Here is a 57,671-nt window from a genome sequence, read left to right on the forward strand (position 1 = left end):
ATGGTCTGATTCGTCTTAAAAATTACTATTATGCCTTTGCTTTAACAGACTTTTTTGTTTTTTTGTCGTGTGCAGAGTTGATATTTATATTATTTTAAATAAAAATATCTGACTATATTAATCTCATTTTTAAATTTTACAAAGTCTTACAATTTACAATTAAATCCAATATAAATTTTTATTACAGAGATATTTTTTAATTAGTTTTCAAATAAAATCTAGTTTTAAAATATTGGCTTCTTGCTCTCCTAGTAATTCTAACCAAGTAATATTAAATCTCAAATGATTTTTTAATTAAAAAGTCAAATACGCGATTTTATTTCATCATCCTCAGTTTAATCATTATTCACTTGAATTAATCAAGATAATAGCTACTTCTCAATTAATTTATTACAACCTTATTTAAAAATTTTATTATTTTAATTCATCTTGCTTTCGCTTACTTAATATGAAATAAAAAAAGGCTTCTCTTTCACTATCAAAAAGCATTGCTTTGCATGAAGCAAAAGACACGCAATGTTAGGTTTTAAAAAAACCCACTCTAAAAGAGTGGGTTTTTCGCATTCAAAATCAATTGATACGAGAAATTAGTTTTTCTCTTTATCAACGATTTTGTTTGCTTGGATCCAAGGTACGAAAAAAGAGGAAAGCGCTGCTTTCCTCTTTTTAAGGCACGAAACCTTAGTTCTTTTCTTTATCTACAATCTTGTTCGCTTGGATCCAAGGCATCATCGCACGTAACTTGTTACCAGTTACTTCAATACCGTGAGCCGCGTTTTGACGACGACGAGCAGTCATAGAAGGATAGTTTAAAGCACCTTCGTTAATGAACATCTTCGCGTATTCGCCAGATTGAATACGTTTAAGCGCATTACGCATCGCTTCACGAGATTGTTCGTTGATTACTTCAGTACCCGTTACATATTCGCCATATTCAGCGTTGTTAGATACTGAGTAGTTCATGTCCGCGATACCGCCTTCGAACATTAAGTCAACGATCAATTTAAGTTCGTGTAGACATTCGAAGTATGCCATTTCAGGCGCATAACCAGCTTCAACAAGAGTTTCGAAGCCCATTTTAACCAATTCAACTGCACCACCACAAAGAACTGCTTGCTCACCGAATAGGTCAGTTTCAGTTTCTTCACGGAATGAAGTTTCGATAATACCTGTACGGCCGCCACCTACGCCTGAAGCATAAGAAAGTGCAACATTACGAGCGTTACCAGAAGCATCTTGGTGAATTGCGATAAGGTCAGGAACACCTGAACCACGTTGGTATTCAGAACGCACTGTATGACCAGGTGCTTTAGGTGCAACCATGATTACGTCTAAGTCAGCACGTGGAACAACTTGGTTGTAAAGAACAGAGAAGCCGTGAGCAAATGCTAAAGTAGCACCTTCTTTAATGTTCGGCTCAATTACATCACGATAAAGTTGAGACTGGAATTCGTCTGGAGTCAAGATCATCACTACGTCAGCTTGCGCAACAGCAGCAGGAACTTCAGCAACTTTAAGACCAGCATTTTCAGCTTTTTTCCAAGAAGTAGAACCAGCACGTAAACCAACAGTTACGTCAACACCAGAATCTTTGAGGTTAAGCGCATGCGCGTGGCCTTGTGAACCGTAACCAATAATCGCTACTTTCTTAGATTGGATAATAGATAAGTCACAGTCTTTATCGTAAAAAATTTGCATTGCTGTCTCCGCTTGAATGCTTGTTTATCTGTTAAATCAGGCAATGCCCCTTAAATTCACATTGCCTGACCCCTCTTCTTGTACAGATGAGGAAATATTTAAAAATTTAGATTGTTAGAACTTTTTCGCCACGTGCGATCCCGGATACACCAGAACGTACCACTTCTAGAATCGTGTGTTCTGCAAGTGCATCAATAAACGCATCCACTTTCTCAGTAGTCCCTGCGATTTGAACGGTATAGGTCGTTGGTGTTACATCAACGATCTGACCACGAAAAATATCCGCCGTACGTTTGATTTCGTCACGAGAAGAACCCAATGCTTTCACTTTGATCAACATCAATTCACGCTCAATGTGTGCACCTTCAGACAGGTCCACCACTTTAACCACCTCAACCAGCTTGTTAAGCTGTTTGGTGATCTGCTCAATCTTGTGATCATCGCCATAGGTGGTCAATGTCAAACGTGAAAGTGTTGGATCTTCAGTCGGGGCAACATTCAATGTTTCGATGTTATAGCCACGCTGTGAGAACAAGCCGACAAGGCGGGAAAGCGCGCCTGATTCGTTTTCTACGAGTACAGAGATAATATGTCTCATTTCGTGCGCTCCCCTTTAGCCAACCACATATCCTGCATCGATTGACCTGCAACCAGCATCGGATATACGTGTTCGGTACGGTCAACCATTACGTTAATAAATACGCATTTGTCATTGATTGCCATCGCTTCTTCGAGCTTGGATTCAAGCTCGTCTGCATGGTTAATCTGAATGCCGACATGGCCATAAGCTTCCATCAGCTTTGCAAAGTCAGGCAATGAATCTACATAAGAACTTGAATGACGTCCCTCATAGTTCATATCTTGCCACTGCTTCACCATCCCTAAAGACTGGTTATTCAGGCACAGGATTTTGACGTTCAGGCCATATTGCTTACAGGTCGAAAGTTCCTGGATACACATCTGAATCGATGCTTCACCGGTAATACACACCACCTGCTGCTCCGGGAAGGCAAGCTTCGCCGCCATCGCATATGGCAGACCGACACCCATGGTACCTAGACCACCTGAGTTGATCCATTGGCGTGGACGTTTGTACTTGTAATACATCGCACCAAACATCTGATGCTGTCCTACGTCAGAAGTGATGATCGCTTCGCCATTGGTTACCTTGTCCAATGCCTGAACCACTTGCTGTGGCTTCATTACGCCATTAGTACCCGCTTCAAAACGACCGCCATGAACCTTGCGCCATTCATTGATCTGTTTCCACCATGCCGCAATCGCTTCAGGATTTGGCTTGGATATATTCATCTGCTTCAACTGGTTCAGCATTTCATTCAATACCGGCTCTACAGCGCCCACGATTGGGATATGCGCCATAATGGTTTTTGAAATCGTTGCCGGATCAATATCAATATGAATGACTTTGGCATTCGGACAGAATTTTGCAGGGTTATTGGTTACACGGTCATCGAAACGCGCACCTACACACAGAATTACATCTGCATTGTGCATAGTCATGTTGGCTTCGTAAGTACCATGCATACCGAGCATACCGATGAACTGTTCATCATCACCCGGGAATGCGCCAAGACCCATTAAGGTATTGGTTACTGGATAGCCCAATAAATGTGCTAGCTCTGTCAATTGTTCTGAAGCATTGCCCTGAACCACACCACCGCCAGAGTAAATTACTGGGCGTTTAGCATTGATCAATTCTTCAATCGCTTTACGAATTTGGCCCGAATGACCACGGAACGGTGGTTGATACGAACGCATCTTCACTTTTTCTGGATATTCGTAAGCAAATTTTTCTGCAGGATTGGTCGCATCCTTTGGAATATCGATCACCACCGGGCCTGGACGACCTGAGGACGCGATATAAAAGGCTTTCTTGATAATCGCAGGAATTTCACTGGCATGACGCACCTGGAAGCTATGCTTCACGATCGGACGGGAAATCCCGACCATATCGGTTTCCTGGAACGCATCTTCACCAATCAGATGACTCGCAACCTGGCCAGACAAAATCACCATCGGGATTGAGTCCATATAGGCTGTTGCAATTGGGGTTACCGTATTGGTTGCGCCCGGACCTGAAGTCACCAGCACAACACCGGTTTTACCTGTCACGCGCGAGTAGGCATCTGCCATGTGGCCGGCAGCCTGTTCGTGACGTACGAGGTAATGATTGATTTTGTCTTGTTGAAATAGCGCGTCGTAAATATGTAGTACTGCGCCGCCTGGGTATCCAAAAACATGTTCAACGCCTTCATCCGCTAATGCGCGAACGAGCATTTCACCACCAGATAGAAGTTCCAACGTGATTCACCCTAATATTATTCACTGCACAAATGGGAGGCATTTGCAGTGTTTCATTTGTTAACTGTCTGCACTGTTATAGCACACAAATTTCATAGTTTTCATAGCAATAGGAAAAAAATCTGATCTCTTCGCTGTTCGAGCAATACAAGACCTAAAACATGTTGGGATAAACATATTTTGCTTAGCTTTGTTCAATTTCTCGGCTAGAGAAATCGCCCACTGCATGAAATGACTCTTAGTCGAAGGGTGATCGATCTAAGGCATATAAAACTATTGCAGCATTCTTGTGTTTTCAGGCTTTAAAGTCAAGTTTAAAAAACAGGCAATCTGTGCTTATAGCATTCAAATTTGCTGTTTTTAACAGCAATTACTGCTTGCAGCCATTCCCCCAGCTTCCTACAACCTTAATTAATTCAATATAATTCATATACTTAATAGTTTATTTTTATAAATTTTTAATATGTCTTATATAAAAAAAATGAATGAATTTTTATTAAATTAAAGCAAATGGTTTATCAATAAATTTTGTATACGAAAATTTATCTCTCGGTATTTAAATTCAAGGGGATATTTATGCCATCAATTAACAGTGATCAAACAGCTAAAAAACCATCACTTCTATTGAAAACATTATTACAATGATTGCAGCAATTTACGCCTAGAAAGACGGGGCCCAAGAACAATGAAAATATCTTTTTTAACTGCCTTCAGTCTGAGTTGTGCAGTTTCTTTGAGCGTTTGTAGCAGTAGCGCTTCCGCGATCGAGTATCATAAATGGGTCGATGCAAAAGGTGTCACGCATTATACCAAAACCCCACCACCCAAATCCGCAAGGAAAGCCACCACAGTAGACACCTATGGCTGGAAAAATTCAGCTCCAACACCGCCTAGAACTGCTGAATCTGTAGAACAAACTGAAAATATCTCTCAGGAACAGCTGCAACAATCACCTCAAGTTCCAGCGAATCAAGACCAGCAGCAACATGAAGCCAATGAAGCATTGCAACAATCTAAAAATCGTGCAGTCGCTTTATAAGGCATCCCTCTATACACCAGTCATTTTTTCTTCGGGAAATGCGGGTGCAAAATTCACTTTTAGGTGCATTTTGCGCTATGCTGTGCCTCATAATTTTTTAACCGTTCTCTTGTATTACGTATATGACTACTCACATTGACTCAGAATATCAAGCCAGTGCGATTGAGCCTCAAGTCCAGCAGGACTGGGAATCTCGCAAAGCCTTTAAAGTTGCCGACACTGTAGAAGGTCCACGTCGTTATATCCTCTCGATGTTCCCTTACCCAAGTGGCAAACTGCATATGGGTCATGTGCGTAACTATACGATTGGTGACGTGATCAGCCGTTTCCATCGTTTAAAAGGTGAAACTGTGCTTCAACCAATGGGTTGGGACGCTTTTGGTCTTCCTGCGGAAAACGCAGCAATTGCGCATCAGGTTGCTCCTGCAAAATGGACCTTTGAAAATATTGCCTACATGCGCGACCAGTTGAAAAAACTTGGTCTGGCAGTGGATTGGGATCGCGAATTCGCAACCTGTACGCCTGAATACTACCGTTGGGAACAATGGTTATTTGTTCAGCTTTATAAAAAAGGTCTGATCTACCGTAAGCTTTCAACCGTGAACTGGGATCCAGTGGATCAAACAGTTTTAGCCAATGAACAGGTTGAAAATGGTCGCGGCTGGCGTTCAGGTGCATTGGTTGAAAAACGTGATATTCCAATGTACTACTTCCGCATCACTGACTATGCGCAAGAGTTACTGGACGACCTAGACACATTGAAAGACGGTTGGCCACAACAAGTCTTGACCATGCAACGTAACTGGATTGGTCGCTCACAAGGGATGGAAATCACCTTCCCGTCAGCGAATCCAGACGTGTACGCAGATGGTTTAACTGTATTTACCACACGTGCCGATACATTGATGGGTGTGACTTATGTTGCGGTTGCAGCAGAACATCCAATGGCGCTTAAAGCAGCTGAAAACAATCCTGAATTGGCTGCATTCATTGAAGAATGCCGTATGGGTTCTGTGGCAGAAGCTGATCTTGCGACTGCCGAGAAGAAAGGCATGGCAACCGGTCTTTCTGTAAAACACCCTGTCACAGGTGAAGAAGTTCCAGTTTGGATCGCCAACTATGTATTGATGTCTTACGGTTCAGGTGCGGTGATGGCGGTTCCATCACACGATGAACGTGACTTCGAATTTGCCAACAAATATGGCTTAACCATCAAGCAAGTCATTGATGCCAAAGGTGCTGACGATGCAGACTTTGATGCAACTCAATGGCAAGAATGGTACGGTTCGAAAGAAGGCAAACTGGTCAATTCAGGCGAATTTGATGGTTTAGACTTCCAAGGTGCCTATGATGCTTTCCTTGCAAAATTAGAACCAACTAAACTTGCGAATGCTAAAGTTCAATTCCGTTTACGTGACTGGGGTGTTTCTCGTCAGCGTTATTGGGGTTGTCCAATTCCAATGATCAACTGTGACACCTGTGGCCAAGTCCCTGTTCCAGAAGATCAACTGCCTGTAGTACTTCCAACGGACGTGGTTCCAGATGGTTCAGGTAACCCACTGAACAAAATGCCTGAATTCTATGAAACTAAATGTCCATGCTGTGGTGGCGACGCACGTCGTGAAACAGATACCTTGGATACTTTCGTAGAGTCATCTTGGTATTATGCACGTTATGCATCACCTGACTTTACCGATGGCATGGTGAAACCAGAAGCGGGTCAAACCTGGTTACCTGTCAACCAGTACATCGGTGGTGTGGAACACGCGATTCTGCACTTGTTATACGCTCGTTTCTTCCACAAATTGATGCGTGATGAAGGCGTGGTACAAGGCAATGAACCGTTCACCAACTTGTTAACCCAAGGTATGGTGCTGGCTGATACGTATTACCGCGAAGCGGAATCAGGTAAGAAAACATGGTTTAACCCTGCCGATATCGAACTTGAACGTGACGAAAAAGGTCGTATCACTTCTGCGAAATACAAAGAAGATGGTCAAGACGTTGTCGTTGGCGGTCAAGAAAAAATGTCGAAGTCGAAAAACAACGGTATCGACCCACAATCGATTATTGATCAATACGGCGCAGATACTGCACGTGTGTTCATGATGTTCGCAGCTCCACCAGATCAGTCACTTGAATGGTCTGATGCAGGTGTTGAAGGTGCTAACCGCTTCTTGAAACGTGTATGGCGTTTGGCGACTGGCTTCCTTGAAAAAGGCAACAACGCATCAACTATCGACAAAGCTGCGCTTTCAACTGCTGCGCAAGACTTGCGTCGTAAAACACACGAAACTATCCAAAAAGTGGGTGATGACATCGAACGTCGTCATGCATTTAACACTGCCATTGCAGCGATGATGGAACTTCTAAACGCGAACAACAAGTTTGAAGCGAAAGATGACAATGATGTAGCGGTTGCACGTGAGTCTATTACAACGCTTCTTACATTGCTTGCGCCATTTGCACCGCACTTAAGTCAAACATTATTGGCTCAGTTTGGCATCGAATTGGAAAAAGTATTGTTCCCATCTGTGGATGAGTCTGCATTAACACGTAATACGCAAACTATCGTAGTTCAGGTGAACGGTAAGCTTCGTGGCAAACTAGAAGTGTCTGTTGATGCATCTAAAGATGACATCCTAGCTCAAGCAAAAGCATTACCTGAAGTTCAACAATTCTTGACCGGTCCAACCAAGAAAGAAATTGTTGTACCGAATAAGTTGGTGAACTTGGTGGTTTAAAAATCTCCCCTAGCCCCTCTTTAAAAAAGAGGGGGAAAGCCTCCCTTTTTAAAGGGAGGTTTGGAGGGATTTAATCTTTACCTAGAAAAAGGTAGGGATTAAAAAACAATTCCCAAACAAAGCCCGTTGCCAGTCAACGGGCTTTGACTTTACAATCCAGATCAGAATTTCAAATATTCCCCTTTGGGAAGCATAGAGGGCAACACATGCATTTGGGCAAACGTTTAGCAGCAATTGTTTTAACTTGTGGTCTGAGTGCAGGCTTGACCGGCTGTGGCTTCCATCTGAAAGGAACCAATCCGAGCTCCGCACCTGTTGCTTACTCTGTTATGAGCCTGTCTTTACCACCCGACACTGACGAACTGCAAGAAAAACTGGCGGTTTACCTCGGTGCAGCAGGCATACAACTGAGTAATGCACCGAATGCATATGTGTTGCGTGTCTTGGATTATGCTCCTCGCCGTCTGGAACTGAATGGTAAACTGGTCGAAACCCTGTTGCGCTTAAATGTGACGTTTCAGATTGAAGATGCACAAGGCAATCCGATCACTGAACCACGAACTGTAGTAGCCACACGTTCTTATCAATACGACATTGAAACAGTAAACACTGATGACCAGGAACAAAAGTTTCTGGATCATGTGATTATTGATGATGTGGCTCAGCAGATCGCACGTCAGATCTCATCAAACCGCTTACCATTAGTCAAACAAAATACCCCACCACAACCTGCTCAATAAGACTGCCATATGAAACTTGATTATCTGCAAGCCCTCAAACGTGTCGACGCAGCTCGCGGTGCTTGGGTATTGCATGGTCAAGAGCCTCTATTAGAACAGAATTTAATTGATGCCTTCCGTTCCACCTGGCAAAAGCAGGATATTGAACGTCAGCGCTATGACATTAGTTCGGCCGCTGACTGGAAAACTGTTTTTAATGCCTTAAACAGCCTGTCGCTATTTTCAACACAATTGGCAATTGAAGTACATGGCAATATCAAGCCGGATGCCAGCGGGCTAAAACTGCTGAAAAGCTATCTACAGCAAGACAGCGATAACCTGCTTTTGGTGGTCATGCCGAAGCAGGATGCCAACAGTCTGAAATCCAGCTTTTTTCAGGTGATGGATGCCAATGGGGTGAATGTCTCACTGGTGGCAAATTATCCCAAAGACCGTCAGCAAATTCTCAGTATTGAAGCAGAAAAGCTTGGCATTAAACTGGCGAATGATGCATGGCAATGGCTGGAACAGCATCATGAGCATAATTTACTGGCAGCCAAAAACAGTCTGATGCGCGTGGCTGATACTTTTGCTGAAGTAGAGATAATCCAGATTGAACATCTGTATGCCTGCTTGCAGGACCAATCCCGTTACAGTACCTATGACCTGAGTGATGCCCTGCTAAATGGCAACCTGTTGCAATCTATCAAAATCTTTCAATATCTGATTGCTTCAGGTGAACCGATGAGCCTGATTTTGTGGAGCATCAGCAAAGAAATGCGTCTGTTGATGCAATTGTTTGAACAACCTCAAAATGCGTTACAAATCGGCATCTGGAAGACAAAAGTGAGCTTGTATCAACAGGCCTTGCGTCGCTTGAGTCCACAACGCTTTTTGACCTGGCCACAGCTTTTAATCCGGATTGATGCCGCTATTAAAGGGATGTCCAGAGAGAACCCTGAACATCTGATCTTACAGGCCATTACTGAAATGTGCGGTCAAACCTTGTTTGCATCCCAGCATGCCTAACTGAAGAAACGTGCAAACCAGCCTTTGCCTTTTTTCTTTTCCTGCGTTCGCAGGTAACTCAACATATTGTCACGTACTGCATCGACATAGTCCTGATCATCATGTTGAATATGGTTAATTAGCCATTTAGATAGCAGACGATATAAATCTTTTTCAATGGACTCGCCTTGTTCAAATCTCAGACGATAATCATTGAGCCGTTTGACAAATAATTCGTGAATACCGCGATGTGAAGGTAAATACTGATAATTTACCTGTTGCAGCAAATTTTCTTCAAAGCTGAAATGTGACTGGGTATAGTCAATTAAATCATCTAGAATTTCCTTGATTTTATCGCGTTTCCCCGTATTTTTAACTTGTTCCAAAGTATTTATATAATCCAGAATTTGCCGGTGCTGGTGATCAATCACCTCAATTCCAATATTGTAACTTTCATTCCATTCCATCTATACACCTCATTAATTTTATTAGTAAAGTCGTATTATTTTTTGCTGACAAATAGGCGATTTTTTCCGCACAAATAAAACCATAATTTTTTTATGGAATTAAATATTACAAGCTTTATTTATTTAAATCTATATGTAAAACATAGATTTTTTTAATTTTTAAAAGAAGGCATGAGCTAATCACAAGAAAAAATAAAAAAAGCCTGCCGTTAAAAAATAATTATTTTTACAGCAGATATCACTAAATCTTTCTATAACTTTTTTGGCTTTAGGGGAAATTTTTATCGTTATTCGTTGTAGAGTTTTAAACAGAAACCAGATTTCAGGAATACCGCTCAAAACAGTGACTATTTAACTAAACAGTCATGTGACTAATACTATAAATTACTTCTTCTATCTCAAAATTCATCAAATTTAGCTATGCCAGCATGAACAGCTGAATGAATCTTTTATATAAAATCAGACTTTATGCCATGTTGTTTTTTAGCCCGACAATAGAAAACAATTCTCATTATAAATTAAAAAAATACACGATTTATCCTAATTTCACTCTTATAATTGTTCACAATTATCTGATTTTGAAACTATATTGATCATGCCAAAAATAAAACCGACGAAATTGATTATGGTCGCCGTGATTGCCATTGCGTTAATCGCTGCAGGCTGGTATTTCCTCAAACCCAAAGAACAGCCTCCGCAATATATTACCGCTGAGGTGACTGTAGGAGACATTGAAAGCTCTGTACTGGCAACCGGTATTTTAGAAGCCACCAAAATGGTCAGTGTCGGCGCCCAGGTTTCTGGTCAGGTCAAGAAAATGTATGTGCAACTCGGAGATCAGGTCAAGCAAGGTCAGCTGATTGCCCAGATTGATTCTGTCCGTCAGGAAAATGAGTTAAAAACGGCTGAAGCCAGCATTAAAAATCAGATGGCCCAACTGGCGGTCAGACAGGCCAATCTGGCCAAAGTTGAAGCTGAGTATAAGCGTCAGCAGGCCATGTATGCACAAGATGCGACTTCACGCTCTGAACTGGAATCTGCACTGGCAAACTATAAAACTGCCCAGGCGGATATCACTGCTATTAATGCGCAGATTGAACAGTCGCGTTTGACTTTAGCCACTGCCAAGGAAGACCTCGGCTACACCCAGATTGTGGCACCGATGGATGGCACTATCGTGGCGATTGTGACCGAAGAAGGTCAAACCGTGAATGCCAACCAGAGCGCACCGACTATAGTCAAACTGGCCCAACTCGACACCATGACCATTAAAGCTGAAATTTCTGAAGCGGATGTAATGAAAGTCCATAAAGGCCAAACTGTTTATTTCACAACTTTGGGCAATACTGACAAAAAGATTTACGCCAAACTGCGTCAGGTTGAGCCTGCACCAAATTCGATCAATACCGATAACAATACCTCAAGCTCAACTTCAGGCTCTGCGGTGTACTATAACGCCCTGTTTGATGTACCCAATGAAGATGGCAAGCTGCGTATTGATATGACAGCGCAGGTCTATATCATTCTGGATGAGGCACGGAATGTGCTGACTATTCCAGCTGCTGCCATTCAAAGTTCAAACCGTCCACAACGTCCGAATCGTGGTGAAGGCTCCCGCGGTGCTGGTGCCCCATCTGAACCTAACGAAGCTCAGAATCAAGCCCGTGGTGATGAACGAGCTGCAGGTGATCGCCCTGCCCGTCTGGTGCTTTCCGATGCTGAACGTGCCCTGATTGAACAAGGTAAAGCACAGCGTGGCATGGTTCGTGTGTTGCAAGCCGATGGTACTGCAAAACCAACCCCTGTACTGATCGGACTAAATAACCGTGTGACAGCGCAAGTGATTAAAGGCCTGAAACGCGGCGATCAGGTGGTGATTGCAGATGGTTCCGACACTTCCAATGATGCAGCAAAACGCGGTGGCAATAGCCGTGGCCCAATGAGAATGTAAGCATGAATTCACAACAACAGCCTCTTCTGGAGGTGAAAAATCTGGTACGTGAATTCCCTGCGGGTGAAAGCACGGTTCAGATTTTAAAAGGGGTCAATCTGGAAATTTATCCGGGTGAGCTGGTGGCGATTGTCGGCCAGTCCGGTTCGGGTAAATCGACCCTGATGAATATTCTGGGTTGTCTGGATAAACCAACCACTGGCAGCTATAAGGTCAAAGGTCGTGAAACCCGGGAACTGGAAGCGGATGAACTGGCGCAATTACGCCGTGAATATTTTGGCTTTATTTTCCAGCGCTATCATCTGCTGGGTGACTTAAGTGCAGCCGGCAATGTCGAAGTCCCCGCGATTTATGCCGGTGAGGATTCATCGGAACGCCGTGAGCGTGCGGTCAAGATTCTGACCGATTTGGGTCTGAGTGAAAAAACCCAGAACCGTCCGAGCCAACTGTCAGGTGGTCAGCAGCAACGTGTCTCGATTGCCCGTGCGCTGATGAATGGTGGTGACGTGATTCTGGCCGATGAACCGACAGGGGCTTTGGACAAGAATAGCGGTATAGAGGTAATGCGGATTCTGCGTGAACTGAATGCCAAGGGTCATACCATTATTCTGGTCACGCATGACCATAATGTGGCAAAAAATGCGACCCGAATTATTGAGATTTCGGACGGAAATATCATTTCCGATCAGCCGAATGTTCCTGAAGTCGAAGACCATCTTGAAAAACAGCCGCTGATCCGCAATGAAAAAAAGAAGATTTCTTCATGGCGTTCCGCGGTTGACCGTCTGGGTGAAGCCTTCCGTATGGCCTTGCTGGCCATGAATGCACACCGAATGCGGACTTTCCTGACCATGCTGGGGATTATTATCGGGATCGCCTCTGTGGTTTCGGTGGTGGCGCTCGGAAATGGTTCACAAAAGCAGATTCTGGAAAATATCAGCAGTCTGGGAACCAATACTATTACCGTATTTCAGGGCCGAGGCTTTGGAGATAATTCCCGCTCCTCACAAGCCAAAACCCTAATTCCAGCCGATGCCGATGCGCTGGCCGAACAGCCGTATGTTGATGGTGTCAGTCCGTCGGTAAATAGCAGCGTCACCGGACGTTATAAAGAAATTGAAGCCTCAACCACGGTAAATGGGGTGAGTGAAGATTTCTTCTATGTACGTGGCATGACCTTCCAGTCTGGTCAGCCCTTTGACCGCAACAGTGTCACGCAACAGGCACAAGATGTGGTAATTGACACCAATACCAAAAATACCTTTTTTAAGGATGGTACCAATCCGGTAGGACAGGTGCTTTTACTGGGCAGTGTCCCGAGCCGGATTATCGGTGTGATCGACGCGCAAAAAGGCATGATGGGTAATAATGACAGCCTGAATGTGTATTTGCCGTATTCCACCGTAATGAGCCGTATGCTGGGGCAATCCAATGTGCGCAGTATCATTGTACGGATTAAGGATGAATACCCAAGTGCAGCAGCGGAAAATGCAATTCTGAATCTGCTGGTACAGCGGCATGGTGCGCAGGATGTATTTACCCAGAATGCCGACAGTATCCGTGAAACCATTCAGCAAACCACAGCGACCATGACCCTTTTGATTTCAGCGATTGCCGTGATTTCACTGGTCGTCGGCGGAATTGGGGTGATGAACATCATGCTGGTCTCAGTGACTGAACGTACTCAGGAAATTGGAGTACGGATGGCGGTGGGTGCACGTCAAAGTGACATTCTGCAACAGTTCCTGATTGAAGCGGTGCTGGTGTGTATTTTAGGTGGCATTTTGGGTGTGCTGCTCTCCCTCGGGATTGGCCAACTGATCACCCATTTTGCTGGTAGTACATTCCAGATGGCATATTCAACCACTTCGATCATAGCCGCCTTTGTCTGCTCAAGCTTGATCGGGATTGTGTTCGGCTTTATCCCGGCACGTAATGCCGCTCGTCTGAACCCAGTCGATGCACTCTCTCGCGAATAAGGAATCTGATATGCAAATGAATTTAACCAAGCTTGCCAGTGCCCTGTTGCTAGGAAGCTCGCTGGTCGGTTGTGCCGCAGTGGTAAAAACACCCTATGAGCCACCTGCTCTTCAGGTGCCTAACAATTTTCAAAATAGTCAGGCTTTAAGCCGGCAGATCCATGCCGATATTCTGACAGATCAGTGGTGGACTTTATTTAGAGATTCACAATTGAATAATCTGGTGAATGAGGTTCTGGCAGCCAATAGTGACCTGGCCGTGGCCGGGATTAATTTGCAGCAGGCCCGGATTCAGGCCAGACAAACGCAAAGCCAGCAAGGGGTCCGTATTGGCGATGCCGGACTGACAACACGTAGAAGTTTTGATTTAGAAAATGGTGATAGTTCATCAGGTTTTGGGATTAATTATCCAGGTTTAAGCTATGAGCTGGATCTGTTTGGCAAACTGGCCAATCAGACCGAAGCCGCTCGCTGGGAAGCCCTAGCCTCTGAGGAAGACTTGCAGGCAACCGCACAAAGCCTGATCGGCACCACGGCGCAACTCTATTGGCAACTGGCCTATCTGAATGAGCGTTATAGTGTGGTGCAACAAAATCTGGCGACTGCACAGCGTACTTATGATCTGGTGAATGTCCAGTATCGTGCCGGTGCAGTATCCGGTCTTGATCTGACCCAAGCCGAACAGGCCATTCAAAGCCAGCAGGCGACCTTAAGCCAGATAGCGCAGCAACGGGTAGAAACGCGTACAGCACTTGCGGTACTGCTGAATATACCGGTGCAGCAACTCTCTCTTCAGGAACCACAACGTTTACCCAACATTGCCTTGCCTGCGATTGAAGCCGGCTTGCCGGCAAGCCTGCTGGCACGTCGTCCTGACCTGAGAGCAACCGAACTGCGTTTACGCAGGGCTTTGGCCAACAAGGATGCCAATAAAGCCAGTTATTATCCGTCTATTAGCCTGACCGGCAGTTTGAGTACCGGTGTGGGCAGCAGCACCTCATTGTCAGATGCATTAAAAAATCCGGTTGCGACTTTAGGTGCCGGTCTGAGCTTGCCTTTCCTGCAATGGAATGACATGAAGCGTGATTTACAGGTGAATGAACTGGAATATGAAAAAGCCATTATCCAGTATCGTCAGACTATATATCAGGCTTTTGCTGATGTCGAAAACGCCCTGTCGAACCGTACTGAGCTAACCAAACAGGTCGCATTACAGCAACGCAATGTTGAACTGGCTGAACGTACAGAACGTCTGACTGAAGTGCGTTATCGTAATGGAGCTATAGCTTTGAAAAACCTGCTGGATGCACAGGAGACCACACGAAATGCCCGGCTGGCTTTGGTGCAAACCAGACAAAACCAGTACAATGCCTATGTAACTTTAATGCAGGCATTGGGTGGTAGCCCCCTCCGGGAATTGCCTTGAATCCAACCTGAATCATAAAAAAACCGCTGTCCAACAGCGGTTTTTTAGTGCGTGTGATTCGAGGAAAATTATTGCATTTGCAAATAAGCATTCACATTTTTCAATAATTCATTGGATCGCTCATGTCCGAGTAAACTGCCTTTTTCCAGCCAGTCTCGTGCGGTTCCGATATCACGCTCCACGCCAATGCCCTTGGTATATAAACGTCCAAGATGGCTATAAGCATCCACATTCACCTGCGCTGCCGCCTGCTGATAATACTGTACGGCTTGTTCAATATTACTCTCAACTCCTTGACCCTGCTCATATGCTTCGCCCAAAGCATTTAGTGCCACACCATTCTGCTGAGCAGCTGCTTTTCGCAGATAGCTCAAGCCTAAGGCAATATCCTGCGCAATCTGTTGCCCTTTAAGATACTTCAAGCCCACTTCTGCTTGTGCCTGGGCATGCCCCAATTGTGCAGCCTGATGCAGATAACGATTGGCCAGCTCTGCATTATTGCTAAACACAGGATAAATACCTGAGAGAGCTTGGTACAGGAACCATGCCGCTTCTTTCGAACCTTTCGCAACTGCCTGATTCAGGTACTGGACAGCTTTATCACGTGTCGACAATGGATATTCAGCCAGACTATAAAACCGGCCGACGCTATAAATTAAATCCGCTTCAGACTGAGCCACAATCTGCCAATACTGCTGTGCCGCGCTCTGAATCATTTGTGTGGCTTTACCCGTATCTTTCGCCGTACCAATACCATTTAAATAACACAGCGCCATCCCCATCTGTGCAGACACATCGTTAGGACTAAGCCGATAGGCAGCCTGATATAACTCAAATGCTTTTTGCGGTTCGTTGGCAACCAGATGCTGCTCAAAATACAGCGCAGCAATTATGCATAAGGCAGGCACATGTTTGCTGTTGGCCGCTTCCGACCAGTAACGAAATGCCATGGTTTCATTTTTATCGACATACCAGCCATGAAAATAGGCCAGCCCGATTAAAGCCTTGGCGTGTGCATCGGCGTGATCTTTGGACTGCTGCAATAAATGCTGAAACACGCGCCGACGCTGATCGGGATCGATACGGCCTTGCAACACACCGGCATAATAATCATAGAGACCTTTCTGGTCACCGAGACTGATACAGCGTTTAATAAATTGCAGCGATTGCGTCAAGTCTTGGGGGAGAATCTGTCCATGCGCATAATCATCGGCGATCTGCTGATTGGCAGCCAAATGATCCTGCCGAGCCGCCAGAAACAGATAATGTATTCCTTGCACTAAATCTTGGGCTGCAGAATCAGCCAGATAATACTGGGCCAGCTGATACTGCGAATTGGCATGACCCTGCCCGGCATTTTGAATGAATAATGCCAGACGCTGTTTTTCTGCAATCATCTCGTTTTGATGGTCTTCGGCAGAAGAAAGTTCAGTGATACGATACTGGGCATCCAGATTACCCCGTGCTACCGCATGACGGTACCAGTACAGGGCTTTTTCCGGGTCAGCCTGCTGATATGCCTCTCCTTCATGAATTTGACCCAGATGATAAGCTGCTTCATCACTACCTAGGCGAAAGGCTTTGTCCAGGTAGCTGATGGCTTTTTCAGTATTTTGCTCATGTCCCAGACCTTGCAGATGCATCAGACCCATCCCGACATAGGCTTGTGGGATTTCCTGTTGCTGAGCCAGTCCCTGATAAATCTGATAGGCACGTTCATAGTTCGGATGCTCCGGATCTGAACTCAATCGTGCTGCATGTTTAAGCTGCGCATCAACCTGCTCAATCCATAAATCATGATACTCGGCTTTGGCCTGATCACGTTTCACCGGATCCGGACGTTTCCACATCCACACCGCTAAAGCTCCTGTCCCCAAAATCAATACCAGCAAAAACCACATAGCTGCTCCAAAACATTATTTTTGTTCTGTGAATGAATCCTTTCATTCTAAACGTCACTTGAAAAAAAGCACAGATACTGTGCTTTTTATTTTTCAAATCAGGATTTTGCTCTTTTACTATCGAGCTTTTTCAGCCCTTCTGCCACGGCGACCATGGCAAAACTGGAGGTCACCACCACAGCCGACCCATACCCTCCACATCGCAAACCGGCACTGGCACAGACATCGGCACTTGAGAATGGATTATCAATTGAATAGACACAGGTAATACCGAATTTTTCTTTGGGCTTTTTACAGATGCCTTTAGCACGTAACTGGGCACGCAATTTGGCCAGCATCGGATCCTGCTCGGTTTTAGATAAATCTGCAACACGAATTTTCAGTGGATCCAGTTTACCCCCTGCCCCGCCCGATACGATTAACGGAATCTTGTTAAAGCGACAATGTAACATCAAGGCGAATTTGGCTTTGACATCATCGATGCAATCTAAAATCAGATCCGGTGTCGGAGCTAAAATTTCTTTGATATTCTCAGGTGTCAGATAATCATCAATCAGATTGATTTTAATCCGTGGATTAATTGCACGACACCGCTCGGCCATAACTTCAATTTTTTCATGACCCAAGGTGGTACTCATGGCAGGTAACTGGCGGTTGATATTTGATGCTGCGACGACATCCATATCGACCAAGGTCAGTTCGCCAATTCCGCTACGTGCCAGAGCTTCTACTGCCCATGAACCGACACCGCCGATACCGATCACCATCACATGACTTTTTTCATAATGGCTAAAGCTGTCTTCTCCATAAATTTTGGCAACACCGGCAAAGCGGCGCTCATATTCATCGTCTTGAAGCAGATCAGTCATAAGTCATCAATAGCAGTTAAATCACAGTTTATTTTAGCAAAGTCAGCATTGTTTTACTGCTCCTAAAATTTCGATACAAAATCCATCAGGAAAATCAGAAAGATAAATTCAGGAACACCTTATAATTGAATAAAATTTATACATATAATTTTAAATTAAATAGAATTTTAAATATAGGAGTCAAACCCTGTGCTCATCAATGCTCTTTTGACTCTCAACTTTATACTGATTGCGTTACATTTATATTTTTACAGTAGCCAAAAGCAGAAAAACTATGGGCTGAGTATTTTTATTCGTTTGCTGACTTTAGGCTTGTTTGGTTTTGTGATCTTGGATCGTTATGAAACCCAGACCCATTTGATTTTGGTGCTTGTATCGTGGGCCATATTTGAAATCATAGAGGGTCTTTTTAAAAAGAAAAAAGCCTCAGCACCATAAAAAAAGAGGCTTACGCCTCTTTTTCATCTATCGGAATTAGTCTTTATTCATGATGAAAAAATATTCACGATAGTATTTCAGTTCGGCAATTGAATCGCGAATGTCATCCATCGCCAGATGCGAAGCATTTTTCTTGAGGCCACTCATGATTTCCGGGCGCCAGCGTTTGGCCAGTTCTTTTACTGAAGAGACATCCAGATTACGGTAATGGAAATACTGTTCCAGTTCAGGCATCAGGCGGTGCAGGAAGCGGCGATCCTGACAGATCGAGTTACCACACATCGGTGATGATTTTGGATTCACCCATTTTTTCAGAAATTCAAGCGTTTGCTGCTCGGCATCCTGAGCGGTCAGTTTACTGCGACGCACACGTTCAATCAGGCCAGACTGACCATGTTGACGGGTATTCCATTCATCCATGGCATTTAACAGACGGGCAGGCTGATGCACCGCAAGCACAGGACCTTCAGCCAGAATATTTAAATTGTCATCGGTTACAATCGTCGCAATTTCAATAATTTGGTCGTTGTCTGTGTCTAGACCTGTCATTTCCAGGTCAATCCAAATCAGGCGGGTATCAGCGGTACTGCTCATAAATGTGCAATCTTATTGGGTTTAAAAACAACTATAGTAGCAAATTAATTACATCTTGGGTGTCATTCGGGGGCTGCTTCATGCTATTTTTGCCATCTGATTTACCCGGTTTTTTTAGGATATGAATGGCCTTAATACGTAAGCGTCGTCTGACAGAGCAACAACAGCGCCGCATTCAGAAACAACAGAAAACACGTCAAGAAGATCTCGATACCTCCAGCGATCTCGAAGGTCTAGTGGTGCAACATTATGGTCGTCAACTTGAAGTGCAGGCCTTGTCTACCCCCGACATTCATCCTGAAAAACCGGTGGTACAAGAGGGCGAACCTGAACCTTTCTGGAAAGAAATCGAGCTAGGCAGTGTCTGGCGCTGTCATACTCGGACCAATCTGGATTTACTGGTCACTGGGGATCGGGTCAAATGGCAAGCCGATCCAAATACCGGTTTGGGGATTATCACCGCGATTCATCCCCGCAAATCGTTATTGACACGCCCCGACCGCTATCACAAGGTTAAACCTGTAGCGGCCAACATTTCACTGATTGTGATTGTATTCGCTCCTCTGCCTGAGCCAGCGCCGGGTCTGATCGACCGTTATCTGGTGGCCTGTGCCGATGCCGACATTCCTGCGCTACTGGTAATGAACAAAGCCGATTTATTGAAAGAAAACGATCCAATTCTGAATCTGTTACAAGAATATCAGGACCTTGGTTATGAAGTGATGCAGACCCAGTCCGATGGTGACCTGAGTGCTCTGTCTAATCGTCTGGAAAATGAAACCGTGGCCTTTGTCGGTCAATCGGGCGTCGGTAAAAGTACGCTGATTAATGCGATCGTGCCAGATGCTGCACAAAAGACCAATATCATTTCTGAAAACTCGGCACTGGGTCAACATACCACGACTTCGACGCGCCTGATTCCATTCGGGGAAAATGCTGCGCTGATCGACTCACCGGGAATCCGGGAATTTGGTCTCTGGCATCTGACTTTAGACAAGATCCAGACTGGTTTTCCTGAAATAGAAAATCTGCTCGGTCACTGCCAGTTCCGCAACTGTACCCATAAACATGAAAAGCAGTGTGCCTTACGTCAGGCAGCAGCATCAGGTGAAATTTTGCCGCGCCGACTGGACAGCTATTTGCGTTTAATCGACGAAATTACTGAAGCACAGCAAAAAAATTAATTTTCTTAAGGCCTCGCCCTTGAAGCGGTGATTTTGATCACCATATTTATGAGCTATACTCTTGGCAATTTTAAAATTGTAATTAGGTGAATTGTGGAACGTTGGTTCGAGTTTATGGGGAATCACCCCTTCTTATTTGGAACACTCGCGGTATTAGTGGTTTTGTTCTTCATTGTCGAAGGCCAACGTAACGGTCGCAAAATCTCTCCGCAATCGCTGGGAATTTTAGTCAAAGCAAAAAATGCCATGCTGATTGATTTACGTGATGCCAAAGACTTCCGTGAAGGTCATATCAGTGGCAGCCGTAATATTCCATATAGCCAGATTACAAAACATGTTGAAGAGCTTAAAGCATCTGATCGCCCTTTGGTGTTCATTTGCAACCTTGGCCAAGTGGCTGGTACTGCGTTACAACAGGTCGGTCATGCCGATGCCTACCGTCTTGATGGCGGCATAAGCAACTGGAAAGCTCAAGGTTTACCTTTGGTGAAAAGCAAATAATCCACGAACAGGAGATTGATCATGGCTGAAGTGACTATTTATTCGACGACTGTATGTCCTTATTGCGTGCGTGCGAAACAGCTATTGGAACGCAAAGGTGTAGCATATAAAGAGATTAATTTATCTCAGGAAGCACCGGAAGTCCGTCTTGAATTGATGCAGCGTACCAATCACCGTACCGTGCCACAAATTTTTATTAATGATCAGTTTATCGGTGGTTTCGACCAGCTTTATGCTTTAGAGCGTGAAGGCAAACTTGATGAATTGCTGGCTTAACCTTACTAAAATTATCACTTCATATTAAGGATCAAAAAATGAGTGAAGAACAACAAGCTCAACCACAATTGGCATTAGAGCGTATTTATACCAAAGATATTTCTTTTGAAGTTCCTGGGGCGCAAGTTTTTACCAAACAATGGCAGCCTGAGTTAAACATCAATCTTTCTTCTTCTGCAGAAAAAATTGATGAAACTCATTTTGAAGTAACATTGAAAGTCGTGGTTCAAGCAACCAACGAAGGCGATACCGCGTTTATCGTTGATGTCACTCAAGCCGGTATTTTCCTGATTGATGGCGTTGAAGAAGAGCGTCTGCCATATATCCTGGGTGCTTATTGCCCGAATATCCTGTTCCCGTTCCTACGTGAGGCAGTGAACGATATGGTAACTAAAGGCAGCTTCCCACAATTGCTATTGACTCCAATCAACTTCGATGCTGAATTTGAAGCCAATATGCAACGTGCACAAGCCGCTGCTGTGGATGGTCAGGCTTAATCGCTGTCCTTCAAATCTAAAAAAAGACCGCTTATGCGGTCTTTTTTTGAGCCCCTCTTTTTAAAGAGAGATTTGGGGAGATTAATTTCTTAACTCAATCCCTCCTCACCTCCCTTTAAAAAGGGAGGAATTCTCTCATCTTCTAGAAGATGACAAGCACTGCTAGTAAGGGAGAGGTAAATAAAAATTCCCTCATCCCGACCTTCTCCCAAAGGGAGAAGGTGAAAAGCAGATTTTTATTCCGCATCTGCCATCAATTCAGCGCTCATACCAACAGTGTTAAAGCCGGCATCAACATACAGGATTTCACCCGTAATCCCGTTGGCCCATGGCGAGCACAGGAATAAGGCAGCATTACCGACATCTTCAATCGTCACATTACGTTTTAATGGTGCAACTTTCTCATTCAGATCGAGCATTTTACGGAATGATTTAATACCTGAAGCTGCCAAGGTACGGATTGGACCCGCAGAGATCGCGTTCACACGAATCCCTTCCTGACCCAAGCTAGACGCCAAATAACGTACGCCAGCTTCTAAAGACGCTTTGGCCATACCCATGACGTTATAATTTGGCATCACGCGCTCAGAACCTTGATAGGTCAATGTTAGCAAACAACCTTGACGGACTTGCAGCAAAGGTTTTGCCGCGCGTGCCATTGCGATAAAACTATAGGCACTGATGTCATGCGCAATATTAAAACCTTCACGATCCGTGATTTCGGTAAAGTCGCCATCCAGCGTATGTGCCGGTGCAAAACCGATAGAATGCACTACGCCGTCCAGACCATCCCAGTGTTTAGCCAATTCAGCAAATGCATTGTCAATTTCAGCATCTACTGCCACATCACAAGGAAAAACCAGTTTCGAACCAAACTGTTCAGCAAAGTCATCTACCCGCTTTTTCAGCTTTTCATTTGGATAAGTAAAAGCCAATTCAGCACCTTCACGATGCAATGCTTGAGCAATACCAAAAGCGATCGATAATTTACTCGCAATGCCCGCGATCAAGAAGCGCTTACCCGCCAAAAGTCCTTGTGCCATGTGAATCTCACCTAAAAAAATGTATATGGCATGATGCCAAGTCTGGAGCATTTTAGAAATTGCATAATGCACCTTTTTTTCTATTTATGATGAACTGGGAATTTAAGACCGAGTTAAGAGTATTAATTTAAATGGTCAAATGCAGAGCCTGATGGGTATTTTGCCAGAGCTGTTCAGCTAGCTCCTCTTTGTGCATATGCAGGCTTTTTGCCAGCCCTTGCAACACATAAGGTAAATTGGCAGGCGTATTTCTAGTACGATGCTCGCTTGAACTTTGACAACAAAGCGGCGTCATATCCGGACAGTCGGTTTCCAGCACCAGATGTTCTGGTCCGACATACTGCACCACTTGATGCAGTTTTTTGGCGTTTGGATTGGTGATTTGCCCAGTAATACCCAGTTTGAATCCCAGCTTGATAAAGGCTTTAGCTTCCTCAATTCCACCACCAAAGGCATGTGCAATGCCACCCTGTTTAAATCGGTGTTGTTTTAACATCTGCAAAACCTCCGCATGGGATTTACGGATATGCAGCAAAACTGGCTTATCGAATTGCTGCGCCAGTTCCAGTTGTGCAGCAAAAAAATCTTTTTGTTTCTGGAAAATTTCAGCCTGTTTGTGCTGTTTTAAAAAGGTATCCAGACCGATTTCACCAATGGCAATACATCGTTCATGATGAAGCAGTTGTTCCAGCTCCTGCAAATGAGTAGTCTGATGCTGTTCAATATAAAACGGATGCAAGCCCGGTGCTAAATGGCTTTGCGGTACATTTTCCAGATCATTGATAAAGTTGTGGGTTCTTAGCAGGTCGGCAAAACGTTTTTGCAAAAATCCTATTAAAACCAGATGCTCAATACCGGCAGTTTTGGCCGCATACGCCAACTGTTCCCGATCAGGGTCGAACTCGGGAACATCAAAATGGGTATGCGTATCAAACAGCTTTAAGGTCATTTGGCTTTTGCAGCAGGTGCTGGCTTTATTTCAGAGGCAGCGTTTTCTGTGTGTGGCAAATATTCCGGTTTTAGCACACCTTGTAACTGCTCATACGGAATCATCAAACGTGGCAAACCAGCGACATAAGGCCCAATTTCATATTCGGCATATTGCAAGACCAGACCTTGCTGGGCCAGATAGAAGTTATCACTAAGCTTGAACTTCCAGGCCTGTTCATACTCGGCCACATCTTTGGCAAGCTTGGAGTCTACTACCCAGTCTTTAAAAGCTTCATAGGCACGCGTTTCAAGTTTGGCTTTTTGCTTGGTCGCAATAATGTCGTCCAGCTTGACCAGTTTTTGCTGCTCGAGATCAAAGTTATAATAAGTCTGTGCAGATGCCCCATGTGCTCCTCCCAAATAATAACTGCTGTTCAGAACCACGGTCGCAAGGGGATACCCTGAATTCAGAATCTTGGGTTTAATCATCAGGCTGATGCTATGACTGGCACTCAGTGCTTTGAGTTCTTTATCCAGATTCAAAAAAGTCTGTATATAGGGCTGAATTTGCTGTTCAAGCTGCTGTTTTGGTGTTGCTACTGTTGTCAAAGCTGCTTTGGGCTTAGAGGCAGCCGTTTCTGCTTCACTAGCCGCAGTCACTTTTGCCGGTTCAATCGCATCTACAGACAGGATACTTTTCAACTGTTGTAGAATCTGCTGATCAATCCATTCATTAATAAAACTTTGATTACTGTTCAGGCGTTCAATCGAGATTTCCGGGCAGCTTTTGTCTTCACATTCCGGAATTGTCAGCTTGAGTTTTTCGGTCTCACCCGTGAGTTTAATTACTTCAGGCTCGGTTTGTACCACTTCAGGAGCAGTCGACTCTTTTGGGGCATCGCCCTTTGGCTGGCAGGCACTCAGCAGCACCGCTGATGCCAGTATGGATAGACAAAAAATATTCTTATATATTGGCATTCACTCACCTTTTTGGAACCTGTAATCATCTTGCAAGATCACCAGCTTTAAAACATATGCTGATAGATCTCAGCTTTCAAGACCTGTTGTGTTTGTTGTTTTGTTAAATAAATATCCAGTTGTTTGGCGTCTTTACTGATTTCATGACTGCGAAAATGCAGACCGATGCCTTCCTGATCAAAGAACCAGTCAGCCTGGCCCCAATACAGTTTTTTTGGTGCTTTTTGCTGAACTTGTGAATTGTTTTCTTTTAGCCAAGCTTGATAAGCCTGCTGAATAATCTGATCCATCAGTAACTGCTGTTTAGAATCGATAATATCAAGTGGGGTCAGCATTTTCTGCTGGCGGCGATCGGCCACAAAAAAATAATAGCGCTCATGCACGCTGACATTTTCCTGTTTGGAGTCCACCCCGATCTGCATCAGCACATACTGATTGCGCTGGTAAGGAATACGGGTATATAGCGACAGTTCATAAGCCTTGTTCAAATTGAGCTGAGCTTGCCAGGCATCCGATTTTTTCACATAGGCATTGATGGCCTGCTGTAAACTCATGTCCTGTTTCAAGCCGATTTGATCCTGAATCACTTTTGCCTGCTGCTTTTCAATCCATTGGTTCATCCATGGATCAACCGTAACTAAGGTCTGAATATCCAGATTGATACAGTTTTTATTTTCACAAAATGGCAAGGCAATCTTGGCCGGCTGTTCTTGAATATTCAGATAAGGCAAGACATCAGCATTCTTCACTACAGTGATTTTTTCATTTTTTGGAGTAGTAAGGGATTCTTTTTCACCCTGATCACAGCCACTCAGGACAAGGCTTAAACCAATCACAGAACCGAGGACGACTTCCTTACTGAGCTTCATTCTCTTTACTATATCTATCGAGTTATTAATTGTTTAAATGTAGCATAAAATAAAACAGCTTCCGGAGAAGCTGCTTGATATTTTTAGACTTTGGCTGCGAACCCTGAACTTTTAGTGTTCGCGTGTATTACGGAACACGATATCCGGATAGCGCTCTTGCATCAGCTGTAAATTCACCCGGCTTGGGGCAAGATAAGTTAAATGACCACCACCATCGACAGACAACTGGTCATGGGCTTTTTTCTTGAATTCGTTGAATTTCTTCTCATCATCACAAGATACCCAACGTACTGTGTTGATGTTGACCGGTTCGTAAACACAGTCGACCTTGTATTCTTCTTTCAGACGGTAAGCCACCACTTCAAACTGTAGCACACCCACAGCACCCACGATCAGATCGTTGTTATTCTGCGGCATGAATACCTGAGTCGCGCCTTCTTCTGAAAGCTCTTTTAGACCTTTTTGCAGCTGCTTGGATTTTAATGGATCCTTCAATCGGACACGACGGAACATTTCCGGCGCAAAGTGTGGAATACCGGTAAACTGAAGTTTCTCACCCGAGGTAAATGTATCACCGATCTGGATAGTGCCATGGTTATGCAGACCAATAATATCACCCGGCCAGGCTTCTTCAAGATGCTGACGGTCTCCTGCAAGGAAAGTTAAGGCATCGCTGATGCGCACATCTTTATCCAGACGCACATGCTTCATCTTCAGGCCTTTTTCATACTTGCCTGAACATATCCGCATGAAAGCAATACGGTCACGGTGTTTTGGATCCATATTGGCCTGAATTTTAAAGACAAAACCGGTAAAACCTTCTTCATCCGCTTCTACAACACGATCTTGGGTCGGATGAGCTTTCGGTGGTGGTGCATATTGGCTGAAAGCATCCAGAACATGGTCGACACCAAAGTTACCCAAGGCTGTACCGAACAGAACAGGTGTTTGACGACCCGCCAGAAACTCTTCACGATCCAAAGGCTCATTGGCCATTTGTACCAGTTCCAGCGATTCTTCAAATGCTGCCCAAGCCAGATCACCGACTTTCTCGCGAAGATCCGGATAGTCATAACCATCACGTACCTCAATGTCGGTAATCACTGAACCGAAGCCCGCTTTATAAACATAAAACTTGTCTTCGATCAGGTTATAAACACCAGCGAAGTCACGACCTGTACCCAATGGCCAGGTTAATGGCACACATTTAATTTTCAGAACGTTTTCAATTTCATCAAGAAGTTCGAGCGGCTCACGGATTTCACGGTCCATTTTGTTGACGAAAGAGATGATCGGAGTATCGCGCATCCGACACACTTCCATCAGTTTAATGGTACGGTCTTCGACACCTTTTGCCCCGTCAATCACCATCAGCGCAGAGTCTACTGCGGTTAAGGTACGATAGGTATCTTCCGAGAAGTCCTCATGTCCCGGGGTATCCAGAAGATTGATCATCTTGTCTTTAAAAGGAAATTGCATCACCGAAGTCGTGATGGAGATACCACGCTCTTTTTCCATTTCCATCCAGTCCGATGTTGCGGCCCGGTCAGATTTACGGCTTTTTACCATCCCGGCCACCTGAATGGCCTGGCCCCATAACAGCAATTTTTCTGTCATGGTGGTTTTACCGGCATCGGGGTGGGAAATAATAGCGAACGTACGTCGCTGGGCGACTTGTGCCGCCAGTTCTTGCTTAAAGCTCATGAAATATACCTACTGCTCAATGCACAGCATTCGAGATCAAATTCGATCAATATGAAAAAAATTGGCGATATTGTAGCAGAGTTTCAGGGTGGAGTTCCGTGAGCCATGTAGTCTATCCTGACGCTCAATCAATTAGAGCGCTATTAATGAAATTGTAAGTTTTCTAGTCGTTGTTCATCTACTGGTAAGCCCAGCAAAAAGCCTTGTAACTGTTCACAACCGAGCCGGGTTAAAATTTCCGCTTGCGCTTCTGTTTCAACACCTTCCGCGGTCACCACCAATCCCAGTTTCATAGCCAACTGGATAATACTTTCCAGAATTATTTCTTCTTTGGAGCCGACTTCCAGATTTTTGATAAATTCCCGGTCAATTTTTAATTCATCTACGGCTAAATTCTTTAAATAGAGAAAACTTGAATGTCCCGTACCAAAATCATCAATGGCCAGACGGATGCCCATTTGTCTTAAGCGCTTAAAACTGCGAATACTCACATCAATATGATGCATGGCAGTCGACTCAGTAATCTCGATCATCAAATGCTGAGGACTAATTTTATATTGGGCAAACAACTTTTCCAAGGTACTAAAAAGCTGCTTATGCTCAAATTGTACCGCAGACAAATTAACCGCAACAGGGAAAAATTCGGTATGTGTATCTTGCCATTTTTGAATCTGCTGACAGGCCAGCTCTAATGCCCAGTAGCCCATTTGAATAATTAGTCCGGTTTTTTCAGCTGCATTGATAAACAGATTCGGGCCGAGCAGTCCAAACTGGGGATGATTCCAGCGGATTAATGCCTCTACCCCACACAAGCTACGGTCCCTGGTCCTAAACTTTGGCTGATAGAATAGTACAAACTGCTGTTCTTCCACCGCTTTATACAGATCATTAATCAGGGTACTTTGACTCTTGCTTTCATCCTGATCGGTAGAATAGTTAAACACCGAATAGGTATTGCGCCCCTGATACTTGGAACTGAGCATGGCAGCATCGGCATTGACTAACAAATCCTGTAAATTTTTGCCATGTTCCGGATACATGGCAATACCAATACTGCCCGAGATATGAATACTCTTGCCTTCAATCAGGAAACTTTCCTGGATCAGCTCGAGAATCTTTTCTGACATTTTTGCCGCTTTGGTAACAGAGGTATTTTCCAGTACCAGCAGAAATTCATCGCCGCCGATTCTGAGCAGCTTGGAGTGATGACCCAATAACTGGTGAATCCGTGTGGTCAACTGAATCAGCAACTGGTCACCGACCAGATGGCCAAACACATCATTGACCGCCTTAAAACGGTCCAGATCAATGTATAAAAAGGCTATTTCATGCTGCTGGGGCTGATCAGAAAATAATTTATTTGCATACTCAGCCAGATATAGACGGTTGGGTAATTTGGTCAGATTATCCTGAATGGTCTGGTTTTCAATTTGCTGATTGGCCCAAGCAAGCTGACGATTGCGTGAACCGACACGCAGTTCGGACACAACGATACAAATCAGCGTTAGCAGTAACAGCCCGCTCATTAATATTATGGCCAGAAAAAGCTGATCCTGTGTATGGGTAAATTGCGGGAACTGTAGCACATTGCTAGCAGTAAAATTGAATGCCATCATGCTGATATAATGCATACCAAAGATACCAAGCGCGATTATCCCGGTGACAAGAACTATTCGAAAAAACGACCAAGTCTTCCGTGTACTCAACCAGAAGATAAAGATAGCGGCAAAGCATACCACCAGAACAGAAAGGAGCAGTATCCCCCAATCTATTTCATATGTATGCAGCATAAAACTTGCTGTCAGCCCGATAAAATGGATCAACCAGATCAATAGTCCCAATAGCATAGCTGTTAGCATTAAACTGAAAGTTTTAACATTTGGCTGCGCAGCCCCTGAAGCAAATTTTTTAATCCGGATAATCAGATAACAAGCAATCAATGCTGAAAGAATGGAAGCGGTGACCAGAGTAATATCATGCTGAATTTCAATCATATAAAATGCTCCCCATCGGTGACCATTTTTATAATACTCTGCACTGGTATTTCCATTTTCATCCGGTCAAATTTGAACTTATTAAAATCATCAAGCTGAACATCAATGCAAGTGAATTCATCTGCAACAGCATCAGTCTTAACTCAAACTTAGAATTTATATTTCTTTCTTTTGAAGTTGAGAATTGCCCCTAAAATCTGACTCAACATAAAAATAAAATATGACTTATATATTAGAAGTGTTTCAAATTTAAGCAAATATTTAGCTTCATTTTTTTAGCTCATTTATTCGACCACCGTCACAATTTTTTTCTTTTTATTTAGATAGATGGCACTTCATAGCAAAATTTAATTTGGTCTTTTGTGCAAACTGGCCGAATAAAAAAATAGCCTGTCGAAACAGGCTATTTTAATAAAAGATAAATAAAGTTAAATCTTAGGATTTTTTCTGCAGGTTGGCATAATCGAGTAACACATTTGCCGCTTCAATCACAAAAGCTTCTTCTTCAGGCAAAGCCGGACGTTCTTTGGCCTTCATCTTGGCACGCGTTTCAATCAAGGCATCCATCGAAGCCTGATAACTTTCCCAATTCGGATAAGGCTTAAGACCTGTAGCAATACGGCGGGCATTTTCTGCTTCCAGCGTTTTTTGCTCCATTGCAATCAGCTCGGCTTTACGCTGTTGCAAGTCCAGTACCTGACGCTTTTCTTCTTCAGCTTTCTTCATTACGGCTTTACGCTGTTCCAAATACTTGAACTGAGAATCAAGTGAAACCCGTTGCTGAGAAAGTTTAGCCAGTTCAGGGACATATTTCTGTACTGCGCCTTCACGTTTAAATGGCGCAGTTGGAATGGTATCCCACTGCAAGGCATTTTTGGCCTTACGCTCACCGAACTCTTCGTTATAAATATCAACCAGTTTAATGTCCGGAATGACCCCTTTATTTTGGGTACTGCCACCGGTCACACGGTAGAATTTACGCTGGGTCAGTGTCGCCTGTCCATGTGCCAAGCTATCCAGTTGTACCTGTGCCGTACCTTTACCTGTGGTGGTACTGCCAATCACAATCCCGCGCTCATAATCCTGAATCGCAGCAGAGTAAATTTCACTGGCTGAAGCAGATGCCAGATTGACCATCACTGCCAGTGGACCTGCATAGGTTTGTGCGCCGCCATCATCATCTTCAAAGACGCTAACGTTGCCATTCCCATCACGGATCTGTACCACTGGACCAGACTTGATCACCTGTCCGAGCATACGTGCCACTTCCTCCAGTGAACCGCCCGGGTTATTGCGCAAATCGACAATAATCCCGGCAACATTCTTCGCTGCCAGCTCTTTCAAGGCCTTGTTAGTATCTTCAGAGACCGAGCGATAATCCGTACCCGCACGGCGTGCACGATAGTTCAGATAGAACGACGGAATTTCGATCACACCATATTGATATTTTTTACCGTCACGTTGAATCTCAACTACACGTGTACGTACACCTGCATCTTCTTCCTGGATCACATCACGGGTAATGGTCACATTACGTGCCTGTCCCATAGGGGCGCCTGCACCGAGTAAGCGCAAAGTGACTTTGGTGCCACGCTTGCCGCGAATCAAACCGACAATTTCATTACTTGGCCAGCCAATAACATCGACCATCTGCTCGCCATCTTGAGCTACACCAATGATACGGTCACCTGATTTGACCTGGCCTGACTTACTGGCCGGACCACCTTCGACAATGGTTTCAATCTTGGTGTAATCTTCATTGCCGCGTTCCGGACGAATCGACACACCAATCCCTTCTAACTGCAAAGTCGTCTGACGATTCAGTTCCATCGCATCCACAGGTGGGAAGTAATTACTGTGCGGATCATAAGTCAGCATCATCGCGTTCAGTGTCTTGTCGAGCACATCATCGCTCTTGATGCGACTGAGGCGTTCGAGCTGACGGGTGTAACGCTTAGTCAAGGTTTGCGCAGGCGTCAGATCTTCAGGACCTGTGAGATCTTGTCCATTGGCCAGTTCCGGATTGGCTTTCAGGGCTTTCTGCTTGGCCTGTTCTTCCTCTTTGCTGATAGTCAGATTGATCAGCTGAGACACCAACATTTTTGACCAGTGCGCGCGCTGTTCAGCTTCTGTTTTAAAGAACGGTGCTTTTTCACGATCTGTTTCGATATAAACATTCGGCTGGTTCAGATTCTGCGGTTTTTTCAGCTCATTCAACATATACGTATAGAACTGGGTCAGACGCTGACGATATTGTTCATGTATTTCATAAGGACCCGACAAATTGCCGGCTTTCAGATTGGCACCAAAACTGGCACCATAACGTTTCTTGTAGTTTTCAACTTCTGGAGCCAGAAATAGACTATGTTCCGGATCAAGACTATCGATATAGAAATCAAAAATGCGCTGTGATGTCTGAGCATCCAGACGCATATTCAAATAGTGCTGACGGTCCACCAGGGTTGCCAGCTGGCGTGATACCAGTGCCTGTTCTTGAGATGGCTGAATCGCCTTGCTGAGCACTTCTGTACTATTGGCCGCAATCGCATCATTCACTACATGGGTAAAAAAGAATCCACCTGTCGCAATCGCAACGGCGCAAGCTATCGTTTGAAATTTCATAAATAATTCGTACTTCCTTGGCCTAGAGACCAATGTGACCGTGTTGCTTTTCGACCAGAATTTAAAGTATTCAGCATCTTAAACAACTTAATATGTTTATGTCGTGTAGTTTTATCATATTCTGTGCTGACAAAGTGTAGCAAATCATTGCAGAAATCAGGTATTGTTTCCCCGAAAAATTCTAAAATGGAATCCGCATATGATTGGCGCATTGATGCTCGACATCGCAGGCACCACCCTGACTCAAGAAGATATTGAACTATTAAGTGCGCCGCAAGTCGGTGGAGTCATTTTATTTGGTCGCAATATCGAATCTCCAGCTCAAGTCCGTGCCTTAACTGATCATATGCGTCAGGTTCGCCCGGATATTTTAATTGCGGTCGATCAGGAAGGTGGTCGTGTCCAACGTCTAAGACAAGGTTTTACCCTACTGCCTGCCATGGGAAAATTTGGCGAACTTTATACGAGTGATTCACTGCGTGCTCTGGAACTGGCTGAAAAATGCGGCTGGCTGATGGCGACTGAAGTACTGGCTGTCGGGATTGATTTCAGCTTTGCACCAGTATTGGACTTGAATGGTATCAGTGATGTGATCGGCGATCGCAGTTTCGCACAAAATATTCAGGATATTATTCCGCTGGCTGGCGCATTTCTGCACGGCATGAAACGTGCCGGCATGGCTTCAACCGGAAAACATTTCCCGGGTCATGGCTCGGTCAAAGCAGATTCGCATGTTGCTGCAGCAATTGATACGCGCTCCTATGCAGAGATCCAGCAAAAAGACATGCAGACCTTTATCCAGTTACAACCACAGCTGGATGCTTTAATGCCGGCTCATGTCATCTATAGTCAGGTGGATCCCAATCCAGCCGGATTCTCGGAATTCTGGATTCAGAAAGTTTTGCGTCAAGAGCTCGGCTTTGACGGCGTCCTGTTCTCGGATGATTTAAGCATGCAGGCTGCCTGTGTTGCAGGCGATGCCGATGCACGAATTCAGGCCGCCCTTAAAGCCGGTTGTGACATGGGTCTGGTCTGCAATGACCGCGCAGCACAATGCATTGCACTGGAAGGGATTGTTGATCTGCCCCTCCCGAACCAGCAACGTCTGGAACGCATGCGCGGCAACATCCCAAACATCCAGATTGGTGCAGAGCTTGATCTGGGAGAAGCATGGCGCAATATCCGTGACGAAATACTGGCGTTCAAACAGCAGATGAGCTAAAGCTTTTTTAATCCAGTCAACACAAAAAAGGAACACGACAAAGTGTTCCTTTTTAATTATAGTAATGAAAAGGTTACACTATTATGTAATTAACTTAAAAATAAAAATAAGGTAAGAACGATATGACAGAAACACTTTCACAACATCGCCATATTTCATTTACTGCGCACTATACCGGCTATATCTGGTATCAAATGGGGATCTCGCATCCAGCCTTTGCGACCACTAAAGGTAAAATTCTGGCCAAACTGCTTCACCCACTTGAGTCCTGGGCAGAGCGGTATGTCGGCGGTAGTATGCGTACGACGCTTAAGCAGCGCCATCAGATGATTGATGAGCATTTGTGTCAACTGCTTGAGCAATATCCACAGCTTCAGGTTCTTGAAATTGCCTGTGGACTATCTCCACGTAGCTGGAATTTCAGACAGAAATTTCCAGAAATTAATTATCGTGAACTGGATCTTCCCGATATGGCCAAGATCAAGACTCAGGCGTTGCAGCAAATCGATCAGCATGCCCCTGAAGTACTGACTGCCGATATTTTTAGTGAAGAGTTGGACTGTATTTTTCAGATGTTTGACCGCAACCAGCCCTTAGTGGTCATTAGCGAAGGACTGATTAATTATTTTGATCAGCAGATGTTACGCATTCTGATGCAGGGTATTACAGAAAATGCGCAGTATTTCCCGGCAGTTCACTATTTCAGCGATATTTATCCTGAACCGGTGAAAAATAAACTGGCGAACTTTATCTGGAGCAGTAGCCGTCTGCTTAAATTCATGTCTCGAAGTGCGTTTACCTTTCATTTTAAATCCCCCCAAGAACTGCAGCACTTTTTTCAAGATGCAGGATTTGACCAGGTTGAGGTACAACAACCTCAACGTTATTTTGCCGAGCCAGGCCAGCAAAATCCACGACCAGAACAGGATGAACATTTAGGTGATCTGGTCTGGATGATTCATGCAGTGAAAAAAAACAGCGTTTAAGTACGCTGTTTTTTTAAAGATGATGTTTTTAAATTACTGCATCCAATACTTCTGCCTGTAACAGCATTTTTTGTACTTGTATAAATTGCAATAAACGTTCTGCAACCTCAAAGCTGCCATGTTTGAATAAGGCACGCAGCTGTGTGTCATCCTGTTCAAAGAGCAGGCATTCAATCTGAAATTTCCCAGCTTCATCTTCAAGATGCAAAGCCAGATCACGTGGATAAGCTATTGCCTGAGCTGCCTGTTTTGAGTCTAGTTCCAGCAATACTCCAAAAAAATTCATGTTCACTATCTCTGCTTTTAAAATGAGATCAGAATGACGATGACTTAAATAGCGCTGTGGATCTTGTACCTGAATCCGTTCTTCACCGCGACGTTCAATTTGCTGTATCTGTTCGCGCGTGAACGGAATAATGCCGTCTAGTTGATCAACAGCTTCATCACGTAAAAAAGTTGCAAATAAATGCATGGTTTCTTTACGACGTTGCAGCTGAGGTACATGGTCAGCACCTGCAATTTGCACATACTGCATATCCGGGCATTGCAGGGCAAAATCGGCATTTTCATGTGGCAAAGTAAAACTGTCATATTGGCCACATGCTACCAGTACTTTGCACTGTGGAATTGGTACATTGGTCAGACGCAATAAACGGTTGCAATTGATCTCATAGCGGTTCTGTTCGGTCGCTGTAAATTCCGCCATCTGTTTAAAGAACAGGCGCTTTGCAGTCGGTGACATCCGGGTTTCGGCCAAACGTGCATGATTGACCAGATATAAAATGACAGCCTGACCAAATTCATCCATACGCTGTTCTTTCATCAAATGTAAGGATTCTTCCAGCAGCATACGCCAGCTTTTACGGGTTTTCTGCATTACGCCCATCAGGATCATCCGGTCTACCAGTTCAGGACGTTGATCTGCCAGACAGGAGGCCACCACTGACCCCAAGGACATGCCTAGAATTGCCACTTGCGGTAGCTGCATCTGCTCCAGCCATCGTCCCAGCATCGCAGCAAGATCTTCGAGCTCCAGTGTTCCTGCAGACAGACCTGTGTCGACATTATTAATCTGCTGGTTCGCTCCCATGGAGGGCAGGTCAATCAGAATGATGGGGCCTGCATCAAAAAGCTGTTCTACACAATATTTGTAGGAATTAAAATTCTGAAAAGCTCCGCCAATAATCACCATGGGTCTTAAATGCAGAGTATCTGGACGGGCAATCGCCATATATTCAATTTTCCAGCCATTCATCCAGGTGGTACGTGGCGGCTGCTTAAAACTGTGCTTATCATAAAGATCAAAAAAGCCCTTATGGCTAGGTTGTTCCAATACTTGGGCATCCATATGAATGATGGAATTCATATTCCTTTTCCTCCGTCCTTGCCTTATTTTTATTGTGCAAGTCATGATGAACAGTCTTATATTTCAGGCGCATTCCGGTGTGCCTGAACACGCATCCTGCTCTTTAATAGTTATAAATGACTTCAATGTCGCGTGTTTCATTCTATACAGAGCTGCTTTTCACAAGCAACCGCTTGATTGACCACTTATCTGCTTTTAAACAGAAAAAAATTTCAAAATGTTTAGAAGTCTGCGAAAACAGATGATTTTTAACAGATGGGCTTCATTGTGCAGCAGCAGACTGTTAATATCGAAATGAAATTTCTAAGTGATCAAACCGCTATGCAAGAGTCTATTGAACAATATATGCAAACGGTAGGACAGCAGGCACGCCAAGCGTCTCGCATTTTGGCTCGTGCGTCTACCCAAACCAAAAACGATGCATTATCTGCTATTTATACGGCTTTAGAAAATAGCCAAGCTGCTATTTTGGCTGCTAACCAGAAAGATATGACCAAGGCACATAACAACAATCTGGATACAGCCCTGCTTGATCGCTTAGAACTGAACCCCGCACGCTTCGAAGGAATGTTACAAGGCCTCGAAGATGTCATTGGCCTGAAAGATCCGATTGGTGAAATTACGGATATGGCCTATCGCCCCTCCGGGATTCAGCTGGGCAAGATGCGTGTACCTTTAGGTGTGGTGGGCATGATCTATGAATCACGTCCTAACGTCACGCTGGAGGCCGCATCACTTGCGCTGAAATCAGGAAATGCCATTATTCTACGTGGTGGCTCGGAAGCACTGGAATCGAATCAGGCAATTGCAGCCGCAATTCAACACGGGCTGAAAGTGGCAGGCTTGCCCGAAGCTGCCGTACAGGTCGTAAATACAACTGACCGTGCTGCCGTAGGCCAATTGATTACCATGACTGAATATGTAGATGTGATCGTGCCCCGTGGCGGCAAGAGCCTGATCGAGCGCATTACTGAAGAAGCACGTGTACCGGTCATTAAACATCTGGATGGCAACTGTCATGTCTATGTGGAAGCACAAGCGGACTTGTTAAAAGCATTGCCAATTGCTTTCAATGCCAAAACCCATCGCTATGGCGTATGTAATGCCATGGAAACCCTGCTGGTCGATGAAAAAGTTGCTGAAGAGTTCTTGCCACGTATTGCAGAACTGTATCAAGAGAAAAAAGTAGAGCTACGTGGTTGTAAACAAACTCAGCGTATCCTCGGTGATGCAGTAATTGCTGCCACTGAAGAAGACTGGTATACCGAATATCTTGGACCGATTCTGGCCATCAAGATTGTATCGGGTGTCGAGGAAGCCATTGAACATATCAACACATATGGCTCGCACCATACTGACTCTATCATTACTGAGAACTACAGTATTGCCCGTGAATTTTTAGCAGCTGTAGATTCCAGCTCGGTCATGATCAATGCATCTACCCGTTTTGCTGATGGTTTTGAATATGGTCTTGGTGCAGAAATCGGCATTTCGACCGACAAGATCCATGCTCGCGGTCCAGTTGGTCTTGAAGGCCTGACTTCCCAGAAATGGATCGTCTTTGGTGATGGTCAGATTCGCCAGTAAGTCTTTAGATCGCTCATTTAAAACAGCCTCATGTGTGAGGCTGTTTTTTTATGCACAGAAAAATCGACACTGAAACAGAGGGATCAGAACCTTCCGGTCATTTTATTGATGAATCTCTTTATAAAATTGTATGCAAGAACAAAATTTGCAATTTCAGACGCTAAACTAGAAAATCAATCTGTTGCAAAATAAACGTTAAGCAGGATTTAACATTTTTATTGATCGTATTTTCAGCATCATTTTATTTATAAATGAAAACTATGAACTGATAAATTTTAGTTATTATTATTAACTTGGTCGATAATGCTTAAGTCTAATCTGCTAAAGTCTATCTAGGACAGAAAAAAAACAAATGTTAAAAGATAGGTATTGATCAATATTGCAGCTTCATGGTTTGCAATTGGATCAAGCAAATGGACGAGAATTTTAATTAAAAATTGGGTAATCAATCGTGTCTAAATCAGTATTAGTTATTAATTGTGGCTCTTCTTCAATCAAGTTCGCATTACTTCTTGAGGAGCAGAATTTCCGTATTCATGGTTTAGCTGAAAACTTAGGCACAGAGAATGCTCGTATTAAAGGCGTGACTGTCGGCAATGAGCCGGTGGATATCCACATTCCATTTGCTGACCATAAAAAGGCACTTGAAGTGGGTCTGGAACGTCTGGCCAACTACCGTCCGGACGCGATCGGTCACCGTGTGGTACATGGCGGCAGCCTGACCAAGGCCGAACTGATCAATGACGAAATTATTGAAAAAATCCGTGAAGCAACGCCGCTTGCGCCGTTACACAATCCGGCACACCTGATTGGCATTGAAGCCACCAAACGCTTATTCCCGGAATTACCACAGGTTGCAGTATTTGATACTGCCTTCCACCAAACCATGCCAGCGCATGCTTATCGTTATGCCCTGCCGAAATTTTTATATACTGCTCATGGTGTACGTCGCTATGGTTTCCACGGAACCAGCCATGCCTATGTTTCAGACCGTGGTTCTGAACTGGCAGGCAGCTTCAAGCAAGGGGGCTGGTTAACCGCGCATCTTGGCAATGGTAGCTCGACCTGTGCCGTTTGGAATGGGCAAAGTGTAGATACCTCTATGGGTTTAACCCCACTTGAAGGCATTGTCATGGGCACACGCAGTGGCGATGTCGACCCAAGCCTGCATAGCTTCCTGGCGAAAAATCTGGGTTGGGACATTTATAAAATTGACAAGATGCTGAATAGCCAAAGTGGTCTTTTGGGTCTGTCTGATCTGTCCAATGACATGCGCACCCTGATTGAAGCATCAGAGCAAGGCAATGAAGATGCCAGCCTGGCGATTGAAGTATTCTGCTATCGCCTGGCTAAATCCCTGGCAGCATTGAGCTGTGGTCTGCCACGCATCGATGGTCTGTTCTTTACGGGTGGCATTGGCGAAAACTCGGCGTATATCCGTGAAAAGACCATGAATTACCTGCCTCATTTTGGTTTCAATCTGGATAAGAATGCCAATAATGAACTGAAACGCGGTACCGAAGGCCGGATCGACTCAGGTACAGGCCCACAAATCTGGGTGGTACCAACCGATGAAGAAGGCCGCATTGCCCAGGAAGTTCAGAGTGTTATAGAACTCGAAATCGAGCAACATACTGCAAAAAAGTCTAAAGTTGAGGCAACGCCTGCATAAGCAGGCCCGGCCACTTTTTAACTGATTTCTATTATTTTGCGACTGATATAACTTATGAAAACAATTTTATTGGTACCCACCGGGGAAGGCGTAGGCCTAACTTCTGCCTGTTTGGGCCTGATTTATGCACTGGAATGCCAAGGGGTAAAAGCTGGCTTCCTCAAACCTTTTGCTCAGGAATTGAATGAAATCGAAGACCGCACCACGGCTTTGTATCGTCATATTTCTCAGAGTGAAACTGTTGAACCCATCCGTTATAGCAAAGTCTTGCAGCAGATCAATCTGGGGGAACAGGATGAACTGCTTGAAGAAGCGGTACGTCTGCATCGTCAAATTGCCAAACAGCATGACCTGATTATTGTCGAAGGTTTGCTGCCAAATACTCAGGACAGTTTTGCCGACGATCTGAATGCTGCATTGGCACAGGCCCTCGATGCCAAAGTGATTGTGGTCAGCAATGCCAACATTCTCAAGCCAAGCCAAACCGCAGATAAAATTGAACATCAGCTTCGTAACTTTGGTGGTGCCAGCTCTACCCGTCTGGCAGGTATCATGTTGATGCGTACCAAGGGCTTGCCTGAAGAATCTGCACAGATTCCTGTCACGCTGAATCCGGATTTACGCCTCAAGGCTGAAACTGCAGAATTTATTAAAGCCATTCAGCAGACTCATCCGCATATTGGTTCTGAAAAATTACCAGTGATTGGCTTGGTGCCTTTCAGTAAAACCTTGAGTGTACCGCGTATGTCTGATCTTGCTGCATATATTTCTGGTTACTGGATTAATGAAGGCGAAGCCAAGCAGCGCCGTGTACAAAATAGCAGCCTGATTTCAGCCAATATCGAGCATGAACTGCATAAATTTGTAGCGGGTGAACTGATCATCAGTGCATCCGACCGCATTGATGTGTTACTGGCCAGCAGTCTGGCCAGCAGTAATGGGATTCCTTTGGCAGGTCTGGTGCTGACTGAGCATCATCAGCCAAATGATCATGTGCTGGAATTCTGCCAGACTGCCATCAAGCAAGGTTTACCGATTTTACATACACCACTCAACACATTTGAAACCGCACAAAAACTGGCAAATCTCAGCAATGAAATTCCGGTAGATGATACTGAACGTGCGGATCAGGTCACGCGTTTTGTTTCAAGCCATATCAATCCGGAATGGCTGAATCAAATGTTGAATGGTTCGTATAAGCCACGTCTGTCACCTTCTGCTTTCCGTCATGAACTGGTACAGAAGTCGATTGCCGCAAAAAAACGTATTGTACTGCCAGAAGGAGATGAACCGCGTACCGTACAGGCTGCCGCCATCTGTCAGGCGCGTGGTATTGCACAGTGTATTCTGCTGGCCAAGCCTGAAGCTGTACTAGAAGTAGCCAAAGCGCGCGGCATTGAATTGCCTGAAGATCTGGAAATTCTTGATCCGGATCTGGTGCGTGAAAACTACATCGACAAGATGGTCGAGCTGCGTAAAGGCAGGCTCAACGAACTGCAAGCCCGTGAACAACTGCAAGATACGGTAGTACTTGGCACCATGATGCTGGCGCTGGATCAGGTTGACGGTTTGGTGTCGGGCGCAGTACATACCACCGCAAATACGGTGCGCCCTGCCTTCCAGCTGATCAAGACTGCTCCGGATTATTCACTGGTCTCTTCCGTATTCTTTATGCTATTGCCAGATGAAGTCTATGTGTATGGTGACTGTGCGATCAATCCGGATCCTGATGCAGAACAGCTCGCCGAAATTGCAATTCAGTCCGCCGATTCTGCCAAAGCCTTTGGTATTGACCCGCGTATAGCCATGATTTCCTATTCGACTGGAACTTCAGGTACCGGTGCAGATGTGGAAAAAGTCGCGGAAGCTACACGTATTGCCAAAGAGCGTCGTCCTGATCTGCTGATTGATGGGCCATTACAATATGATGCAGCATCGGTGGAAAGCGTGGGGCGCCAGAAAGCGCCTGATTCACAAGTGGCCGGACGTGCCAATGTGTTTATCTTCCCGGATCTGAACACCGGTAACACGACCTATAAAGCGGTACAACGTGCTGCCAATGTGGTCAGTGTTGGACCAATGCTGCAAGGTTTAAATAAACCTGTGAATGACTTGTCACGTGGTGCATTGGTCGATGACATCGTGTTTACCATTGCCTTAACTGCGATTCAGGCCGAGCAGCAAGAAGCTTAATACTTCTTGAATTTAAGTTTTCCAAACCACCTGGTTGAAAAATCAGGTGGTTTTTTTATTAATCATTTTATTTTTTTCTTATGACTGAGCAGATTTTCTATAATCTACACACGGATTATCTCGAAAATAAAAAATGTCGCCAAATATCATTAAACCTATACTTCAGTTAAATGGCGCTCGTATCTACTTAAGGCCTCTAAAAGTTGAAGATGCCCCCATTTTCCTGGAGGCTACGCAAGTCGATGAGATTCGTCATATGACAGGCTTAAAGCGGAACTTTAACCTGGCTGAAATTGAAGCCCATATTCGACGCTGCCTTGATCATCCGCTCCGTTATGATTTTGCCATTTGTCTGCAGGCTGATCACCGTATGATTGGGGAATTATCTGTCTTAGAGATTGATCCTGAAAACCTAACAGCAGAATTTCGCATTGCGCTCTCTCAAATCAGGTTCACTAGCCAAGGTTATGGCAGTGAAGCCATCGAGCTCATCAAAACGTGGGCCTTTAAGCAATTAAGATTAAAAACACTATCTTTACAAGTGTTTGGACATAATCCACGCGGGATTCGTGCCTATGAAAAATGCGGTTTCCAAGTGATGGAAGTTAAAAAAGAGGCTTTTGAATACCAAGATAAATATTCAGATGAAATCATGATGCAGGCACGAAATCCCTTATATGAATAAAATAAATGCCGTAAAAAGCTTTGTTACACATAATAAATGCCAGCCTATCAGGCTGGCATTTAACACTTTAACCGATCAATTCTGTCGGCCTAAACTTATAGCTGGTTTTTACTTTTTCGCCTAAACCAGCATCAATCAGACATCAAACACTTTTACACGGTGGTCCACTGCTGACGCACTTCTTCTGCTGTTTTATTTAAAACTACACTTCCATCTTTGATTTCACTTACCCAACTTAATGGAATTAAATGATGTTCATTATTTTCATCATCACTTCTCGTTAATTTAATTGAATTCTGACCTTCCAGATGATCCACCTTCCCGACTTGAGTACCACATGAAGCAATGACTGAAGCATGTTCTTTAATATCACTTGCATTAAAATTGTTCATTCTACTTGCCTGTTTCTAGAAGTTGAGAAAAACAGTCTAAGCAATAAAAAACGCTGCATGTGTAAGGGTTTTCAGGCTTTGGGTTTTTCTGGGTTAATAATGTAATTCTATAAAATGTGTGAGTTACCTGAGTATTGTGACAAGGGGAAGATGTTTGAAATATTGTTTTTTATTAATATTATTTGAAGATTTGAAGATTTGAAGATTTGAAGATTTGAAGATTTGAAGATTTGAAGATTTGAAGATTTGAAGATTTGAAGATAGCGTAATCCAATAAAACCTTAAAATAGGAGAAAGAAGATAAGCTTAGGCTTGCTCTTCTTTCTGACCATACATCCAAGTTGCAGCGATATATACACAAAAACCAGCTGCCATCAAAATACCTGTAACCATTGTTAGGATCTCCTTTATTTGATAGCTGCATTATGTAAAAGTTTTATGACATTTAGATGACAATCAGGATTTTTTATATTTTTAAATATTAAATAAAAATCAATAACTTAAATTTTTATAAGCTTTATTGAGGTGAAATACAAGCTGAAATATGACAATAAATATGTCACGAACTTGTCTTTTTTAACTATGCTAGTGACCAGAACAAGACGATAAATTGCTTAAACTATAAACTTTTGGCCAATGTCCCTGTAAAACACCCACAACTGGATTTATTTATCTTATAATTTAGCCCGCTAGCTAACAGCCCGCTCAAGAGATATTTGTATGACCACTATTATCAAGCAAGATGACTTGATCACATCGGTTAAAGATGCGCTTCAGTTCATTTCTTACTATCATCCACAAGACTTCATCCAAGCGATGAGCCGTGCGTACGACCGTGAAGAGAACAAAGCTGCGAAAGATGCAATCGCGCAAATCTTGATTAACTCACGCATGTGTGCAGAAGGCCATCGCCCTATCTGCCAGGATACTGGTATCGTCAACGTATTTGTTGAAGTGGGCATGGACGTTAAATTTGATTTAACCATGAGCTTGGACGATGCAATCAATGAAGGTGTGCGTCAAGGTTACCTTGAAAACTCGAACGTACTTCGTGCATCTGTACTGGCCGACCCTGCTTTTGGCCGTAAAAACACCAAAGACAACACCCCTGCCGTGATTTACCACAAGCTTGTGCCTGGTAATAAAGTAGATATCACTGTTGCAGCCAAAGGTGGCGGTTCAGAAAACAAATCTAAACTGGCAATGTTGAACCCGTCTGATTCAATCGTAGACTGGGTACTGAAAACTGTTCCAACCATGGGTGCAGGCTGGTGTCCACCAGGTATGCTGGGGATCGGGATCGGTGGTACTGCTGAAAAAGCCATGATGCTTGCCAAAGAAGCATTGATGGAAAAGATCAACATGGACGAATTGCTCCGTCGTGGTCCACAAAGCAAAATGGAAGAGCTTCGTATCGAAATCTTCGAAAAAGTAAATGCTTTGGGTATTGGTGCACAAGGCCTTGGCGGTTTAACCACTGTACTTGATATTAAAATCAAAGATTATCCATGTCATGCTGCAGGTAAACCAGTCGGTATGATCCCGAACTGTGCTGCGACTCGTCATGCACACTTCACATTAGATGGTTCTGGTGTTGCACATATTCAGGCACCAAAACTTGAAGACTACCCTTCTGTGACTTGGGATTCTTCAACGTCTAAACGTGTTGACCTGGACAACATCACGCAAGAAGAAATGAACTCCTGGAAACCAGGTGATACGCTGCTTCTAAACGGTACCATCTATACTGGCCGTGATGCTGCGCACAAACGTATGGTGGACATGCTGAACAATGGTGAAGAACTTCCTGTTGATCTGAAAGGCAAGTTCATCTACTACGTAGGTCCAGTCGATCCAGTTGGTGATGAAGTCGTTGGTCCTGCAGGTCCTACCACTGCAACGCGTATGGACAAATTCACACGTCAAGTTCTTGAAGCGACCGGCATGTTTGGCATGATCGGTAAAGCGGATCGTGGTCCTGCTGCCGTTGAAGCAATCAAAGACAACAAAGCGACTTACTTAATGGCTGTAGGTGGCGCTGCGTACCTCGTGTCTAAAGCGATCCGTGAAGCTGAAGTGGTTGCCTTTGCTGACCTGGGTATGGAAGCGATCTACAAGTTTGTTGTGAAAGATATGCCTGTATCTGTAGCAGTTGACGTAAATGGTACATCTGTACACGCGACTGCTCCAAAAATCTGGCAAGCGAAAATTGGCAAAATTCCAGTAGTTGACGCTGCTGCGGGTTAATTTAAGCTATATAAAAAAGCACCCATTTAGGGTGCTTTTTTATTATCTTTCCTCAAAGAACTATCAAAATTACCAAGTCCGCGGATCCCACAGTTTAAAAGGCGTGGTCAATTGCACGTCTAGGCTTGGATCATAAGCAGTCGGTTTAATCTTCTGGGCTTTTTTGCGGATTTTTCCTGTTTGCTGATCCTGTGCAAAAAAGTTAAAACTGTCTGACTTTAACTGGGTAAAAGCAATTTCATTTAAACCCACATTATTCGGCATTAGCATCAGAGGTCCCGGAACACTACGACGGGTGCTTAGATTTTCTTCATCATACTTAATAAAATAGGATTGACCCGCTTCTACGGTAAAGTCCAGATATTTAGGTTTCTGGAAGTGCAAAGCACCTAAAGGACGGCTGGTACTCAAGCGATAAGTGCCTGCAGGTAACTCAATCCAGTAATGATGATTATGCAATAAACTCGGAATACGATGCTGATTGATAAATAGGCTGGCAGCGACAATTTCCTGACGGTTCCATTTGGAATCCGGGCGGTATAAATAAACAATTGCTGCATCCTCATGCTGAGGTTTAACTGCCTGAAAATGATTGCCCTGTTTCTGGTTGACCCAGCCGCCAATTGTAAACATCCCCACCCGATGCTGTTCGACGAAGCCTGGTTTTTTTTCAAGATCAATATTTTTTAAAGTGCTGAGTGGCTGTGTAGGCTCAACTACGGCTTTTTTACCGTGACAACCCATCAGCGCCAAACTGCCGATGAGCACCATTGCGACTCCACGCATGCTTATCCCTCACTGCGTCTTTATTCTTGTATGCAAGTGCTTTGCGATATATTTTTATAGCTTTCGGCGTCCACGCCTAGATGTTGAGATTAGCATCTGCTTTTATCTTTTGGAAATAAAAAACGTGCGAAAACACGGGGTTTTCGCACGTTTCTGACGAATAGCAATCAAGCAGATTTGCTATTCACCACCTTTAAATCAACTTTTGCCGCTGTTTCTGGCTCGTCATGTGGTTGACGTTCAGCACGAAATTCTGGTGCAGCTTCACCATTAATGACAGCTTCATTCACCACCACGGTGCCTACATCGCTACGACTCGGCAGGTCATACATGGTTTCTAGCAATGAATTTTCCAGAATAGAACGCAGGCCACGCGCACCAGTATTACGTTCCAGTGCTTTTTTCGCAACGGCACGTAGTGCTGAATCTTCAAAGACCAAGTCCACATTTTCCATCTCAAACAAATGTTTATATTGACGAGTTAATGCATTCTTCGGCTCAGTCAGAATCTGCATTAAAGCTTCTTCATCGAGCTCATCCAAAGTCGCAATCACGGGTAAACGACCAATGAATTCTGGAATCAGACCAAATTTCACTAAGTCAGTCGCTTCGACCTGACGGAACAATTCAGACAACTTTTTGCTTTCGTCTTTATTACGGACTTCTGCAGTAAAGCCAATACCACCTTTCTCCTGACGCTGCTGTACGATTTTCTCAAGACCTGAGAATGCACCGCCACAGATGAACAGGATATTCGAGGTATCAATCTGAATAAATTCCTGCTGCGGATGCTTACGACCACCTTGTGGTGGAATTGAAGCAACCGTACCTTCGATCATTTTCAGCAAGGCTTGCTGTACGCCTTCACCTGATACATCACGAGTAATGGATGGGTTTTCAGATTTACGGGTAATCTTGTCGATTTCATCGATATAGATAATACCCTTTTGCGCTTTTTCGACATCGTAATCAGCTTTTTGCAAAAGCTTTTGTACAATGTTTTCTACATCTTCACCCACATACCCCGCTTCGGTCAGTGTGGTTGCATCTGCCATGGCAAATGGAACATCGAGAAGACGGGCAAGTGTTTGGGCCAGCAAGGTTTTACCTGAACCAGTCGGTCCGACCAGCAGGATATTACTTTTAGCAATTTCAACAGAATCATCTGCTTTCTTACCATTAGTCTGCACTTTCAGACGTTTGTAATGGTTATATACCGCAACAGATAAAGTTTTCTTCGCTACGTCCTGACCAATCACATATTGATCCAGCGCCGCACGGATTTCATGCGGTTTCGGCAAAGGACGGTTCGCCCAGTCATTGGTTTCCACCTGCTGACTGGTTTGAACCAAATCTAAGCATACGTCCACACATTCATTACAAATGTATGCGTCCTCGCCTGCAATCAGCTTTCCGACTTCAGACTGCGTTTTACCGCAAAATGAACAATGCTTTTGTCCTTGAGGATGTTCGGACATATTTACTCCAATATCTCAATCTCTAAAACTTATGGACGTTTCGTTAGAACTTCATCCACAAGACCGTATTCTTTCGCTTGCTGAGCAGTCATGAAGTTGTCACGGTCTGTATCGCGTGCCACTTTTTCATAGTCCTGACCGCTATGTTCAGCCATTAAACGGTTTAAACGTTCTTTAATGAACAGAATTTCACGTGCGTGAATTTCAATATCTGATGCCTGGCCTTTGAAACCACCCAAAGGCTGGTGAATCATGACACGGGCATTTTCCAGGCAATAACGCTTGCCTTTGGTCCCTGCATTCAACAGGAATGCCCCCATTGAGGCTGCCTGACCCATACAATAGGTCACGACATCCGGTTTAATAAACTGCATGGTATCGTAGATTGCCATGCCAGCTGTCACCGAGCCACCCGGTGAATTGATATATAAATGAATATCTTTATCTGGGTTTTCAGCTTCCAAAAACAACATTTGCGCAACGATCAGGTTGGCCATATTGTCTTCAACTTCACCTGTTAAAAAAATTACCCGCTCACGTAAAAGGCGTGAATAAATATCAAAAGAACGCTCACCACGAGAGGATTGTTCTACCACCATTGGCACTAAAGCGTTTTCAATCGTTGGAACATACATAGGTTTATTTATTCCTAAATTTTTGTGACTTAATCCATAATTACAATATGAGGGATAATCAATGAAATTGCAAAATAATCGCCAATAAATCTCTCATATTTTTTGCATTAGTTTTGTGAAAAACAGATATATCAATAATATGAAAAAAGGCGCACGAAGCGCCTTTTTATGGAAAGCTAAAATTAGCCTTGTTGACGAGCCTGTTGCTCTTTCAATAAGTCTTCATAGCTTACAGTTACATCAGTCACTTTCGCAGAGTTCAGAATGTAGTCAACCACTTGATCTTCAAGTACTACAGCTTCAATTTGAGCACGTTGCTGCTTGTCATTCTTGAAGTATTCGATCACTTCATTTGGATCTTCATAAGAAGAAGCCATGTCTTCGATATAAGATTCAACACGGGCTTGGTCTACTTCGATTTTCGCATCAGCAAGTACTTTGCTTACTAGCACGCCAAGTTTCACAGATTTTTCAGCCTGTTCTTTGAACAGATCATCTGGAAGCATGCTTGAATCAAATGCTTTCGCGCCTTGAGCACCAAACTGTTGAGTGAACTGCTGGATCATTTGTTGACGTTGACGGTCAATTTCCTGAGCAAGCATGGCAGCTGGAAGTTCAACTTCGTTTGCAGCAACCAGTGCATCAAAAGTTGCGCCTTTAACCTGGTTGCGCAGGCCGTTTTTCACTTCACGTTCCATGTTTTTACGAACGTCAGCTTTCAACTTCTCAACGCCTTCTTCTTCAGATACACCGAAGATTTTCAGAAATTCAGCATCAATTTCTGGAAGTTTTTGTTTTTCAACAAGCTTCACAGTAATTTTGAATTGAGCCTGTTTACCAGCCAGGTTTTCAGCTTGATAGTCTTCAGGGAAAGTAACATCAATCACTTTCTCTTCGCCTTTCTTCATACCGATGATGCCATCTTCGAAGCCAGGAATCATGCGACCAGAACCTAGAACAAGTTTGAAGTCTTCTGCAGAACCGCCTTCAAATTTTTCGCCGTCGATTGAACCTTCGAAGTCAAAAGTCACTTGCATGTCTTTTTTCGCCATGCCTTTGGTTTCAGCCCAAGAAGCGCGTTGTTTTTGAAGATTTTCAATCATCTTCTCAACATCTTTGTCATTCACTTCTGAAGCTTTGCGTTCAACTTCCAGGCCTTCGAATTTCACGTCAACTTCTGGATAAACTTCAACGGTCGCTTCATAAACTAAAGCGTCGTCTTTCATTTCAGTTTTTTCAATGTTCGGCATGCCTACAGCATTGATTTTTTCTTGCTGGATCGCTTCGAAAACTGTATCACGAATGATGTCGTTGACAACTTCTTGGTAGATACCAGCGCCGTATTCACGACGAACGACGTTTACAGGCACTTTACCTGGACGGAAGCCGTTGATCTTCGCAGTTTTAGCAGTGCGTTTTAAACGAGCTTCAAATTGCTCATTAATACGGCTCGTCGGTACAGAAACATTTAAACGACGGGCAACGCCCGAAACCGCTTCAGAAGTTACTTGCATGGCTTCCTCTATATATTTGGTAATAACAGGTTTATAAAAATGTGCCACATTATATGACAACATTTAAGGATATACAAAAAATACGCGCGAGTTCCAGCTTTTAAGTCTTTTTTATTCGAATTGCTACCCTTTCAGATATTCAGTCAACCCCACTTAAATGCAGAAAATGTATATTTTTATTGCAAATGATAAGTACTATCATTAATATCCAGTTTCTTATTTGAGCAACAATACTAATTTATTCTTCGGTTCGGGAATTTGGTCATGCATAGTTTTAGTCTTCGTCCGCTTACATTGGCAATTTTTGGGGTCACAGCAACATCTGCTTTTGCAGAGACAAATAGCCCCTCCAACATCCCAACTACCACCTTGTCTACCATTGTAGTTTCTGCATCGGGGTTTGAACAACAATTAAAAGATGCCCCTGCCTCAATTAGCGTGATCACTCAAGAAGATATTCAACGTAAGAATGCCACCAATATTGCTGACCTGTTGGTTGATGTCCCTGGAGTGGATGTGCGTAATGGCGTAGGTAAAACTGCAGGATTAAATGTCAGCATCCGCGGTATGAATGCTGATGATACGCTCATTTTGATTGATGGCCGTCGTCAAACCACATCAACTGATGTTACCCCAAATGGTTTTGGTGAAGCAGCGACAGGCTTTATGCCACCCCTTTCAGCCATTGAGCGTATTGAAGTGATTCGTGGGCCAATGTCGACACTATACGGTTCAGATGCGATGGGTGGTGTCATTAATATCATCACTAAAAAAGTATCAGATGAGTGGAATGGTAACGTTACTGTCAGTGGCAACGTTATGGAACATGGCGCTGAGGCGGATTCATGGAAAACCAGCTTCTTGGTGAATGGTCCATTAGTCAACGATGTGCTTGGCCTGCAGCTTCGCGGTAGTTATTATGACCGTGGTCAGTCTGACCGTGTCGAAGGCTCAACTGGCCGTGATCCACGTCCAACGACTGCTCACAATTATGATATTGGCGGTAAACTAACCTATAAAGTAGATGATCAAAACGCCTTATGGCTTGACTCATTCTATAGTCACCAAAACTATAAAAATGAAGACAATCGTTTAGGTACTTTAGATCTTCCTACAAAGGCAAGTGGCTATAAAGATAAGCTCATATTCGATCGTACCCAGTTTGCAATTGGACATGATGGGGACTATAGCTTTGGTCAATGGAATACTTATATCAGCCACTCAGAGACTGAAACTAAAGGTCGTACCTTACCAACAGAAATTTTTAAGAGAGCAGATCAAGTCAATAATCCTCTTATTGGCAGCGATCGTAAGCTTAAAAATACTGATCTTATTGCTGATACACATATTATTTCTACAATTGGTGCACATAAAGTTACAACTGGTGTGGAATATAAGAAACAAACAATTCAAGACAATATTGCTCAACATAAAACAGGTAAAAATGAGTTTGACAAAGATTCTTGGTCTATTTATGCCGAAGATGAATGGCGTCTTTTGGATAGTTTAAGCCTAACCTATGGTGGTCGTTTTGAAGATCACTCAGGTTTTGGCGGTCATTTTAGTCCACGTGCATATCTTGTCTGGAATACCAATGACATGCTGACCATCAAAGGTGGTGTCAGCACAGGCTATAAGGCACCCTCTGCTAAAGCTTTAGAAAATAGCTTGATTAATGTAAGTGGTCAGGGAGTAAATTACGTATTTGGTAATCCTGATTTAAAACCTGAAACATCGACCAACTATGAACTAGGTTTTAATTTACAACCAACAGATAATATCAATTTCACGACAACCGGTTTTTACAACCAGATTAAAGATGCGATTGTTTCAGAGAATCTTCCTGTATCAGCTGAATGCTTAATTGCAAGCTCGTGTTCAACCAGCATTAATGCCAATAAGGCCAAAGTTTATGGTGCGGAAGCAACTTTGCAATACAGCATTTTGCCTGAATGGGATATGAAAGCTGCCTACACCTATACCAGAAGTAAAATTACTGATGGGGAAAACGAAGGTACTTATTATAATAACCAACCACGTAATGCCTTTAACCTCACGTCAACATGGCATCTTGTGCCTGCTGTAGACCTATGGTTACAGTACGAATATAAATCTGATCGTCAACGCTTCCTGACTACGCCAACAGCACCTGCTTCAGGTTTAGGGTCAAGTAACTATGAGGAATATAAGCTCTTCGGTGACAAACTTGCTGGGTATAGCTTATTTAACCTCGGTGCAAGTTATATTGTCAGTGACCAGTTACGTCTAAATATGGCAGTAAACAACCTGCTGGACAAAGATTTTACCGAAGGTGCAAAATCTTATGAGTATAGTAATCCTTCTGAAAACGATCCAAACAGAGTTGGAACAGCAACAGGTTATAAATACTTAGACATTGGTTCTAGTACAACGGGTACTTACATTCCAGGCCGTAACTACTGGCTATCTGTTTCATACGACTTCTAATATTTAAGTGAAAGTTATTAAAACCCTGTCCTGGCAGGGTTTTTTGCTTACTCAGCGATTAATGCTTTCCAAATAACTGCTAAATAATGGACTCATTTCATCATCATTATTCTCAATAAAAAATTATAGATTATCTAATTTTATCAATATTTATTAAAAACATAATCTTATATGAAACTGTTATATCATTACATTTGAAATCTCATTTAACATTTTCCTGAAGATCATCAATTCCCATGATAAAAAGATAAAAATAAAAACAAGAATCATTATTATTCGCATACATTTTTAATATTCCGTTCTTAGGTTTAACATGACCTTCATTAAAACACGTAAAAAAATCGTTTCCTCTGCAATTGTTTCGTCTTTATCCATTGTCACTGCAAATGCGATGGCAGAAGAACAGGTGATCCAGTTAGAAACTATTCATCAAGAAGTCAAAGCCGAACCAGCACCCAGTTTAAAAGTAGATCAATCTGCGAACAGTAAATTTGTTGCTCCTTTACTCGACACACCAAAGTCAGTTTCAGTCATTTCAAAACAGTTAATTGAAGATACACAAGTCACTACCTTAAGTGATGCCTTGCGTACAGTTCCGGGGATTACCTTGGGCGCAGGTGAAGGGGGCAATCCAAACGGTGATCGTCCTTTTATTCGGGGTTATAATTCTGAAAGTTCCATGTATGTAGACGGCGTACGCAACGCCACTTCACAGAACCGTGAAATGTTTGCTGTCGAACAGGTTGAAGTCACTAAAGGTTCTGCATCTGCCATGGGCGGTGCAGGAACGACTGGTGGTAGTATCAACATGATTTCTAAAGTTGCTAAAGCGGGTGACTTTCTAGAAGGTTCTGTCGCGGGCGGTACTGACAACTATCAACGCATAACTTTGGATGGCAATAAAGATTTTGGAAATGGTATAGCAGCACGTGTGGCCGTGATGGGTCACCATAATGAAAAAGCTGGCCAGAAAAATGGTGCCGAATATAAACGTGCCGGTATTGCACCGAGTATTGTATTTGGTCTGGACACCCCTACCCGCGCGACTTTAAGTTATTACTATTTAAAATCGGATGACACGCCGGATTCAGGTGTTCCTTATAAGTATGATGCGGCAAAAAAAGCCACCGTCGGTAAACCTGTCGATGTAAAACAGGGCATTTATTATGGTTTATTAAGTCGTGATTTCCAGAAACAGGAAAATCAGATCGGTACCATCAAACTGGAACACGATTTAACGGATAACCTGACCCTGAGTAATACAGCGGTATATAGCACTGCCAAAAATGACTACTTATGGACCCAGCCAGATGACTCCAAAGGGAACGTGCTGAATGATAAAGTCTGGCGTCGTATAAACTCACGTATTACTGATACCAACATCTTTACCGACCAGCTTGCTTTGACAGGTAAGTTTAATACAGGTGCATTCAAGCATAGCTTTAATATAGGTGCAGAGTACTCAGATCAAAAATCTGACAAAGGTAACTACTTAACAAGTTATCCAGGCTATCCAGGTACCACCACAGGTGGTTTCAACAGCGACTGTGCTATCAACGATGCATGGTGTACATCATTAACTAACCCAGACTCACGTGATCAATGGTTGGGCTCTTCCGCAGCCAACAAAAATCTCACGACAACCACGACCGAGACTACATCTGTCTATCTCTTAGATAATATCGAGTTTAGCCCGCAATGGTTATTAGATTTGGGTTTACGTTGGGATAAATTTGATACCAAGCAAACCACAAATGCGACTGGCGACTCTATTGAAAATAATACCAACTTCCTGACCTATCAGGCTGGATTAATCTTTAAACCTGTTGAAAATGGTTCTATCTATGCAAGTTATGCGACTTCTGCCAATCCGGTCGGTGTAGATGGCGGGGATGGTTCAGAAGCAATTGGCCAAGCCTATATGGACTTAGATCCAGAAGAGAGCCGTACCTTTGAAATCGGTACAAAGTGGGATGTGTTAAATGAAAGACTGAATTTAACCGCTGCCGTGTTCCGTACTGAAAAACAAAATACGCGGATTCAACTGGATGCTACTACATATACCAATGGCGGCGAAACCCAAGTAGACGGTCTTGAGCTGGGCGTAAATGGCCAAATTACGGATAAATGGGCTGTATCTGCTGGTTATACTTATCTCGACAGTGAAACTGTGAACCCAGGCCCATCCTGTAACCGTCAAGGGGTATGTACACCTGACAATCCTGCCAAAGGTAAGCAAATGCAGAATGTACCTAAAAATTCTGCAACCCTTTGGACTACCTATGCTGTAACACCTGCTTTAACTTTAGGTGCGGGTGCTGTTGCAATGGATAAAGTTTATGGGGATGCAGCCAATACCAAGTGGGTTCCAGGTTATGTCCGTTATGATGCCATGGCGCGTTATAACGTGAATGAAAATGTTGATTTGCAATTAAACGTCAATAACCTATCTGATGAACGTTACTTCACTAAAGCTTATGCCTCTCACTATGCCACTGAAGCAGAAGGCCGCAGTGCAGTGCTGGCAGTCAACTTTAAATATTAATTCAATATAAGCGCATAGCCTCCTGATGGGAGGCTATGCTATTTTGAAAATGCAATTATTCGAGGGTTTCCAGTGCTGCATCATATTCCAAATGTACTGAGCAAAGAACAGGTGCAATATTTCCGTGAGGAGATGAAGAAGATTGAGTGGGTCAATGGAAAAGTCACCGCGGGTACACTCTCTGCCAGCGTGAAACAGAATCAGCAATTACCTGAAGATCATCCACTCACTCATCATCTCAGCAATATTATTCTGGAATCCCTGGGACAGCATGCTTTATTTTTATCAGCTGCAATTCCTCTGGATATTATTCCTCCCCTGTTTAACCGCTATGAAAATAATGAATCTTTCGGCTTTCATGTCGATAATTCGATTCGTCGTATTCGCGGGAGCAATGAACGCCTCAGAACGGATTTATCCTGTACGGTTTTCCTGAGTGAGCCGGAAGAATATGTCGGTGGTGAACTGGTGGTCGAAGACACTTACGGTTATCACGAAGTGAAACTGCCTGCTGGCGATATGATTCTATATCCGTCGACCAGCCTGCATGAAGTCACTCCGATTACTTCTGGTTGCCGAATAGCCTCTTTTTTCTGGGTACAAAGTATGATTCGGGATGATGCAGAACGGCATATGCTGTTTAATCTGGATCAGAGTATTCAAAATCTGAGAATTGAGCTAGGTGATCAGCATGCCGAAGTCATGAAACTGACCAATCTGTATCATAATTTAATGCGTAAATGGGCCGAGCTTTGAAAGCCAGCATGAATTTAGTGATCTGTGAACATAAGCAGATTTATTTTTTTGTAAAAAAATACTGCATCATCGGGTATTTAAGTGTAAAAAATCATGCATTAAGTTTAAATTAAGAAAATATAAAATAAAATATTTAAAATTGGTGAAAATATTTTCCATGACTTAAACTTTATAAGAAAATCTTTATTGAGATACGACTAAAATCCATAAAAAAAGCAAAAACTTTTCGATTTAACTGGATTAAACTAAATTGTATAAATGATACATGCAGGTTTTGTGGTTAAAACTAAATTTCACATATTTCGGAAGTTTTTTAGTTTTAATCCTGGTTCCAACCTGCATGAAAATGATTATAGACAAAATCTATTCCGCAACCTTTGCCAGTGCTTCAACCAAACACAGGCTGTATCAGGTTACACAAGGAGCTCTCTCATGATGTTGGCTGATCCAAGTAAAAAATACCGTCGCATGTATCAACGTGTGGACTTACCAGACCGTCAATGGCCGAATAACGAAATCAATAAAGCGCCAATCTGGATGAGTACCGACCTGCGTGACGGTAACCAAGCGATCTTTGAGCCAATGAACATGGAGCAGAAATTCAAGATGTTCCAGATGTTGGTAAAAATCGGTTTCAAGCACATTGAAATCGGCTTTCCATCAGCTTCGCAAATTGACTTCGATTTCACCCGTAAATTGATTGAAGAAGATCATATTCCGGATGACGTTTATATCGAGGTATTGGTTCAGGCACGTGATCACTTGATACAACGTACCTTTGAGTCTTTACAAGGTGCGAAACGTGCCATTGTGCATATCTATAATTCCAACTCGCCGACATTCCGCAACAAAGTCTTGAATGTTGATGTAGAAGGTGCAAAACAGCTTGCCATTAATGCTGCACAAAAAGTGAAAGAATACGCCGCAAAACAGCCGGAAACTGAATTTATCTTCCAGTACAGCCCGGAATGTTTTACAGCAACCGAATTAGAAGTTGCAAAAGATGTCTGTGATGCTGTGACTGAAATCTGGGAAGCATCACCGACCAATAAAGTCATTTTGAACTTGCCTGCAACCGTAGAGGTTTCAGGACCACACATCTATGCCGATCAAATCGAATGGATGCACCGTAACATCGAGCGGCGTGACGGCGTGATTATTTCAGTTCACTGTCACAATGACCGTGGTTGTGGCATTGCCGCTTCAGAATTGGCGATTATGGCCGGTGCTGACCGGGTTGAAGGCTGCGTATTTGGGAATGGTGAACGTACCGGTAACGTTGACGTGGCTGCGATTGCCTTGAACATGTACACCCAAGGTGTAGCACCGAATTTGGATTTCTCCAACATCAATGAAATCATTGCGACTGTGGAAGAATGTACCGGTTTACCTGTGCACCCGCGTCATCCATATGCCGGCGATTTGGTCTTCACTGCATTCTCGGGTTCGCATCAGGATGCGATCAAAAAAGGTTTCGAGTTCCAGAAAAACGAAGAAATCTGGGATATGCCGTATTTGCCAATCGACCCGAAAGATTTGGGCCGTGATTATGACGCCGTAATCCGTGTGAATTCACAATCAGGTAAAGGTGGTATTGCCTACTTGTTAGAATCGAACTACAACGTGACCTTGCCGCGTCGTTTACAGATTGAATTCTCTCAGATCGTACAAAAACGTACCGATGAACAAGGCACTGAAATCAGCGCGACCGAAATCTGGAAGTTATTCAAGGAAACCTATGTGAATGCTAAAAACGTTCACTATTCTGCGAAAAACTACAAATTGTCAGATGATAACGGCAATCAGGTGATTGAGCTTGACCTTGAAATTGACGGTCAGTCCCGTCGTATCCGCGGTGAAGGCAATGGTCCAATTTCTGCAATTCTGGATGCACTTCAGTTGCCAATTGATGTCGTAAACTATGAAGAGCGCAGCATCAGTTCAGGTGCCCATGCCAAAGCATTGGCCTTGATCGAACTTCAAGTGAAAGGTACCGGTAAATCTGCCTTTGGTGCAGGGGTACATGACAACATCGTGACCTCTTCCATCGAAGCGATTATCGCATGTACCAACCGTCTGATTGATCAGGGTGTGTTAAGCACTGATCAGGTGATTGCTGCTGCCGTCTAAACACGGTATTAGAATTAGCAATAATCCATAGCATTAAAAAGACTTTAGAAGGATACCTGCAAATGGTATCCTTTTATTATTCATACTCAAGATTTTAAGGCGAATCCCTCCCGTGTCTTTTCCAGCTGACTCAGTGGGCATTGTTGTCCCACAAAAGTTCCAATTTGAAGAGCCGTTAGAGCTTGAATGCGGTCGCATCCTTCCCCGTTTTGAACTGATGGTTGAAACTTACGGCGAACTCAATGCCGATAAGTCCAATGCTATTTTGATCTGCCATGCGCTTTCCGGGCATCACCATGCTGCAGGCTATCATCATGAAGATGATAAAAAACCCGGCTGGTGGGATTCATGTATTGGCCCCGGCAAAGCCATTGATACGTCAAAATTCTTTGTGGTTTCACTGAATAATATTGGTGGCTGTAATGGCTCTACCGGCCCGACCTCACCCAATCCTGAACATGATAACCGTCCTTATGGCCCGGATTTTCCACTAGTTACGGTTCGCGACTGGGTCAAAACCCAGGCCCTGCTCTCTGACCGTTTAGGGATTGATACCTGGGATGCCATCATTGGCGGTTCACTGGGTGGCATGCAGGCATTGCAATGGTCCGTGGATTATCCAAACCGTTTAAGAAAATGCGTGATCATTGCCAGCGCTCCAAAGCTTTCTGCACAGAATATTGCCTTTAACGAAGTGGCACGTCAGTCGATTTTGTCAGACCCGGATTTCCATAATGGTCGTTATCTGGAAAATGACAGCTATCCAAAACGTGGCCTGATTCTGGCGCGTATGGTGGGCCATATTACTTACCTGTCCGAAGAGGCCATGAAGCAGAAGTTTGGCCGCGATTTGAAATCAGGCAAATTTATGTATGGTTTTGACGTTGAATTTCAGGTCGAAAGCTATTTGCGTTATCAGGGCGAGCAGTTCAGTCGTAACTTCGATGCCAATACCTATCTGATCATGACCAAGGCACTGGATTACTTTGATCCGTCGCGTGAATATGAACAGTCGCTTAAAAAAGCCATGGCCAATACCCAGTGCAAGTTCCTTGTAGTGTCATTCACCACTGACTGGCGTTTTACCCCTGCCCGCTCACAGGAAATCGTGGATGCCTTGATCAGCAACCACAAACCTGTCAGCTATCTGGATATTGATGCGGAACAAGGTCATGACTCCTTCCTGTTCCCGATTCCGCTCTATGTAAAATCTTTGCGTGCATTTCTCGGGGGTGAAGAACACCTTAAAGCAACACCG

44 protein-coding genes (1 of these 44 running past the window's edge) are annotated in these 57,671 nt (G+C 43.8%); 24 read left to right on the forward strand and 20 right to left on the reverse strand.

Annotated elements, in window-relative coordinates:
• Positions 1 to 681: 681 nt before the first annotated feature.
• The 3 genes from ilvC to VXP95_RS01505 form a co-directional block, all read right to left on the reverse strand.
• Complete coding sequence (gene ilvC / locus VXP95_RS01495) at positions 682 to 1,698, reverse strand: ketol-acid reductoisomerase (protein ID WP_144724060.1); 1,017 nt, start codon at positions 1,696 to 1,698, stop codon at positions 682 to 684.
• 106 nt (positions 1,699 to 1,804) lie between these two features.
• Entirely contained in the window at positions 1,805 to 2,296 is a 492-nt protein-coding gene (gene ilvN / locus VXP95_RS01500; RefSeq protein ID WP_064094785.1) for an acetolactate synthase small subunit, read from the reverse strand.
• Complete coding sequence (locus VXP95_RS01505) at positions 2,293 to 4,020, reverse strand: acetolactate synthase 3 large subunit (protein ID WP_416711248.1); 1,728 nt, start codon at positions 4,018 to 4,020, stop codon at positions 2,293 to 2,295. The genes ilvN and VXP95_RS01505 overlap by 4 nt, the downstream gene beginning before the upstream one ends.
• Positions 4,021 to 4,705: 685 nt before the next feature.
• Here VXP95_RS01505 and VXP95_RS01510 point away from each other — a divergent pair.
• From VXP95_RS01510 to holA, 4 genes are all read left to right on the forward strand, one after another.
• Positions 4,706 to 5,059 carry a DUF4124 domain-containing protein gene (locus VXP95_RS01510; protein WP_416711249.1) on the forward strand — a complete coding sequence of 118 codons (354 nt, stop codon included), beginning with the start codon at positions 4,706 to 4,708 and terminating at the stop codon, positions 5,057 to 5,059.
• A 122-nt stretch (positions 5,060 to 5,181) separates the two neighbouring features.
• Positions 5,182 to 7,803 carry a leucine--tRNA ligase gene (gene leuS / locus VXP95_RS01515; RefSeq protein WP_416711250.1) on the forward strand — a complete coding sequence of 874 codons (2,622 nt, stop codon included), beginning with the start codon at positions 5,182 to 5,184 and terminating at the stop codon, positions 7,801 to 7,803.
• A gap of 206 nt (positions 7,804 to 8,009) precedes the next feature.
• Entirely contained in the window at positions 8,010 to 8,543 is a 534-nt protein-coding gene (lptE, locus tag VXP95_RS01520; RefSeq protein ID WP_064094789.1) for an LPS assembly lipoprotein LptE, read from the forward strand.
• 9 nt (positions 8,544 to 8,552) lie between these two features.
• Complete coding sequence (gene holA, locus VXP95_RS01525) at positions 8,553 to 9,551, forward strand: DNA polymerase III subunit delta (RefSeq protein WP_416711251.1); 999 nt, start codon at positions 8,553 to 8,555, stop codon at positions 9,549 to 9,551.
• Here the strand turns inward: holA and VXP95_RS01530 are convergent.
• Positions 9,548 to 9,997, reverse strand: a complete 450-nt coding sequence (locus VXP95_RS01530; RefSeq protein WP_064094791.1) for a bacteriohemerythrin — start codon at positions 9,995 to 9,997, stop codon at positions 9,548 to 9,550. The genes holA and VXP95_RS01530 overlap by 4 nt on opposite strands.
• Before the next feature lie 595 nt (positions 9,998 to 10,592).
• On the opposite strand from VXP95_RS01530, the gene VXP95_RS01535 reads away from it, so the two are divergent.
• Genes VXP95_RS01535 through VXP95_RS01545 form a run of 3 tightly spaced genes read left to right on the forward strand, consistent with a single transcriptional unit; the run spans position 10,593 to position 15,353 of the window.
• Positions 10,593 to 11,948, forward strand: coding sequence for a MacA family efflux pump subunit (locus VXP95_RS01535; RefSeq protein WP_416680388.1), 1,356 nt, complete (start codon positions 10,593 to 10,595; stop codon positions 11,946 to 11,948).
• Between the two features lie 2 nt (positions 11,949 to 11,950).
• On the forward strand, positions 11,951 to 13,927 hold the full coding sequence (locus VXP95_RS01540; protein ID WP_416711253.1) for a MacB family efflux pump subunit: 1,977 nt from the start codon (positions 11,951 to 11,953) through the stop codon (positions 13,925 to 13,927).
• 10 nt (positions 13,928 to 13,937) lie between these two features.
• The gene (locus VXP95_RS01545) at positions 13,938 to 15,353 is read left to right on the forward strand and encodes an efflux transporter outer membrane subunit (RefSeq protein WP_416680392.1); all 1,416 of its coding nucleotides are present in this window, start codon (positions 13,938 to 13,940) and stop codon (positions 15,351 to 15,353) included.
• A gap of 68 nt (positions 15,354 to 15,421) precedes the next feature.
• Here VXP95_RS01545 and VXP95_RS01550 read toward each other — a convergent pair whose 3' ends face one another.
• Positions 15,422 to 17,254 (reverse strand): tetratricopeptide repeat protein, encoded by a 1,833-nt coding sequence (locus VXP95_RS01550; RefSeq protein ID WP_416711254.1) that lies wholly within the window; start codon positions 17,252 to 17,254, stop codon positions 15,422 to 15,424.
• A 98-nt stretch (positions 17,255 to 17,352) separates the two neighbouring features.
• Positions 17,353 to 18,123, reverse strand: a complete 771-nt coding sequence (locus tag VXP95_RS01555; protein WP_191730384.1) for a ThiF family adenylyltransferase — start codon at positions 18,121 to 18,123, stop codon at positions 17,353 to 17,355.
• Between the two features lie 189 nt (positions 18,124 to 18,312).
• Between VXP95_RS01555 and VXP95_RS01560 the strand changes: the two genes are divergently transcribed.
• Entirely contained in the window at positions 18,313 to 18,561 is a 249-nt protein-coding gene (locus VXP95_RS01560; protein WP_416680396.1) for a hypothetical protein, read from the forward strand.
• Between the two features lie 36 nt (positions 18,562 to 18,597).
• Here VXP95_RS01560 and orn read toward each other — a convergent pair whose 3' ends face one another.
• Positions 18,598 to 19,155 (reverse strand): oligoribonuclease, encoded by a 558-nt coding sequence (gene orn / locus VXP95_RS01565; protein WP_005103209.1) that lies wholly within the window; start codon positions 19,153 to 19,155, stop codon positions 18,598 to 18,600.
• 125 nt (positions 19,156 to 19,280) lie between these two features.
• On the opposite strand from orn, the gene rsgA reads away from it, so the two are divergent.
• From rsgA to secB, 4 genes are all read left to right on the forward strand, one after another.
• Positions 19,281 to 20,339 (forward strand): ribosome small subunit-dependent GTPase A, encoded by a 1,059-nt coding sequence (gene rsgA / locus VXP95_RS01570; RefSeq protein WP_416680397.1) that lies wholly within the window; start codon positions 19,281 to 19,283, stop codon positions 20,337 to 20,339.
• Positions 20,340 to 20,432: 93 nt separating this feature from the next.
• The gene (locus VXP95_RS01575; protein WP_064094799.1) at positions 20,433 to 20,840 is read left to right on the forward strand and encodes a rhodanese-like domain-containing protein; all 408 of its coding nucleotides are present in this window, start codon (positions 20,433 to 20,435) and stop codon (positions 20,838 to 20,840) included.
• A 21-nt stretch (positions 20,841 to 20,861) separates the two neighbouring features.
• Complete coding sequence (gene grxC / locus VXP95_RS01580) at positions 20,862 to 21,116, forward strand: glutaredoxin 3 (RefSeq protein ID WP_004278388.1); 255 nt, start codon at positions 20,862 to 20,864, stop codon at positions 21,114 to 21,116.
• 38 nt (positions 21,117 to 21,154) lie between these two features.
• The gene (gene secB, locus VXP95_RS01585) at positions 21,155 to 21,613 is read left to right on the forward strand and encodes a protein-export chaperone SecB (RefSeq protein ID WP_064094800.1); all 459 of its coding nucleotides are present in this window, start codon (positions 21,155 to 21,157) and stop codon (positions 21,611 to 21,613) included.
• 236 nt (positions 21,614 to 21,849) lie between these two features.
• Here secB and VXP95_RS01590 read toward each other — a convergent pair whose 3' ends face one another.
• The 7 genes from VXP95_RS01590 to VXP95_RS01620 form a co-directional block, all read right to left on the reverse strand.
• Positions 21,850 to 22,656 carry an enoyl-ACP reductase FabI gene (locus VXP95_RS01590; protein WP_144724052.1) on the reverse strand — a complete coding sequence of 269 codons (807 nt, stop codon included), beginning with the start codon at positions 22,654 to 22,656 and terminating at the stop codon, positions 21,850 to 21,852.
• Positions 22,657 to 22,783: 127 nt separating this feature from the next.
• Positions 22,784 to 23,605, reverse strand: coding sequence for a TatD family hydrolase (locus tag VXP95_RS01595; RefSeq protein WP_191730382.1), 822 nt, complete (start codon positions 23,603 to 23,605; stop codon positions 22,784 to 22,786).
• Positions 23,602 to 24,564, reverse strand: a complete 963-nt coding sequence (locus VXP95_RS01600) for an RsiV family protein (protein WP_416711256.1) — start codon at positions 24,562 to 24,564, stop codon at positions 23,602 to 23,604. Before VXP95_RS01600 ends, VXP95_RS01595 begins: the two co-directional genes overlap by 4 nt.
• A 47-nt stretch (positions 24,565 to 24,611) precedes the next feature.
• On the reverse strand, positions 24,612 to 25,433 hold the full coding sequence (locus VXP95_RS01605; protein ID WP_416711258.1) for a hypothetical protein: 822 nt from the start codon (positions 25,431 to 25,433) through the stop codon (positions 24,612 to 24,614).
• A 111-nt stretch (positions 25,434 to 25,544) separates the two neighbouring features.
• Complete coding sequence (locus VXP95_RS01610) at positions 25,545 to 27,137, reverse strand: peptide chain release factor 3 (protein ID WP_064102261.1); 1,593 nt, start codon at positions 27,135 to 27,137, stop codon at positions 25,545 to 25,547.
• 143 nt (positions 27,138 to 27,280) lie between these two features.
• Positions 27,281 to 29,131: a putative bifunctional diguanylate cyclase/phosphodiesterase gene (locus tag VXP95_RS01615; RefSeq protein WP_416680403.1), complete on the reverse strand. Its 1,851-nt coding sequence runs from the start codon at positions 29,129 to 29,131 to the stop codon at positions 27,281 to 27,283.
• A gap of 435 nt (positions 29,132 to 29,566) precedes the next feature.
• Entirely contained in the window at positions 29,567 to 31,753 is a 2,187-nt protein-coding gene (locus VXP95_RS01620; protein WP_064094807.1) for a carboxy terminal-processing peptidase, read from the reverse strand.
• Positions 31,754 to 31,952: 199 nt separating this feature from the next.
• Between VXP95_RS01620 and nagZ the strand changes: the two genes are divergently transcribed.
• Together nagZ and VXP95_RS01630 are read left to right on the forward strand one after the other, a co-directional pair.
• Entirely contained in the window at positions 31,953 to 32,975 is a 1,023-nt protein-coding gene (gene nagZ / locus VXP95_RS01625; protein ID WP_416680404.1) for a beta-N-acetylhexosaminidase, read from the forward strand.
• A 122-nt stretch (positions 32,976 to 33,097) separates the two neighbouring features.
• On the forward strand, positions 33,098 to 33,961 hold the full coding sequence (locus VXP95_RS01630) for a class I SAM-dependent methyltransferase (RefSeq protein ID WP_416680405.1): 864 nt from the start codon (positions 33,098 to 33,100) through the stop codon (positions 33,959 to 33,961).
• Positions 33,962 to 33,989: 28 nt separating this feature from the next.
• On the opposite strand, the gene VXP95_RS01635 is transcribed toward VXP95_RS01630, so the two are convergent.
• Entirely contained in the window at positions 33,990 to 35,327 is a 1,338-nt protein-coding gene (locus VXP95_RS01635; protein WP_416711259.1) for an alpha/beta fold hydrolase, read from the reverse strand.
• Between the two features lie 321 nt (positions 35,328 to 35,648).
• On the opposite strand from VXP95_RS01635, the gene VXP95_RS01640 reads away from it, so the two are divergent.
• The 4 genes from VXP95_RS01640 (at position 35,649) to VXP95_RS01655 (ending at position 41,464) form a co-directional block, all read left to right on the forward strand.
• A complete protein-coding gene (locus VXP95_RS01640; protein ID WP_144724111.1) occupies positions 35,649 to 36,914 on the forward strand; it encodes a glutamate-5-semialdehyde dehydrogenase in 1,266 nt (421 codons plus the stop codon).
• Positions 36,915 to 37,365: 451 nt separating this feature from the next.
• The gene (locus VXP95_RS01645) at positions 37,366 to 38,586 is read left to right on the forward strand and encodes an acetate/propionate family kinase (protein ID WP_064094811.1); all 1,221 of its coding nucleotides are present in this window, start codon (positions 37,366 to 37,368) and stop codon (positions 38,584 to 38,586) included.
• A gap of 54 nt (positions 38,587 to 38,640) precedes the next feature.
• The gene (gene pta, locus VXP95_RS01650; RefSeq protein ID WP_416711260.1) at positions 38,641 to 40,779 is read left to right on the forward strand and encodes a phosphate acetyltransferase; all 2,139 of its coding nucleotides are present in this window, start codon (positions 38,641 to 38,643) and stop codon (positions 40,777 to 40,779) included.
• Positions 40,780 to 40,912: 133 nt separating this feature from the next.
• The gene (locus VXP95_RS01655) at positions 40,913 to 41,464 is read left to right on the forward strand and encodes a GNAT family N-acetyltransferase (RefSeq protein WP_064094813.1); all 552 of its coding nucleotides are present in this window, start codon (positions 40,913 to 40,915) and stop codon (positions 41,462 to 41,464) included.
• 152 nt (positions 41,465 to 41,616) lie between these two features.
• Here VXP95_RS01655 and VXP95_RS01660 read toward each other — a convergent pair whose 3' ends face one another.
• Positions 41,617 to 41,856: a DUF2171 domain-containing protein gene (locus tag VXP95_RS01660; RefSeq protein ID WP_064102255.1), complete on the reverse strand. Its 240-nt coding sequence runs from the start codon at positions 41,854 to 41,856 to the stop codon at positions 41,617 to 41,619.
• A 720-nt stretch (positions 41,857 to 42,576) separates the two neighbouring features.
• Here VXP95_RS01660 and VXP95_RS01665 point away from each other — a divergent pair.
• Positions 42,577 to 44,103: a fumarate hydratase gene (locus tag VXP95_RS01665; RefSeq protein WP_416711262.1), complete on the forward strand. Its 1,527-nt coding sequence runs from the start codon at positions 42,577 to 42,579 to the stop codon at positions 44,101 to 44,103.
• A 69-nt stretch (positions 44,104 to 44,172) separates the two neighbouring features.
• Here VXP95_RS01665 and VXP95_RS01670 read toward each other — a convergent pair whose 3' ends face one another.
• From VXP95_RS01670 to tig, 4 genes are all read right to left on the reverse strand, one after another.
• Positions 44,173 to 44,889: a DUF2846 domain-containing protein gene (locus VXP95_RS01670; RefSeq protein WP_416711263.1), complete on the reverse strand. Its 717-nt coding sequence runs from the start codon at positions 44,887 to 44,889 to the stop codon at positions 44,173 to 44,175.
• A 167-nt stretch (positions 44,890 to 45,056) separates the two neighbouring features.
• Complete coding sequence (gene clpX, locus VXP95_RS01675) at positions 45,057 to 46,367, reverse strand: ATP-dependent protease ATP-binding subunit ClpX (protein ID WP_004781987.1); 1,311 nt, start codon at positions 46,365 to 46,367, stop codon at positions 45,057 to 45,059.
• Between the two features lie 29 nt (positions 46,368 to 46,396).
• The gene (gene clpP, locus VXP95_RS01680; RefSeq protein WP_004781985.1) at positions 46,397 to 47,002 is read right to left on the reverse strand and encodes an ATP-dependent Clp endopeptidase proteolytic subunit ClpP; all 606 of its coding nucleotides are present in this window, start codon (positions 47,000 to 47,002) and stop codon (positions 46,397 to 46,399) included.
• Between the two features lie 182 nt (positions 47,003 to 47,184).
• A complete protein-coding gene (tig, locus tag VXP95_RS01685) occupies positions 47,185 to 48,516 on the reverse strand; it encodes a trigger factor (RefSeq protein ID WP_416711265.1) in 1,332 nt (443 codons plus the stop codon).
• A 264-nt stretch (positions 48,517 to 48,780) separates the two neighbouring features.
• Between tig and VXP95_RS01690 the strand changes: the two genes are divergently transcribed.
• The 5 genes from VXP95_RS01690 to metX all read left to right on the forward strand — a co-directional run.
• Positions 48,781 to 50,982, forward strand: coding sequence for a TonB-dependent receptor domain-containing protein (locus VXP95_RS01690; protein ID WP_416711266.1), 2,202 nt, complete (start codon positions 48,781 to 48,783; stop codon positions 50,980 to 50,982).
• Positions 50,983 to 51,295: 313 nt separating this feature from the next.
• Complete coding sequence (locus tag VXP95_RS01695) at positions 51,296 to 53,527, forward strand: TonB-dependent receptor (protein ID WP_416711267.1); 2,232 nt, start codon at positions 51,296 to 51,298, stop codon at positions 53,525 to 53,527.
• Positions 53,528 to 53,599: 72 nt separating this feature from the next.
• Positions 53,600 to 54,283, forward strand: a complete 684-nt coding sequence (locus tag VXP95_RS01700) for a Fe2+-dependent dioxygenase (protein WP_044111892.1) — start codon at positions 53,600 to 53,602, stop codon at positions 54,281 to 54,283.
• 432 nt (positions 54,284 to 54,715) lie between these two features.
• The gene (gene leuA, locus VXP95_RS01705; protein ID WP_416711268.1) at positions 54,716 to 56,413 is read left to right on the forward strand and encodes a 2-isopropylmalate synthase; all 1,698 of its coding nucleotides are present in this window, start codon (positions 54,716 to 54,718) and stop codon (positions 56,411 to 56,413) included.
• 112 nt (positions 56,414 to 56,525) lie between these two features.
• Positions 56,526 to 57,671 carry the 5' portion of a homoserine O-succinyltransferase MetX gene (gene metX / locus VXP95_RS01710; protein WP_064094823.1) on the forward strand. It continues 15 nt past the right edge of the window, so the window shows 1,146 of its 1,161 coding nt (coding positions 1-1,146); its start codon is at positions 56,526 to 56,528; its stop codon lies beyond the right edge, outside the window.

Source organism: Acinetobacter sp. 226, from assembly GCF_048147925.1.
GTDB lineage: Bacteria > Pseudomonadota > Gammaproteobacteria > Pseudomonadales > Moraxellaceae > Acinetobacter > Acinetobacter pecorum.

What these genes read in the sequence shown, in the direction of transcription:
- ilvN (WP_064094785.1), bottom strand. Translation starts at nt 2,296, where the DNA reads ATGAGACATATTATCTCTGTACTCGTAGAAAACGAATCAGGCGCGCTT.
- VXP95_RS01695 (WP_416711267.1), top strand. Translation starts at nt 51,296, where the DNA reads ATGACCTTCATTAAAACACGTAAAAAAATCGTTTCCTCTGCAATTGTT.
- rsgA (WP_416680397.1), top strand. Translation starts at nt 19,281, where the DNA reads ATGGCCTTAATACGTAAGCGTCGTCTGACAGAGCAACAACAGCGCCGC.
- holA (WP_416711251.1), top strand. Translation starts at nt 8,553, where the DNA reads ATGAAACTTGATTATCTGCAAGCCCTCAAACGTGTCGACGCAGCTCGC.
- VXP95_RS01655 (WP_064094813.1), top strand. Translation starts at nt 40,913, where the DNA reads ATGTCGCCAAATATCATTAAACCTATACTTCAGTTAAATGGCGCTCGT.
- pta (WP_416711260.1), top strand. Translation starts at nt 38,641, where the DNA reads ATGAAAACAATTTTATTGGTACCCACCGGGGAAGGCGTAGGCCTAACT.
- VXP95_RS01665 (WP_416711262.1), top strand. Translation starts at nt 42,577, where the DNA reads ATGACCACTATTATCAAGCAAGATGACTTGATCACATCGGTTAAAGAT.
- VXP95_RS01600 (WP_416711256.1), bottom strand. Translation starts at nt 24,564, where the DNA reads ATGCCAATATATAAGAATATTTTTTGTCTATCCATACTGGCATCAGCG.
- VXP95_RS01530 (WP_064094791.1), bottom strand. Translation starts at nt 9,997, where the DNA reads ATGGAATGGAATGAAAGTTACAATATTGGAATTGAGGTGATTGATCAC.
- lptE (WP_064094789.1), top strand. Translation starts at nt 8,010, where the DNA reads ATGCATTTGGGCAAACGTTTAGCAGCAATTGTTTTAACTTGTGGTCTG.
- VXP95_RS01690 (WP_416711266.1), top strand. Translation starts at nt 48,781, where the DNA reads ATGCATAGTTTTAGTCTTCGTCCGCTTACATTGGCAATTTTTGGGGTC.
- ilvC (WP_144724060.1), bottom strand. Translation starts at nt 1,698, where the DNA reads ATGCAAATTTTTTACGATAAAGACTGTGACTTATCTATTATCCAATCT.
- leuS (WP_416711250.1), top strand. Translation starts at nt 5,182, where the DNA reads ATGACTACTCACATTGACTCAGAATATCAAGCCAGTGCGATTGAGCCT.
- VXP95_RS01590 (WP_144724052.1), bottom strand. Translation starts at nt 22,656, where the DNA reads ATGGCACAAGGACTTTTGGCGGGTAAGCGCTTCTTGATCGCGGGCATT.
- grxC (WP_004278388.1), top strand. Translation starts at nt 20,862, where the DNA reads ATGGCTGAAGTGACTATTTATTCGACGACTGTATGTCCTTATTGCGTG.
- VXP95_RS01510 (WP_416711249.1), top strand. Translation starts at nt 4,706, where the DNA reads ATGAAAATATCTTTTTTAACTGCCTTCAGTCTGAGTTGTGCAGTTTCT.
- VXP95_RS01555 (WP_191730384.1), bottom strand. Translation starts at nt 18,123, where the DNA reads ATGACTGATCTGCTTCAAGACGATGAATATGAGCGCCGCTTTGCCGGT.
- VXP95_RS01550 (WP_416711254.1), bottom strand. Translation starts at nt 17,254, where the DNA reads ATGTGGTTTTTGCTGGTATTGATTTTGGGGACAGGAGCTTTAGCGGTG.
- VXP95_RS01660 (WP_064102255.1), bottom strand. Translation starts at nt 41,856, where the DNA reads ATGAACAATTTTAATGCAAGTGATATTAAAGAACATGCTTCAGTCATT.
- tig (WP_416711265.1), bottom strand. Translation starts at nt 48,516, where the DNA reads ATGCAAGTAACTTCTGAAGCGGTTTCGGGCGTTGCCCGTCGTTTAAAT.
- clpX (WP_004781987.1), bottom strand. Translation starts at nt 46,367, where the DNA reads ATGTCCGAACATCCTCAAGGACAAAAGCATTGTTCATTTTGCGGTAAA.
- VXP95_RS01630 (WP_416680405.1), top strand. Translation starts at nt 33,098, where the DNA reads ATGACAGAAACACTTTCACAACATCGCCATATTTCATTTACTGCGCAC.
- VXP95_RS01615 (WP_416680403.1), bottom strand. Translation starts at nt 29,131, where the DNA reads ATGATTGAAATTCAGCATGATATTACTCTGGTCACCGCTTCCATTCTT.
- VXP95_RS01540 (WP_416711253.1), top strand. Translation starts at nt 11,951, where the DNA reads ATGAATTCACAACAACAGCCTCTTCTGGAGGTGAAAAATCTGGTACGT.
- orn (WP_005103209.1), bottom strand. Translation starts at nt 19,155, where the DNA reads ATGAGCAGTACCGCTGATACCCGCCTGATTTGGATTGACCTGGAAATG.
- leuA (WP_416711268.1), top strand. Translation starts at nt 54,716, where the DNA reads ATGATGTTGGCTGATCCAAGTAAAAAATACCGTCGCATGTATCAACGT.
- secB (WP_064094800.1), top strand. Translation starts at nt 21,155, where the DNA reads ATGAGTGAAGAACAACAAGCTCAACCACAATTGGCATTAGAGCGTATT.
- VXP95_RS01605 (WP_416711258.1), bottom strand. Translation starts at nt 25,433, where the DNA reads ATGAAGCTCAGTAAGGAAGTCGTCCTCGGTTCTGTGATTGGTTTAAGC.
- VXP95_RS01620 (WP_064094807.1), bottom strand. Translation starts at nt 31,753, where the DNA reads ATGAAATTTCAAACGATAGCTTGCGCCGTTGCGATTGCGACAGGTGGA.
- nagZ (WP_416680404.1), top strand. Translation starts at nt 31,953, where the DNA reads ATGATTGGCGCATTGATGCTCGACATCGCAGGCACCACCCTGACTCAA.
- VXP95_RS01670 (WP_416711263.1), bottom strand. Translation starts at nt 44,889, where the DNA reads ATGCGTGGAGTCGCAATGGTGCTCATCGGCAGTTTGGCGCTGATGGGT.
- VXP95_RS01535 (WP_416680388.1), top strand. Translation starts at nt 10,593, where the DNA reads ATGCCAAAAATAAAACCGACGAAATTGATTATGGTCGCCGTGATTGCC.
- VXP95_RS01610 (WP_064102261.1), bottom strand. Translation starts at nt 27,137, where the DNA reads ATGAGCTTTAAGCAAGAACTGGCGGCACAAGTCGCCCAGCGACGTACG.
- VXP95_RS01595 (WP_191730382.1), bottom strand. Translation starts at nt 23,605, where the DNA reads ATGACCTTAAAGCTGTTTGATACGCATACCCATTTTGATGTTCCCGAG.
- VXP95_RS01640 (WP_144724111.1), top strand. Translation starts at nt 35,649, where the DNA reads ATGCAAGAGTCTATTGAACAATATATGCAAACGGTAGGACAGCAGGCA.
- VXP95_RS01545 (WP_416680392.1), top strand. Translation starts at nt 13,938, where the DNA reads ATGCAAATGAATTTAACCAAGCTTGCCAGTGCCCTGTTGCTAGGAAGC.
- VXP95_RS01635 (WP_416711259.1), bottom strand. Translation starts at nt 35,327, where the DNA reads ATGAATTCCATCATTCATATGGATGCCCAAGTATTGGAACAACCTAGC.
- clpP (WP_004781985.1), bottom strand. Translation starts at nt 47,002, where the DNA reads ATGTATGTTCCAACGATTGAAAACGCTTTAGTGCCAATGGTGGTAGAA.